At 68.1% G+C, this 55,183-nt stretch carries 56 protein-coding genes and 1 pseudogene (2 of these 57 running past the window's edge); 30 read left to right on the top strand and 27 right to left on the bottom strand.

Features of this window, described 5'->3' with window-relative positions; genetic code table 11:
• From BMZ45_RS18305 to BMZ45_RS18285, 5 genes and pseudogenes are all read right to left on the bottom strand, one after another.
• On the bottom strand, positions 1–421 hold the 5' end (the start) of the coding sequence (locus tag BMZ45_RS18305; RefSeq protein WP_091637968.1) for a LacI family DNA-binding transcriptional regulator. Its footprint begins 611 nt before the window's first position; 421 of the gene's 1,032 nt are visible here — the first part of the coding sequence; it begins with the start codon at positions 419–421; its stop codon lies off the left edge, out of view.
• Positions 422–1,182: 761 nt separating this feature from the next.
• Positions 1,183–1,377: pseudogene (locus BMZ45_RS22045) on the bottom strand (DUF2007 domain-containing protein); the annotation flags it as partial.
• A 39-nt stretch (positions 1,378–1,416) separates the two neighbouring features.
• Positions 1,417–3,366: a S9 family peptidase gene (locus BMZ45_RS18295; protein ID WP_091637966.1), complete on the bottom strand. Its 1,950-nt coding sequence runs from the start codon at positions 3,364–3,366 to the stop codon at positions 1,417–1,419.
• Between the two features lie 85 nt (positions 3,367–3,451).
• The gene (locus BMZ45_RS18290; protein ID WP_091637965.1) at positions 3,452–4,372 is read right to left on the bottom strand and encodes an ABC transporter permease subunit; all 921 of its coding nucleotides are present in this window, start codon (positions 4,370–4,372) and stop codon (positions 3,452–3,454) included.
• Positions 4,369–5,961, bottom strand: coding sequence for a peptide ABC transporter substrate-binding protein (locus BMZ45_RS18285; protein WP_139215580.1), 1,593 nt, complete (start codon positions 5,959–5,961; stop codon positions 4,369–4,371). The genes BMZ45_RS18290 and BMZ45_RS18285 overlap by 4 nt, the downstream gene beginning before the upstream one ends.
• A gap of 212 nt (positions 5,962–6,173) precedes the next feature.
• Here BMZ45_RS18285 and BMZ45_RS18280 point away from each other — a divergent pair, with 212 nt between their 5' ends.
• A complete protein-coding gene (locus BMZ45_RS18280) occupies positions 6,174–7,511 on the top strand; it encodes a glutamate--cysteine ligase (protein ID WP_091638041.1) in 1,338 nt (445 codons plus the stop codon).
• Positions 7,512–7,626: 115 nt separating this feature from the next.
• Here the strand turns inward: BMZ45_RS18280 and BMZ45_RS18275 are convergent, their stop codons facing one another.
• Complete coding sequence (locus BMZ45_RS18275) at positions 7,627–8,391, bottom strand: tetratricopeptide repeat protein (RefSeq protein WP_091637963.1); 765 nt, start codon at positions 8,389–8,391, stop codon at positions 7,627–7,629.
• 174 nt (positions 8,392–8,565) lie between these two features.
• Between BMZ45_RS18275 and ppc the strand changes: the two genes are divergently transcribed.
• The 4 genes from ppc to fghA all read left to right on the top strand — a co-directional run bounded on the left by ppc (position 8,566) and on the right by fghA (position 13,725).
• On the top strand, positions 8,566–11,304 hold the full coding sequence (ppc, locus tag BMZ45_RS18270; protein ID WP_091638040.1) for a phosphoenolpyruvate carboxylase: 2,739 nt from the start codon (positions 8,566–8,568) through the stop codon (positions 11,302–11,304).
• A 124-nt stretch (positions 11,305–11,428) separates the two neighbouring features.
• Positions 11,429–11,704, top strand: a complete 276-nt coding sequence (frmR, locus tag BMZ45_RS18265) for a formaldehyde-responsive transcriptional repressor FrmR (protein WP_091637962.1) — start codon at positions 11,429–11,431, stop codon at positions 11,702–11,704.
• A 79-nt stretch (positions 11,705–11,783) separates the two neighbouring features.
• Positions 11,784–12,893, top strand: a complete 1,110-nt coding sequence (locus tag BMZ45_RS18260; RefSeq protein WP_091638039.1) for an S-(hydroxymethyl)glutathione dehydrogenase/class III alcohol dehydrogenase — start codon at positions 11,784–11,786, stop codon at positions 12,891–12,893.
• Position 12,894: 1 nt separating this feature from the next.
• Positions 12,895–13,725, top strand: a complete 831-nt coding sequence (gene fghA, locus BMZ45_RS18255) for an S-formylglutathione hydrolase (protein ID WP_091637961.1) — start codon at positions 12,895–12,897, stop codon at positions 13,723–13,725.
• Between the two features lie 340 nt (positions 13,726–14,065).
• On the opposite strand, the gene BMZ45_RS18250 is transcribed toward fghA, so the two are convergent.
• Entirely contained in the window at positions 14,066–14,410 is a 345-nt protein-coding gene (locus tag BMZ45_RS18250; RefSeq protein WP_091638038.1) for a hypothetical protein, read from the bottom strand.
• Between the two features lie 96 nt (positions 14,411–14,506).
• Positions 14,507–15,307, bottom strand: a complete 801-nt coding sequence (locus BMZ45_RS18245) for a helix-turn-helix domain-containing protein (RefSeq protein ID WP_175489147.1) — start codon at positions 15,305–15,307, stop codon at positions 14,507–14,509.
• A gap of 118 nt (positions 15,308–15,425) precedes the next feature.
• Here BMZ45_RS18245 and BMZ45_RS18240 point away from each other — a divergent pair, with 118 nt between their 5' ends.
• Both BMZ45_RS18240 and BMZ45_RS18235 read left to right on the top strand, forming a co-directional pair.
• Entirely contained in the window at positions 15,426–16,850 is a 1,425-nt protein-coding gene (locus BMZ45_RS18240; RefSeq protein ID WP_091637959.1) for an FAD-binding oxidoreductase, read from the top strand.
• Positions 16,847–17,698 carry a class I SAM-dependent methyltransferase gene (locus tag BMZ45_RS18235; protein ID WP_091637958.1) on the top strand — a complete coding sequence of 284 codons (852 nt, stop codon included), beginning with the start codon at positions 16,847–16,849 and terminating at the stop codon, positions 17,696–17,698. The genes BMZ45_RS18240 and BMZ45_RS18235 overlap by 4 nt, the downstream gene beginning before the upstream one ends.
• 28 nt (positions 17,699–17,726) lie before the next feature.
• Here BMZ45_RS18235 and BMZ45_RS18230 read toward each other — a convergent pair whose 3' ends face one another.
• The 5 genes from BMZ45_RS18230 to BMZ45_RS18210 form a co-directional block, all read right to left on the bottom strand.
• The gene (locus tag BMZ45_RS18230) at positions 17,727–21,185 is read right to left on the bottom strand and encodes an amidohydrolase family protein (RefSeq protein WP_091637957.1); all 3,459 of its coding nucleotides are present in this window, start codon (positions 21,183–21,185) and stop codon (positions 17,727–17,729) included.
• Between the two features lie 263 nt (positions 21,186–21,448).
• Positions 21,449–22,396: a DegV family protein gene (locus BMZ45_RS18225; RefSeq protein WP_091637956.1), complete on the bottom strand. Its 948-nt coding sequence runs from the start codon at positions 22,394–22,396 to the stop codon at positions 21,449–21,451.
• A gap of 109 nt (positions 22,397–22,505) precedes the next feature.
• A complete protein-coding gene (locus tag BMZ45_RS18220) occupies positions 22,506–23,135 on the bottom strand; it encodes a 2-hydroxychromene-2-carboxylate isomerase (protein WP_091637955.1) in 630 nt (209 codons plus the stop codon).
• A gap of 11 nt (positions 23,136–23,146) precedes the next feature.
• On the bottom strand, positions 23,147–23,551 hold the full coding sequence (locus BMZ45_RS18215) for a DUF1761 domain-containing protein (protein WP_091637954.1): 405 nt from the start codon (positions 23,549–23,551) through the stop codon (positions 23,147–23,149).
• A gap of 33 nt (positions 23,552–23,584) precedes the next feature.
• A complete protein-coding gene (locus tag BMZ45_RS18210) occupies positions 23,585–24,292 on the bottom strand; it encodes a VCBS repeat-containing protein (RefSeq protein WP_139215578.1) in 708 nt (235 codons plus the stop codon).
• Between the two features lie 104 nt (positions 24,293–24,396).
• On the opposite strand from BMZ45_RS18210, the gene BMZ45_RS18205 reads away from it, so the two are divergent.
• The 6 genes from BMZ45_RS18205 (at position 24,397) to BMZ45_RS18180 (ending at position 28,524) form a co-directional block, all read left to right on the top strand.
• On the top strand, positions 24,397–26,046 hold the full coding sequence (locus BMZ45_RS18205) for a GGDEF domain-containing protein (RefSeq protein ID WP_139215577.1): 1,650 nt from the start codon (positions 24,397–24,399) through the stop codon (positions 26,044–26,046).
• 9 nt (positions 26,047–26,055) lie between these two features.
• Positions 26,056–26,430 (top strand): hypothetical protein, encoded by a 375-nt coding sequence (locus BMZ45_RS18200; protein ID WP_139215576.1) that lies wholly within the window; start codon positions 26,056–26,058, stop codon positions 26,428–26,430.
• A gap of 2 nt (positions 26,431–26,432) precedes the next feature.
• Positions 26,433–26,846: a DUF4279 domain-containing protein gene (locus BMZ45_RS18195; protein WP_091637950.1), complete on the top strand. Its 414-nt coding sequence runs from the start codon at positions 26,433–26,435 to the stop codon at positions 26,844–26,846.
• 58 nt (positions 26,847–26,904) lie between these two features.
• Positions 26,905–27,210 carry a hypothetical protein gene (locus tag BMZ45_RS18190; protein WP_091637949.1) on the top strand — a complete coding sequence of 102 codons (306 nt, stop codon included), beginning with the start codon at positions 26,905–26,907 and terminating at the stop codon, positions 27,208–27,210.
• 104 nt (positions 27,211–27,314) lie between these two features.
• A complete protein-coding gene (locus tag BMZ45_RS18185; protein ID WP_091637948.1) occupies positions 27,315–27,734 on the top strand; it encodes a hypothetical protein in 420 nt (139 codons plus the stop codon).
• Positions 27,735–27,858: 124 nt separating this feature from the next.
• Positions 27,859–28,524, top strand: coding sequence for a hypothetical protein (locus BMZ45_RS18180; protein WP_091637947.1), 666 nt, complete (start codon positions 27,859–27,861; stop codon positions 28,522–28,524).
• 643 nt (positions 28,525–29,167) lie between these two features.
• Here the strand turns inward: BMZ45_RS18180 and BMZ45_RS18175 are convergent.
• From BMZ45_RS18175 to BMZ45_RS18160, 4 genes are all read right to left on the bottom strand, one after another.
• A complete protein-coding gene (locus tag BMZ45_RS18175; RefSeq protein WP_091637946.1) occupies positions 29,168–29,755 on the bottom strand; it encodes a class I SAM-dependent methyltransferase in 588 nt (195 codons plus the stop codon).
• Positions 29,756–29,798: 43 nt separating this feature from the next.
• Positions 29,799–30,803 (bottom strand): AraC family transcriptional regulator, encoded by a 1,005-nt coding sequence (locus tag BMZ45_RS18170; protein WP_091637945.1) that lies wholly within the window; start codon positions 30,801–30,803, stop codon positions 29,799–29,801.
• 2 nt (positions 30,804–30,805) lie between these two features.
• Complete coding sequence (locus BMZ45_RS18165) at positions 30,806–31,603, bottom strand: oxidoreductase (RefSeq protein ID WP_091637944.1); 798 nt, start codon at positions 31,601–31,603, stop codon at positions 30,806–30,808.
• 143 nt (positions 31,604–31,746) lie between these two features.
• A complete protein-coding gene (locus BMZ45_RS18160; protein ID WP_254776686.1) occupies positions 31,747–33,177 on the bottom strand; it encodes a serine hydrolase domain-containing protein in 1,431 nt (476 codons plus the stop codon).
• Between the two features lie 236 nt (positions 33,178–33,413).
• On the opposite strand from BMZ45_RS18160, the gene BMZ45_RS18155 reads away from it, so the two are divergent.
• Together BMZ45_RS18155 and BMZ45_RS18150 are read left to right on the top strand one after the other, a co-directional pair.
• Positions 33,414–33,977 (top strand): hypothetical protein, encoded by a 564-nt coding sequence (locus BMZ45_RS18155; RefSeq protein WP_091637943.1) that lies wholly within the window; start codon positions 33,414–33,416, stop codon positions 33,975–33,977.
• Positions 33,978–34,141: 164 nt separating this feature from the next.
• Complete coding sequence (locus BMZ45_RS18150; RefSeq protein WP_175489146.1) at positions 34,142–34,579, top strand: Hsp70 family protein; 438 nt, start codon at positions 34,142–34,144, stop codon at positions 34,577–34,579.
• A gap of 6 nt (positions 34,580–34,585) precedes the next feature.
• Here the strand turns inward: BMZ45_RS18150 and BMZ45_RS18145 are convergent, their stop codons facing one another.
• Positions 34,586–35,260, bottom strand: a complete 675-nt coding sequence (locus BMZ45_RS18145; RefSeq protein WP_139215575.1) for a hypothetical protein — start codon at positions 35,258–35,260, stop codon at positions 34,586–34,588.
• A gap of 185 nt (positions 35,261–35,445) precedes the next feature.
• On the opposite strand from BMZ45_RS18145, the gene BMZ45_RS18140 reads away from it, so the two are divergent.
• Complete coding sequence (locus BMZ45_RS18140) at positions 35,446–35,781, top strand: antibiotic biosynthesis monooxygenase family protein (RefSeq protein ID WP_091637940.1); 336 nt, start codon at positions 35,446–35,448, stop codon at positions 35,779–35,781.
• A 34-nt stretch (positions 35,782–35,815) separates the two neighbouring features.
• Here the strand turns inward: BMZ45_RS18140 and BMZ45_RS18135 are convergent, their stop codons facing one another.
• The 3 genes from BMZ45_RS18135 to BMZ45_RS18125 all read right to left on the bottom strand — a co-directional run bounded on the left by BMZ45_RS18135 (position 35,816) and on the right by BMZ45_RS18125 (position 38,306).
• The gene (locus BMZ45_RS18135; protein WP_091637939.1) at positions 35,816–37,000 is read right to left on the bottom strand and encodes an FAD-binding domain; all 1,185 of its coding nucleotides are present in this window, start codon (positions 36,998–37,000) and stop codon (positions 35,816–35,818) included.
• A gap of 27 nt (positions 37,001–37,027) precedes the next feature.
• On the bottom strand, positions 37,028–37,834 hold the full coding sequence (locus BMZ45_RS18130; RefSeq protein WP_091637938.1) for a hypothetical protein: 807 nt from the start codon (positions 37,832–37,834) through the stop codon (positions 37,028–37,030).
• Between the two features lie 169 nt (positions 37,835–38,003).
• Entirely contained in the window at positions 38,004–38,306 is a 303-nt protein-coding gene (locus tag BMZ45_RS18125; RefSeq protein WP_091637937.1) for a hypothetical protein, read from the bottom strand.
• Positions 38,307–38,645: 339 nt separating this feature from the next.
• Between BMZ45_RS18125 and BMZ45_RS18120 the strand changes: the two genes are divergently transcribed.
• The 8 genes from BMZ45_RS18120 (at position 38,646) to BMZ45_RS18085 (ending at position 42,104) form a co-directional block, all read left to right on the top strand.
• On the top strand, positions 38,646–39,101 hold the full coding sequence (locus tag BMZ45_RS18120) for a hypothetical protein (RefSeq protein WP_091637936.1): 456 nt from the start codon (positions 38,646–38,648) through the stop codon (positions 39,099–39,101).
• Positions 39,102–39,126: 25 nt separating this feature from the next.
• Positions 39,127–39,525: a hypothetical protein gene (locus BMZ45_RS18115; RefSeq protein WP_091637935.1), complete on the top strand. Its 399-nt coding sequence runs from the start codon at positions 39,127–39,129 to the stop codon at positions 39,523–39,525.
• A gap of 126 nt (positions 39,526–39,651) precedes the next feature.
• Positions 39,652–40,032 (top strand): VOC family protein, encoded by a 381-nt coding sequence (locus BMZ45_RS18110; protein ID WP_091637934.1) that lies wholly within the window; start codon positions 39,652–39,654, stop codon positions 40,030–40,032.
• 62 nt (positions 40,033–40,094) lie between these two features.
• On the top strand, positions 40,095–40,469 hold the full coding sequence (locus tag BMZ45_RS18105) for a VOC family protein (RefSeq protein ID WP_091637933.1): 375 nt from the start codon (positions 40,095–40,097) through the stop codon (positions 40,467–40,469).
• 135 nt (positions 40,470–40,604) lie between these two features.
• Entirely contained in the window at positions 40,605–41,036 is a 432-nt protein-coding gene (locus BMZ45_RS18100; protein ID WP_091637932.1) for a hypothetical protein, read from the top strand.
• A 96-nt stretch (positions 41,037–41,132) separates the two neighbouring features.
• Complete coding sequence (locus tag BMZ45_RS18095; protein ID WP_139215574.1) at positions 41,133–41,483, top strand: hypothetical protein; 351 nt, start codon at positions 41,133–41,135, stop codon at positions 41,481–41,483.
• Positions 41,484–41,493: 10 nt separating this feature from the next.
• Complete coding sequence (locus BMZ45_RS18090) at positions 41,494–41,772, top strand: hypothetical protein (protein WP_091637930.1); 279 nt, start codon at positions 41,494–41,496, stop codon at positions 41,770–41,772.
• Between the two features lie 41 nt (positions 41,773–41,813).
• Entirely contained in the window at positions 41,814–42,104 is a 291-nt protein-coding gene (locus BMZ45_RS18085) for a hypothetical protein (protein WP_139215573.1), read from the top strand.
• Between the two features lie 270 nt (positions 42,105–42,374).
• Here BMZ45_RS18085 and BMZ45_RS18080 read toward each other — a convergent pair whose 3' ends face one another.
• Positions 42,375–43,664, bottom strand: a complete 1,290-nt coding sequence (locus tag BMZ45_RS18080) for an amidohydrolase family protein (RefSeq protein WP_254776691.1) — start codon at positions 43,662–43,664, stop codon at positions 42,375–42,377.
• Between the two features lie 29 nt (positions 43,665–43,693).
• Positions 43,694–45,151, bottom strand: coding sequence for an amidohydrolase (locus BMZ45_RS18075; protein WP_056180955.1), 1,458 nt, complete (start codon positions 45,149–45,151; stop codon positions 43,694–43,696).
• Between the two features lie 130 nt (positions 45,152–45,281).
• Between BMZ45_RS18075 and BMZ45_RS18070 the strand changes: the two genes are divergently transcribed.
• From BMZ45_RS18070 to BMZ45_RS18060, 3 genes are all read left to right on the top strand, one after another.
• Positions 45,282–46,058, top strand: a complete 777-nt coding sequence (locus BMZ45_RS18070; protein ID WP_091637927.1) for an AMP nucleosidase — start codon at positions 45,282–45,284, stop codon at positions 46,056–46,058.
• A 509-nt stretch (positions 46,059–46,567) separates the two neighbouring features.
• On the top strand, positions 46,568–47,134 hold the full coding sequence (locus BMZ45_RS18065; RefSeq protein WP_091637926.1) for a lysozyme inhibitor LprI family protein: 567 nt from the start codon (positions 46,568–46,570) through the stop codon (positions 47,132–47,134).
• A gap of 87 nt (positions 47,135–47,221) precedes the next feature.
• Positions 47,222–47,782: a DUF924 family protein gene (locus tag BMZ45_RS18060; RefSeq protein ID WP_091637925.1), complete on the top strand. Its 561-nt coding sequence runs from the start codon at positions 47,222–47,224 to the stop codon at positions 47,780–47,782.
• Between the two features lie 507 nt (positions 47,783–48,289).
• Here BMZ45_RS18060 and grxD read toward each other — a convergent pair.
• Positions 48,290–49,216 carry a Grx4 family monothiol glutaredoxin gene (gene grxD / locus BMZ45_RS18055; RefSeq protein ID WP_091637924.1) on the bottom strand — a complete coding sequence of 309 codons (927 nt, stop codon included), beginning with the start codon at positions 49,214–49,216 and terminating at the stop codon, positions 48,290–48,292.
• Between the two features lie 89 nt (positions 49,217–49,305).
• Between grxD and BMZ45_RS18050 the strand changes: the two genes are divergently transcribed.
• The gene (locus BMZ45_RS18050) at positions 49,306–50,085 is read left to right on the top strand and encodes a polysaccharide deacetylase family protein (RefSeq protein ID WP_091637923.1); all 780 of its coding nucleotides are present in this window, start codon (positions 49,306–49,308) and stop codon (positions 50,083–50,085) included.
• Positions 50,086–50,650: 565 nt separating this feature from the next.
• Here BMZ45_RS18050 and BMZ45_RS18045 read toward each other — a convergent pair.
• The 3 genes from BMZ45_RS18045 to BMZ45_RS18035 form a co-directional block, all read right to left on the bottom strand.
• Positions 50,651–51,325 carry a methyltransferase domain-containing protein gene (locus tag BMZ45_RS18045; protein WP_091638036.1) on the bottom strand — a complete coding sequence of 225 codons (675 nt, stop codon included), beginning with the start codon at positions 51,323–51,325 and terminating at the stop codon, positions 50,651–50,653.
• Positions 51,326–51,434: 109 nt separating this feature from the next.
• Positions 51,435–52,070, bottom strand: a complete 636-nt coding sequence (locus BMZ45_RS18040) for an SGNH/GDSL hydrolase family protein (RefSeq protein ID WP_235568760.1) — start codon at positions 52,068–52,070, stop codon at positions 51,435–51,437.
• Between the two features lie 8 nt (positions 52,071–52,078).
• Positions 52,079–53,332, bottom strand: a complete 1,254-nt coding sequence (locus BMZ45_RS18035; protein ID WP_091637922.1) for a pyridoxal phosphate-dependent aminotransferase — start codon at positions 53,330–53,332, stop codon at positions 52,079–52,081.
• 195 nt (positions 53,333–53,527) lie between these two features.
• Here BMZ45_RS18035 and rsgA point away from each other — a divergent pair, with 195 nt between their 5' ends.
• Both rsgA and BMZ45_RS18025 read left to right on the top strand, forming a co-directional pair.
• Positions 53,528–54,649 (top strand): ribosome small subunit-dependent GTPase A, encoded by a 1,122-nt coding sequence (gene rsgA, locus BMZ45_RS18030; RefSeq protein WP_091637921.1) that lies wholly within the window; start codon positions 53,528–53,530, stop codon positions 54,647–54,649.
• Positions 54,650–54,816: 167 nt separating this feature from the next.
• Positions 54,817–55,183, top strand: the start of a protein-coding gene (locus tag BMZ45_RS18025; RefSeq protein ID WP_091637920.1) for a flavohemoglobin expression-modulating QEGLA motif protein. Its footprint extends 908 nt past the window's final position; the window shows 367 of its 1,275 coding nt (coding positions 1–367); it begins with the start codon at positions 54,817–54,819; its stop codon lies beyond the right edge, outside the window.

Genomic DNA, 55,183 nt, shown 5'->3' with positions numbered 1-55,183 from the left:
CGTACGCCAGGTAGTCGCCGTAACCGAGCAGGATCAGGCCGTCGGCCTTCATGCTGTCCTCGTAGTCGGCGTGCCAGTCGTCGGAGAGCTGCTGGAACGAGATCAGCAGGTCCTGGCCCTCGCGCGCGCAGGCGCGCGTGATCGAGCCCAGCATGGACAGAAAGAAGGGATTGATGTGCGACTCGTCCGGGGTGGGGTCCTCGAACAGCAGCAGCGCCAGGGTGCCCGAGCGTTGCGTGCGCAGACTGGAGGCGTGGCGGTCGACCTTGTAGTTGAGCTCGCGCACCAGCGCTTCGACGCGCTTGCGGGTCTCGGCGTTGACGAGCGGACTGCCGCTGAGCACGCGCGAGACCGTGGCCTGCGACACCCCGGCGCGGTGCGCGATGTCCAGCGAGGTGGCCTTGGATCTGCGGGTGCGCATGCGGGACCGGGGACGGTAGAGAGTCCGCAGTGTAGTGAGCGCGCCGCCGCGGCGCATGCCGCATCGCCGCACGCGCGCTCCATTCAGGTCATGGACGAGCCGTGCGCGTCGCTGCTCGCATCGGGCTAGGGCGCGATCGGCGAACTGGAAACGATCTCCCCGCGAGCGTCGTAGCGGCGCGCGGTGTCGAGCTTGCCGTCGCCGTCGCTGTCGATTTCGCCGCTCACCGCGCGTCCCTTCTGATGGCGCACGCGCTTGACGACCTGACCCTTGGCGTCCAGCCATTCCTCGCGGGAGAGCACGCCGTGCTCGGTCTCCGCGCGGTAGTCGGCCTCGCCGTTCGCATCCATGTCGGCGGCGCTGCTTTGCCAGCCGGCACGGTTGTGTGCCTGACTGGATTCCAGGTAGCCGTCGAAATCGTTGTCCGATTCGACCGTGGTCGGCCGCCCGTACGCGTCGTAGTTGACGATATCGTCGACCTGGCCATCGCGATTGCGATCGGTTTCGACGCGTACGGCCAGACCGTCTTCGTAGACGACATGTTCGTCCGGTGTCTGGTCGCCGTTGAGATCGCTGCCGACCACCGCCACCGGCTTGCGCACCAGGCTCCAGGTCAGCAGGGCGCCGAAGACCGTGCCCAGCAGCGCGGCCACCAGCACCGGCGCCCAGCGCCTGGGCGCTGGCGTCGCGATCGCCGCCGCGGCTTCGGCGGGCGCGTCGGCTTCGTCCTCGTCGTCGGGCGGTACCGGCATGCTTTCCCATTCGCGCACCACTTCCCGCGCCCGCGTCTCGTGCTCGTCGGCCACCGACACCGTCACCAGTCCGCTCATCGGCAACTCGCCGGCGCCCCCTTCCAGCAGGCCGCCGTTGACGAAGGCGGTCATGCCTTCCTGTTCCAGCAACTGGTGCACCAGGTGCGCGTCGGTGGAGTGTGCGGCGCGATAGACGATTTTCATGCGGTCTCTCTTTCGCTGTGGCGGCGATGTTGCGGTCGGCTACTTGGCCTGGGCGCCGCCGATGTGGCGGGACAGGAAGTCGAGCAGGCGCTGGTAGAACTCGCGCTGATGTTCTTCGGTGTAGAAGCCGTGGCCTTCGCTGGAATAGTAAAGCGTCTCCACCGGCACGCCGGCTTCGGTCAACGCCTTTTCCATGAGTTTGCTGTGCTTGATCGGGGCGATGCTGTCCTTGCCGCCCGCGGCAAGGAACACCGGCGCCTTGATGCGCGTGGCCATGCGGTTGGGCGAGCGCTGGGCCAGATCGGCCGGCGTACCCATCCAGTCGTTCGACCAGGTGCGCATCCACCGGGCGACATCGGCATTGGCCTCGTACTTGGTCGGCAGGTCGTAGACGCCGACGTAGCCGACCGCGCAACGGTACAGATCGGGTTCGCGCGCGACGCCCATCAACGCGGCGTAGCCGCCGTAGCTGGCGCCGTAGATGCAGATCCGTTTGGGGTCGGCGATGCCCTGCTCGATCAGCCAGCGGGTCGCGTCGCTGAGGTCGTCCTGCATGCGCGCGCCCCATTCGCGTGCGCCGGCCTGCAGGAAGGCGCGGCCGTAGTTGCCGGAGCCGCGGTAGTTGATCTGCAGCACCGCATAGCCGGCCGCAGCCAACAGCTGTGCGTCGCGGTCGAAGCCCCACTCGTCGTAGATGCCGATCGGACCGCCGTGCGGCAGCACCACGGTCGGCAGGGAGCGCGCCGGTGCGGCCGCGGGCAAGGTGAGATAGCCGTGCAGGGCCAGGCCGTCGCGCGCGCGCACTTCGATGCCGCGCACGCCGGCCATCTTGCCCGGATCCAGCCATTCGGCGCGGCTGAAGACGCGATCGGCCTCCTTGGAGGTCGCGTCGTACAGGAAATAGTCGCCGGGATTGCGGTCGTTGTGGGCGTAGACCAGATGCTGGCGCTCGTCGCGGGTGCTCGATACCACGCGCACCGCCAGGCCGGGGAAGGCGCGTTCCAGCTTGCGGTACAGCACCGCTTGCGCCGAGGTCGGCTCGAAGAAGGCGCTGCTGATCTTGTCCTGCATGTATTGCGCGCCCACCGGCACGGCGCCGTCGCCGCTGTACAGCGTGCGATGGGGATCGACCACCGCATCGCGCAGCGCCTGCTTGCGTTCGCCGCTGGCGGTGTCCAGGGCGACGATGGCGTCGGGGCCGCTGGCTTGTTCGACCTGCAGGTAGGCGGTGCGGCCGTCGGCCGCGAAGCCCAGCGGGCGCTCGGCCCGGTGCGACTGGGCTTCGTCGTTGAGCAGGCGCCATGCGCTTTCGCGCTTGTCGCGGTAGTAGAGCTTGCTGGCGTTGTCGTCGCCGGCGCCCACGGCGAAGCGGACCTCGCCGTGGGCGTCGGTGACGAAGCTCGCGCGGGCGACCGGCGCGGTGGCGACCGTGGTCCGCCGGCCCGTGTAGACGTCGAGGCGGTCGATCTGGGTTTCCGGCGTCGCCCCGAAGCCCTGGATCGACACCAGCACATTGCGATCGTCCTGCGGCAGATCGTCGACCAGCGCCGCGGCGCGGAAGTCGTTGAGCTTGACGCTTTGCGCGCCGATGCCCAGGTCGGAATCGCGATGGCCGATCAGCATGCGTCCGCCGCTGCCGTCGGCGTTGATCGCATACAGCTCGCCGGTGGGCGAAGGCCGTTCCAGCGCGCTGAAGCGCTCGGCCATCGCCACCACCAGGCGCTCGTCGTTGACCCAGGCGAAGTCGTGGATGTCCGAGTCGGGCACGCCCGAGACCTTGGCGGTGATGGTCTTGTCGGCGCGCCGGATCACCACCAGCGCCGTGCGCTCGGCGCCGGGCATGGTGGCCGCGTAGTAGGCGCCGGTGGGGGACAGCTTGATCTCGCCGAAGCGGTCCTTGCGCAGATAAGCGTCCAGGTCCACTTGCGCCGCCGCCGGCAGCGCCATCGACGCGGCCAGGATCGCCATCCCGATACTTGCGACTTTCATTCCCGCCCCGTACGTCCGCAGCGCGCGGCCCCTGGGGCTTAGGGTAACCCGCACCCCGCCCGCATCGGTCGCGAACCCGGCGTGCTCAAGCGCCGGCCTCGCCCAAACGCGGGTCCATGGCCGCGCGCAAGGCATCAACCAAGGCGTTGATCGCCACGATCAATGCGCCCACCACCAGCACCACGCCCAGCACCAGGGTGTAGTCGCGGTTGAGCGCGCCCTGGACGAAGTAGCGGCCCATGCCGGGGATGCCGAACACCTGCTCGACCACGGCCGAGCCGGTGACCACGTTGATCAGCGCCGGCGACAGCCAGGCCGCGACCGGCAGCAGGGCCGGCTTCATCGCATGCGCCAGCAGCAGGCGGGTTTCGGACAGGCCGCGTGCGCGCGCGGCCTTGAGGTAGTCGGCCGACAAGGTCTCCAGCAGCGAGGCGCGGGTGAGGCGCGCGCAGTAGGCGATGTTGGGCAGCGCCAATGCGATCACCGGCAGCACCACGTGGCTCCAGCCGCCCCAGCCGCCGGCGGGCAGCCAGTGCAGGCTCACCGCGAACAGCAGCACCAGCAGCGGCGCGGCGACGAACTTCGGAATCGCCAGGCCCAGTCCGGCCGCGAACATCAGCACGCGATCGGTCCAACGCCCGGCACGCAGCGCGGCCCAGGTGCCCAGCGGTATGCCCAGCGCCAGGGCGAGCAGCAAGGCCAGTCCGCCGTTGAGCATCGACACCGGCAGTGCGTTCGCGATCAGCTGGGTCACGCGGTAGTCGGGGTATTGGAACGAGGGGCCGAGATCGCCGCGCGCCACATCGCCCAGCCAGGCCGCGTACTGCGCGGGCAGGGGCCGGTCGAGCCGGTACTGCGCCGCGAGCGCGGCCTGCACTTCCGGCGGCGCGGCCTTCTCGGTGTCGAAGGGGCCGCCGGGCGCGGCGCGCAGCAGTACGAAGCACAGCGTGGCCAGCAGCCACAGCGTGAGCACGGCTTCGAACAAGCGCGAGGCCCAGCGCTTCATGGCATGGCCTCCAGGCTCAGCCAACGACTCGCATGCCGGTCCAGCGCATTGGATTCGTAGCCGCGCACGCGCTCGGCGACCAGATGCTTGGAAGTGTAGTAGTACAGCGGAATCACCGCATCGGCGTTCAACAGCCGGGTCTCGGCCGCGTGCAGCCAGGCATTGCGCGCGGCTTCGCTCTTGACCGCGTCGGCGCGGGCGAGACGGTCGCGGAAACCGGCGTCGTCGTAGCCGCTCCAGTTCAGGGGGCCGTCGCTGCCGAACGCGGCCAGGAAGTTGCGCGCATCGGGCACGTCGCCGATCCAGCCGCCGCGGAATACCTGGGTGATCGCGCGCTGGCGACGGTTCTGCACGAACACCTTCCATTCCTCGTTGCGCAGGCGCACCTGCACGCCCAGGGTCTGACGCCACATCGCCGCCACCGCCAACGCCAGCCGGCGGTGCGGGGTGGAGGTGTTGTAGCGCAGCTCGATCACCAGCGGTTGATCCGCCGAATAGCCGGCGGCGCGATACAGCGCGCGTGCCTGCGCTTCGCGCTGCGCCTGGCTCAATCCGGCCCAGGGCGCCGACGCCGGCGTGTAACCGGCGATGCCCGGCGGCACGATGCCGTAGGCCGGCGTCTCGCCCAGGCCGGTGACGTGGCGGGTGAGCTTGTCGCGATCGATCGCCAGCGCCAGCGCCTGACGCAGCTGCGGTGCCTCGCGCAGCGGCGGGCGGGTCAGGTTCATGCCCAGCCAGAACGCGCCCAGGTAGGGCGACAGACGCAGGCGCTCGCCGAAGCGCGCGCGCAGCGCGGTCAGCGGCTGCGGCGGCACCACCTCGGTGATGTCCAGGTCGCCGGCGGCGAAGCGCTGCAGTTCCGCGGCCGCGTCCTCGGTCACGTGGTAGCGCACCTGCGCGATCGCGACCCGGGCCGCGTCGTGGAAGCGCGGGTTGCGCTGCACCAGCAGATTCGCCTGCGGCGTCCACGCCGCGAGCGTATAGGCGCCGTTGGACACCAGTCGCCCGGGCCGGGTGTGCTGCGCGCCATGGCGTTCGACCGCGGGCAGGTAGACCGGAAACGCGATCGGCAGCGTCAGCAGCGCCGGCAGCGAGGCGCTGCGCTGCAAACGGAACACCACGGTCCGCGCATCCGGCGCCGACACGCCCAGCGCGCTCGGCGGCCGCCGTCCGGCCTGCACCGCCTGCGCGTTCTCCAGGGCGTCGAACAATTCGCCGAACGGCGCCGCGGTCGCCGGCTCGAACGCGCGCCGGAAGCTGGCGACGATCTGCGGCGCGTCCAGGACTTCGCCGTTGCTCCAGCGCAGGTCGGGGCGCAGCGCGAAGGTCCAGGTGCGGCCGTCGGCCGACACCGTCCAGCGCTGCGCCATGCCCGGCACCAGACGGCCGTGCGCATCTTCGGTGACCAGGCCCTCGTAGAGGTCGCGCAGCACGTTGCCGCAGGCCACCTCCTGGCAGCGGTGCGCGTCCAGCGTGCTGGGTTCGGGGCCGTTGCCGCGCTCCAGGGTCTGGGCAGGCACGGTCAGCGGCATCAGCGCCAGTAGCAGGGCCGAACCATAGCGTTGCAGGACGGACGTTGTTCGGCGCAAGGCGAGGGCTACACTGCCGGGGTCTGGTGATTGTAGGTCAGTGGCCGCATATCCCCGGAATCGGTAAGGGCCGGGGCGTCGCAGGACGCCAGGGCCTTCCGCGCGTCGCAATGGCGGCGCGCGAGCAAGGCATCCCGCCTTGCAGCGGGGTGTCGACGAACGAGGTGCGCGTGTCCGGTCCCAGCCAGGTCAAGGATGTCCCGATTCCGCCGATGGCCAGCGGCGGTCGCACCGCGCTGATCGAATACCTCGCGTCCGGCGTGCGCCACGAGGACGACTGGAAGATCGGCACCGAGCACGAGAAGTTCGGTTACCGCACCGACGACCTGCGCCCGCCCACCTTCGACGGCGAGCGCGGCATCGAAGCGCTGCTCAAGGGCCTGACCCAGTTCGGTTGGGCGCCGGTGGAGGAGCACGGCCGGGTGATCGCGCTGACCCGCGACGAAGCCTCGGTGTCGCTGGAACCGGCCGGACAGCTGGAGCTGTCGGGCGCGCCGCTGGCGACCCTGCATGACACCTGTTGCGAGGCCGCCCAGCATCTGCGCGAAGTGCGCGCGGTCGCCGAGCCGATGGGGCTGGGCTTCCTCGGCATGGGCTTCCAGCCCAAGTGGCGCCGCGACGAAATGCCGTGGATGCCCAAGGGCCGCTACAAGATCATGCGCGAGTACATGCCCAAGGTCGGCAGCCTGGGCCTGGACATGATGACGCGCACCAGCACCGTGCAGGTCAACCTGGACGTGCGCGACGAAGCCGACATGGTGAAGAAGTTCCGCGTGTCGCTGGCGCTGCAGCCGATCGCGACCGCGCTGTTCGCCGATTCGCCGTTCACCGAAGGCAAGCCCAACGGCTATCTGTCCTACCGCTCGCACATCTGGACCGACACCGATCGCGACCGCACCGGCCTGCTCGACTTCGTGTTCGAGGACGGCTTCGGCTACGAGCGTTACGTCGACTATCTGCTCGACGTGCCGATGTACTTCGTCTACCGCGACGGCCGCTACATCGACGCGGCCGGCCAGTCGTTCCGCGACTACATGGACGCCAAGCTGCCGGCCTATCCGGACCAGCGGCCGACCCTGAAGGACTGGGCCGACCACACCACCACCGCCTTCCCGGAAGTGCGTCTGAAGAAGTACCTGGAGATGCGCGGCGCCGACTCCGGCCCCTGGAACCGCATCTGCGCCTTGTCGGCGTTCTGGGTCGGTCTGCTGTACGACGCCAGCGCGCTCGACGCCGCCTGGGACCTGGTGCTGGACTTCACGCCCGAGGAGCGCCACGCCCTGCGCGACGGCGTGCCCAAGCACGCGCTGCAGTTGCCGTTCCGCGACGGCAAGGTGCTGGACCTGGCCCGCCGAGCGCTGGAGATTTCCGCGCACGGCCTGCGCCGGCGCGGCAAGGTCAACGGCAATGGCGCCGACGAGTCGATCTATCTGGATCCGCTGCTGGAGTTCGTCGAACGCGGGCAGACCCCGGCCGAGCGCAAGCTCGAGCTGTTCCACGGCATCTGGGGCGGCAGCGTGGATCCGGTGTTCAGCGAGTTCGCGTACTGAGGCGGGGCTTGTTGAGTCCGGGCTCGATGCGGTGCGCCTTCGGCTTACCGCATCCTGCTTGGGCTGAGGCCGCTACGGCTCGTTGTTCCCGCGAAAGCAGCGCACGTCGGGCGCCTCAGCCCGCCGTCCCCGCCGCCAACTGCTTGGACAACTGCCTGAGCTTATCCAGCGCCGGCTTGTTGATGCGCCGCGCGTAGGCGGGCAGGCGCTTGGCCTTGGCCAGCGCGCGTTCGCACAGCGCGCGCGCCGGCTCTTGCTCGCCCCAGCCCACCAGCGTCTGCGCGTAGTGCGCATGCGCATCGAATCCGCTGCTGTACCCGACCAGCGCCTCGAACTCCTCGCGCGCCTTGGTGCGATCGCCTTCGGCCGCGACCGCGCGCGCATAGGTCAGATGGCCGTCCAGCGAGCGGAACTCCGGGCGCCGCCGGATCAGCTCGTCCAGCAACTCGCGCGCGCGCCGCGCGTGGCCGCATTCCAGCAGCGCCTGCGCCAGCCGCACCTGGATATCGGGATCGTCGGCATGGATGCCTTGCAGCGCCGACTCGTAATGCGTCGCCGCCTCCGAGGCGCGGTCGCTGGCGAGCAAAGCGTCGGCCAGGCGCAGGCGGCGGTCGGTGGTCGGCGAGTCTTCGAACGCGTCCTGGGCCTCGCGCAGCTCGCGGCTGGGATCCAGCGCGCGCTTGACTCCGCCGACCAGGGCGCGGCCGTGGCGGCTGTAGCGCATCTCCGGCAGCCAGATCGTCAGCGCGTAGATCACGCTGCCCAGCAGCGGGAACATGAAAAGAATGCCGAGCCAGTAGCGCTCCTGCCCGCTGCGCACCGCGTGTACGGCGAAGAACAGCGCCACCAGCACGTGGACGCCCAAACCCAGGAACGGCATACGGTCTCCCCCGACCGGCAACAGAAGAATAGTGTCGGGCGCCGTCGGGCTTCTGGCTAGCGCGTCCGCGGGTGCGGAATATGTGCCGCAGATCGTTACGAATGCAACCAAATCGACCGCATCGAAATTGCTGCAATGCACAAGTTGCTGATATAGCCTAGCCGGATGAATGTCATGACCGACACCAGCGACGAACCCTTGCGCGCGGTCGATTTCGCGCCCACCGATGCCCTGCTGCGCGAAGACGTCAAAATTCTCGGCGCCCTGGTCGGCGAGATCCTGGCCGAGCAGCGTGGCCCCGGCTTCCTCGACGCGGTCGAGCGTCTGCGCCGCGCCGCGATCCGGCGCCGCGAGTCCGACCGCCCGATCGCCGCGCTGGCCGACGCGCTGGCCGACATCGGCCAGGAGCAGGCCTCCGACCTGGTGCGCGCCTTCGCCACCTATTTCCAGGCGGTCAACCTGGCCGAGCGCGTGCACCGCATCCGCCGTCGCCGCGACTACGAGCGCAGCGGCGCGGCCGCGCAGCCCGGCGGTTTGCGCGACGTGCTGCTGGCGCTGGCGCAGGAGGGCGTCGGCGCCGCCGAGCTGGCCGAACTGCTGCCGCGCCTGCGCATCGAGCCGGTGTTCACCGCCCACCCCACCGAAGCGGTGCGGCGCGCGTTGCTGGAAAAGGAACGTCAGATCGTCGGCTGCCTGGTCGCCGACATCGACCGCGGCCGCACCCCGCCGGAGCGCCGCGCCGATCGCGAACGCATCCGCCTGGCCCTCACCGCGAGCTGGCAGACCGCCGAAGCGCCGGCCGCCAAGCCCAGCGTCGCCGACGAGTTCGAGCACGTGGGCTTCTATCTGTCCGACGTGCTCTACCGTGTGCTGCCGGTGTTCTACGAAATGTTCGAGGAAGCGCTGCGCGAAGCCTATGGCGACACGCCGGCGCTGCCCGACGTGCTCGGCTTCGGCACCTGGGTCGGCGGCGACATGGACGGCAACCCCAACGTCGGCGCCGACACCGTGGCCGCGACCCTGGCCGGACAGCGCGCGCTGGTGCTGCGCGCGTATCGACGCGACCTGGACGCGTTGGGCGAACTGCTGAGCCAATCGGTGACCCGGGTGCGGGTGGACGAAGCCGTGCTCGCGCGCGTCGAGGACTACAGCTATCTGCTGCCCAAGGCCGCCGCCGCGCTCAAGCCGCGCCACGCCGACATGCCCTACCGCAATCTGCTCAGCCTGATGTCGGCGCGCCTGCAGGCCACCGCCGACGAGAGCGTGCACGGCTATCCCGACGTGGCCGCCTTCCTGGCCGATATCGCCGCAATCGAGGACAGCCTCAACGCCAATCAGGGTGGACACGCCGGCGGTTTCGCGGTGCGCCGTCTGCGCCGCCGCGCCGAATGCTTCGGCTTCCATCTGGCCAGCCTGGACCTGCGCCAGGATTCGGCCACCCACGACGCCGCGTTGGCCGCCCTGCTGGGCGATGCGGATTGGGAAACGCGCGCGCCGACCGAGCGCGCGCAGCGCCTGCACGCCCTGCTCGATGGCAGCGCGCCGCCGCGCAGCGACGGCAACGGCGCCGCGCGCGCCAGCCTGGACGTGTTCCGCGCGGTCGCGCGCCTGCGCCCGCGCTATGGCGAGCGCGCGTTCGGGCCCTACATCGTCAGCATGAGCCGCAGCGCCGCCGATGCGCTGGCGGTGCTGGCGCTGGCGCGCACCGCCGGCTGCGTGGACGCGGCCGGGCGCGTGCCGCTGGACGTGGCGCCGCTGTTCGAGACCGTCGACGATCTGGACGCCGCCGCCGACACCTTGCGCGCGCTGTTCGCCGACCCGGTCTACCGCGCCCACCTCGATGCGCGCGGCGGCCGCCAGGTGGTGATGCTGGGCTATTCCGACAGCGCCAAGGACGGCGGCATGCTTGCCTCGCGCTGGGCGCTGCAGCAGACCCAGGTCGCGCTGACAGCGCTGGCTCACGACAGCGGCGTGCGCATCGCCTTCTTCCACGGCCGCGGCGGTTCGATCAGCCGCGGCGGCGGCAAGACCGAGCGCGCGGTGATCGCCGCGCCGCGCGGTTCGGTCGACGGCTTCCTGCGCTTGACCGAGCAGGGCGAGGTGATCCATCGCAAGTACGGCATCCGCGCGATCGCCCTGCGCAATCTGGAACAGACCACCGGCGCGGTGCTGCGCGCGACCCTGCGCCCGCGTCCGCCCGAATCGCGCGAGGCGGGCTGGCGCGCGATCGCGTCCGAGCTGGCGCTGGCCGCGCGCGCGCACTACCGCGCACTGGTGCACGAGGACGCGCTGTTTCCGGCCTACTTCCGCGCCGCCACGCCGATCGACGTGATCGAACGCCTGCGGATCGGGTCGCGCCCGGCCAAGCGCGCGGGCGCCGGCGACATCGGCTCGCTGCGTGCGATCCCCTGGGTGTTTGCCTGGTCGCAGAACCGCGCCGGCCTGACCGCCTGGTACGGCGTCGGCACCGCGCTGGAGCAGGCGCTCGCGCGCCACGGCCGCGAGACCCTGGCCGAGATGGCGCGCGACTGGCCGTTCTTCACCACCCTGATCGACGATCTGGAAATGGTGCTGGCCAAGTCCGATCCGGCGATCTTCGAGCGCTACTCGCTGTTGGCCGCGGCCCTGCCGGAGGGCGACCTGCACGCGCGCTTCCATCCCGGCATCGCCGCCGAGTTCCAGCGCACGCGCGTAGCGGTGCTGGCGATCAAGGGCAGCCGCGAGCTGCTGGTGGGCGACCACCGCCTGCGCCAGTCGATCCGCCTGCGCAATCCCTACGTCGATCCGATCAGCCTGCTGCAGGTCGATCTGCTCGCGCGCTGGCGCGCGGCCGGGCGGCCGGACGACGCCTTGCAGCAGGCGCTGGTGGCCACCGTGAACGGCATTGCCGCCGGCGTGCAGAACACCGGCTGAGCGCCTGAATCCGCGGTTTGCCCGGTCGGGCGGCGTCGCCGCCGCGGGCCGTCTTGGGCGAGCGCTCTGATACTATCCCCCAGTATCCAGCGCCGGCCCGCCGTCGGCGTGCGAGGCCGCCGCCATGCCGCATTCCCCCGCCGAGAAGAAGCGCGTGCTCACCCGCGTGCGCCGCATCAAGGGCCAGACCGAGGCCCTGGAGCGCGCGCTGGAGCAGGGCAGCGAATGCGCGGCCGTGCTGCAGCAGATCGCCGCGATCCGCGGTGCGATCAACGGCCTGATGTCGGAAGTGCTGGAAAGCCATATCCGCGAGGAACTCGGCCAGGCCGTGTCCACCCAGAAGCACCGTAGCGCCAGCATCGACGAAGTCGCCGCGCTGGTGCGTTCCTACCTGAAATGAATCCGTTCCCACGCAACCCGCTGCGCCGTGCCGCGTCGCAGCCCGCCACCGCAGGAGTGTCATCCCCATGAGCCGGGTCATCAAAAGCCGCGCCGCCGTCGCCTTCGCCGCCGGACAGCCCTTGCAGGTCGTCGAGATCGACGTCGAGCCGCCGCGCAAGGGCGAGGTGCTGGTGCGCATCGTCGCCACCGGCGTCTGCCACACCGATGCGTTCACCCTCAGCGGCGACGATCCGGAAGGCCTGTTCCCGGTCGTGCTCGGCCACGAGGGCGGCGGCGTGGTGGTGGAAGTCGGTGAGGGCGTCACCAGCGTCAAGCCCGGCGATCACGTGATCCCGCTGTACACGGCCGAATGCCGGCAGTGCAAATTCTGTCTGTCGGGCAAGACCAATCTCTGCCAGGCCGTGCGCGCCACCCAGGGCAAGGGCCTGATGCCCGACGGCAGTTCGCGCTTCAGCTACCAGGGCCAGCCCATCCATCACTACATGGGCTGCAGCACCTTCAGCGAATACACGGTGGTGCCGGAGATCTCGCTGGCGGTGGTGAACCCCGAAGCCGCGTTGGAGAAGGTCTGCCTGCTCGGCTGCGGCGTGACCACCGGCATCGGCGCGGTTCACAACACCGCCAAGGTCCAGCCCGGCGACACCGTCGCGGTGTTCGGCCTGGGCGGCATCGGCCTGGCGGTGATCCAGGGCGCGGTGCAGGCCAAGGCCGGCCGCATCATCGGCATCGACACCAATCCCGGCAAGTTCGAGCTTGCGCGCCAGATGGGCGCGACCGACTGCGTTAATCCCAAGGACCACGAGCGTCCCATCCAGGACGTGCTGGTCGAGATGACCGACGGCGGCGTGGACTACAGCTTCGAGTGCATCGGCAACGTCCACGTCATGCGCTCGGCGCTGGAGTGCTGCCACAAGGGCTGGGGCGAGTCGGTGATCATCGGCGTCGCCGGCGCCGGCCAGGAAATCAGCACGCGTCCGTTCCAACTGGTGACCGGCCGGGTCTGGCGCGGTTCGGCCTTCGGCGGCGTCAAGGGGCGCACCCAGCTGCCGGGCATGGTCGAGCAGGCCATGAAGGGCGAGATCGACCTGGATCCCTTCATCACCCACACCCTGCCGCTGGAACGCATCAACGAGGCCTTCGACCTGATGCACGAAGGCAAGTCGATCCGCACCGTGATCCACTACTGACATGCAGCGCACCGAAGCCCACGCCTGCCACGGCGGCCGCCAGGAAGTCTGGCAGCACGATTCCAGCGCGCTCGCTTGCAGCATGCGCTTCGCGGTGTATCTGCCGCCGGCGGCGCAGCGCCAGGCCTGTCCGGTGCTGTACTGGCTGTCCGGCCTGACCTGCAACGAGCAGAACTTCATCACCAAGGCCGGCGCGCAGCGCTACGCGGCCGAGCACGGCCTGATCCTGGTCGCGCCCGACACCAGCCCGCGCGGCGCCGCTGTGGCCGATGCCGAGGGCTACGACCTCGGCCAGGGGGCCGGCTTCTATCTCAATGCCACGCGCGCGCCCTGGGCTAAGCACTACCGCATGTACGACTACGTGGTCGAGGAACTGCCGGCGCTGGTCGACGCGCACTTCCCGACCACCAGCGCGCGCGCCATCAGCGGGCATTCCATGGGCGGGCATGGCGCGCTCACCATCGCCCTGAAGAATCCGGGCCGCTATCGCAGCGTGTCGGCGTTCTCGCCGATCGTGGCGCCCTCGCAGGTGCCTTGGGGCGAGAAGGCCTTCACCGCCTACCTGGGCGAAGACCGCGAGGCCTGGCGCGAGTGGGATGCGACGGACCTGGTCGCGCAGGCGCACGAACGCTTGCCGCTGTTGATCGATCAGGGCGAGGCGGACGAGTTTCTGGCGACGCAATTGAAACCGGAGTTGCTGCGCGCGGCTTGCGAGCAGGCCGGCCATCCGCTGCAGTTACGCCTGCGGCCGGGTTACGACCACAGCTACTACTTCATCGCCAGCTTCATCGGCGAGCACCTCGCGCACCACGCGGCGGCGCTGCGGGGATAGGCGAAGCTGGTAGTGGGGGCGGGATTTGAACTTGCGCTTCCAGGTCGGAACCGCCGCCAAAGCAAATCCCCCTCAATCCCCCTTTTTCAAAGGGGGAAGACAGGCGACGGCGCGGCTCCCTTCCGTCGAGGCGCAGTGCCCGTTCCGAAGCGCAGTGCCGCTTTCGAGGCTCGGCCTCCACCTTTCGAGGCGCGGGTCGCATTCGAGGCCTTGTTCCCACCTTTCGAGAGGCTGTCCCCCCTTTGAAAAAGGGGGGCTAGGGGGGATTTGCTTTTGAGCCCGCCAAGCCCGCCAAGCCCGCCAAGCCCGCTAACCCCGCTAACCCCTCAAACCCAAGCCCTCAAGCCGCTGTCACATCCCGCAGCTCCCACCCCGTGCCCGCCAGCAAACGCATGCGGTGCTTGAGCACATTGCCGGGAATGGTCGAGGTCAGCACCAGATCGATATGCAGATCGTCCTGCTGGCCGTCGACGGTGGCGCCGGGGTCGGTCGCGCCCAGTGCGGCGTCGATTTCGTCCGGATCGGGCTGCAGCGCGCGCCAGCGTTCGAACAGGCGATCGTTCCGCAGTGCATCCTGCAATTGCTCGGCGAAGCCTTCGGCGCTGACCGCGGAGAACGACAACGAGGGATCGCTGCCGCGCGCGCGTTGGGCGTCGGGAAGGCTGAGGTAGTAACGGGTGGCCATCATGGCGTCTCGTGCGGGAACTGCCGTTAGCCTAGGACGGCGAACATGCGTGGTTTGTGAACGGCATGCGTCGGATCCGCGGCGTTGCGACGTGGGTCAGCCTACGGTGGGTTTACGCCCGCTTTTGCGGCCGCGCGCGGCGGCGGCCGGCTCGCGGCCCGCGTACTCGCTGCGCAGGCTGTCGATCAGCGAATACACCCAGGGTCGCATCGCCACCAGGATGCCGACGCTGCGGCGTTTCGACGGCGGCAGGCTGATGTCCAGCTCGGCCGCCTCCTTGAACTCGATCTGCAGGCGTTCGAGCTTGCGCCGCAGCACCGCCAGCGAGGCCGCGCCCAATTCGCGGATTTCCAGCGCCAGCAGGGTGTCCGGCGCGCGGAACTCGTCCAACAGGAACTCGCGGCTGGCCGCGCTCAGGTAGCGCGCGCGCACCGGGCCGTCGTCGCGCCAGGAGAAATCGCGCGGCACGCGCAGGCGCACCCGATCGCCGGGCAGCAGCTCGACCAGCCCCAACCGGTCCAGGCGCGCCAGCAGGCGCGTCAGCTCCGGCGCTCCCAGCGCATAGCCTTCGCGTATGGCGTCGGCGCGCCAGCCTTGGCACAACAGGTGGAACACCGTCATCAGGCGCGGCGACTGCGCCAGCTCGGCTTCCTGGCGTTCGCTGAGATGGCGCGGCGCATCGCGCGCGCCGCGCGCCAGGCGCGCCAGCTCGAAGAAGTCCAGGTCCAGCAGCGCGCAGATGCGCTCCAGGCGCTCCAGGTCGATGCGGCCGCTGGACAGCAGCCGCTTGACCGTGGGCTCGGACACGCCCAGCTCGCGCGCGAGGTCGGCATAGCGCCAGCCGCGCTGCTTGAGCACGGCTTTCAGCGCGGCGAGTACGCGTTCTCGTTCGGCCATGGCGGTGAGGTGACTGAGGTCGGGACAGCCGGGATCATAATCCGATACCAATACTGCTGTGGTTGCCCCTGGCGATACCCGGCGGCAAGGTCCGACCGTCCTCCCATCGGTCCGACCCATGCGTACCACGACTGCGCCCGCCGCCTCCGGCGTCCGACTCAACGACGTCCACTCCGGCCTCAACGCCACGACCGTCGCCGGGCTGCTGCGTCCGCGCACGCTGGACGAGGCCTGCGCCGCGGTACGCGACTGCGCGCGCTTGGGCCGTTCGACCATTGCCGTCGGCGCGCGCCACGCGATGGGCGGCCAGCAGTTCCTGTCCGAGGGCTGGCTGCTGGACACCGGCGGTCTGGACCGGATCGTCGATTTCGACCCCGAGCGTGGTCTGCTGACCGTGCAGGCTGGCGTGCGCTGGCCGGCGGTGCTGGACTGGCTGGCACGCCATCCCGCCAACACGCGCGCGTGGACCATCCGCCAGAAGCAGACCGGCGCCGACGACTTCAGCCTGGGCGGCGCGTTCGCGTCCAACATTCACGGCCGCGGCCTGGACTTCGCGCCCTTCGTCGAGGACGTGGAGTCCATCGTGCTGATCGATCATCGCGGCGAGGCCAGGCTCGCCGATCGCCAGCGCAACGCCAGCTGGTTCGCCCTGGCCGCCGGCGGTTACGGCCTGTTCGGCCTGGTCGCGCAACTCACCCTGCGCCTGGTGCCGCGCACGCATCTGCGCCGCGAGGTCGAACTGCTGCGCGTGGGCGCGCTGATGGTGCGGCTGGAGAGCGCGATCGCGCAGGGCTGCCGCTATGGCGACTTCCAATTCGCGATCGACGCGCGCAGCGACGACTTCCTCGATCTGGGCATCGTGTCCTGCTACCGGCCGGTGGCCGAAGCCGACGCGGTGGCCGAAACGCCGTCGCGGCATCTGCGCGCCCAGGATTTCGCGCATCTGCTGCAGCTGGCGCATACCGATCCCGGCCGCGCGTTTCGCGAGTACGCCGACTTCTATCTGGCCACCGACGGCCAGCGCTACCTGTCGGACGCGCAGCAGTCGGGCGTGTATCTGGACGGTTATCACGGCCCGATCGACGCGGCGCTGGGTCATTGCGGCTCGGAAATGATCACCGAGTTGTACGTGCCGCGTGCGCACCTGACCGACTTCATGGGCGCCGCCGCCGACAGCCTGCGCCGCCACCGCGCGCAGCCGATCTACGGCACCGTGCGCCTGGTGCGGCGCGACCCCACCAGCCTGCTGGCCTGGGCGCGCGAGGACTGGGCCTGCATCGTGTTCAACCTGCACGTGCGCCACGACGCGGAGGGGCGGCAGGCGGCAGCGACGGCTTTCCGCGCCCTGATCGACGACGCGCTGCGTTACGGCGGCAGCTACTACCTCACCTACCACCGGCATGCCACGCGCGCCCAGGTCGAAGCGGCCTATCCGCGGTTCCGCGAGTTCCTGCAACGCAAGCGCGAGCTCGATCCGGACCGGCGCTGGGACAGCGACTGGTACCGCCACCACGAGGCCCTGTTCGCGGACGACGCAGGATGAGTTCTGTCTCCACGTCCATGCTGGTGGCCGCCGCGACGGTGCAGCGGACACGCGCGCACGTCGAAGCCGAGGACGCGGCGATCGCGCGCGCTTGCCTGGCGCAGTGCGGCGGTGCCGGATCCGCGCTGCTGTGGCTGGTCGATCACGCGTTCGGGCGCCTGGTTCTGGCCTGGCTCGAGCGCGTGCTGTTGCCCGGCCTGCGCGCGCACTACGCCTGGCGCAAGCGTCGTATCGCGCAATGGGCGCGCCAGGCCTGCGCCGACGGTGCCGCACAGGTAGTGCTGCTAGGCGCCGGCTACGACGGCCTGGGCTGCATGCTCGCGCGCCGGCATCCGGGTTTGCGCGTGTTCGAGCTGGACCGCGAAGCCAGCATCGCGATCAAGCGCCGCGCGCTGCAGGCGCTGTGCCTGCACCCGACAGGCCTGTACTTGCGCGCGACCGACCTCGCCCGCGCCGATCCGCTCGCCGCGCTACGTAGCGGCGGCGACTTCGATCCCAAGCTGCCGACCCTGTGCATCGCCGAGGGCGTGTTGATGTATCTGTCGCAAGCGCAGGCCAGCGCGCTGCTGAGCGCCCTGGCGCGCGACTTGGCCCGGCCCACGGTCGTGGCCACCGCGATGGACCTGCGCGCCGGCCGGCCGGGTTTTCATCGCGAGCACGCCTGGGTGCGTCGCTGGTTGGCGCGACGCGGCGAACCCTTCCTGTGGGGCTGCGGCCGTCCCGAACTCACCGCCGCACTGAGCGCTTGCGGCCTGCAGCTGCAAGCGCTCGCCGATCCGGCGGACCCGGTCGATCCCGACCCGAGCCCCGGCGAATGGCTGTTCCTGGCGCGGCGGCCCGACGCCTGAGGCATCGCGCCGCCGCACGGGTCCTGCCTCAGTCCTCGTGCACGTGCGCGCCATGCCCCTTCGGGCAATGGCAGACCGCGGTCGGGCCGAACTCGACGCCGAAGGTCTGGCCGTCGCGGTGGCGCTGCCAATAGAAGTTCGGCGCCTTCTCCGCGCGATTGCCGATCTCGGCCATGTCGGCGTCGACGTCGAACAGGCGGCCGTCGACCATCACGTAGCGGGTGTCGGCGGTGGCGCGGATGTTCTGCAGCGGGTTGTCGTTGAGCACCACCAGGTCGGCCTGCTTGCCGGTTTCCAGCGAGCCCAGCTGCTTGGACAGGCCGAGCAGGTCGGCGCCGTCGATGGTGGCCGCGCGCAGCGCTTCGAAATTGCTGAAGCCGCCCTGGGTCAACGACCAGATTTCCCAGTTCGGCGACAGGCCCTGCAGCTGGCCGTGGCCGCCGATCTGGATCTTGATGCCGGCGTCGCGCATCTTCTTGGCCGACCTGGCGACTTCGATATGCCAGTAATCCCAGTCCGGCGCGATCTCGCGCCGGATCGAGCGCGCGTCCAGGGTCTCGCGCGGGAAGAAGCGGTTGAGCTTCTTGTCTTCCCAGACGTTGTCGCGCGCGTACCACCAGTATTCGCCCGAGGTGCCGCCGTAGCTGACCACCAGGGTCGGTGTGTTGCGTACGTCGGTCTGGCGCCACAGCTCGATCACGTCCTTGTACAGCGGCGCGACCGGCAGGTTGTGTTCGACGCTGGTCACGCCGTCCAGCACCATGGTCATGTTGTGATGGAAGGTCGAACCGCCCTCCTCGACCACCAGCATGCCCAGCTCGCGCGCGGCCTGGTCGATCTGCTGGCGCTGCTCGCGGCGCGGCTGGTTGTAGCTCTTGACCGAGAACGCGCCGTTGGCCTTCATCCGGCGCAGGTGGCTGCGCGCGTCCTCCAGCGAATTGACCACGGCTTTGAAGTCGCCGTCGGCGCCGTACAGGATGGTGCCGGTGGAGAACACGCGCGGGCCGACCATGCGCCCGGTCTTGACCAGCTCGGCTTCCGAGAACACGAACTCGGTGGTGGCCGAGGGGTCGTGCATGGTGGTCACGCCGAAGGCGAGGTTGGTGTAGTAGGCCCAGTTCTGCTGCGGCACCACGCCCTGGCCGAAATGCGCGGCATGCGCGTGCACGTCGACATAGCCCGGCACGATGGTCTTGCCGCTGGCGTCGATGCTGCGCGCGCCGGCCGGGATGCTCACCGAGGCCGAAGGGCCGACCGCGACGATGGTGTCGCCACGGACCACCAGGGTGCCGTCCTCGATCACCTCCTGGGTCGTCTCCGCGTCGCGCATGGTGACGATGCGCGCATGGGTGAACGCGACCGTGTCCTTGGGTGCGTCCACCGCCACGCTCAGGCCGACCGCGATGCCGCCGTCGTTGCTGGGCTTGGGCAGCTCCTTGGGCGCGCCGGGCAGGAAGGCGAAGCTCTGGCGCAGGTCGCGCGAGTAGTAGCGGTCGCCGACCATCCAGTGCAGCGACTTGGAATCCGCGCTCCAGTGCAGGTAGCTGCCGACATCGGCGCTGACCTGGGTCACCGGCATGGCCTTGCTGTCCTTGGACAGCTCGACCGCGGTGCCGGTGGCGACCAGCGGCGCGACGTAGGCGTTGAACAGTTCGGTGAAGGCGATCCAGTTGCCGTCGGGGCTGATGCTGACCGAGTCGACGTACTTCAGGCTGTAGACCTCGCGCGCGTCCTCGCCGTGCAGGCCCACCGACATCAGCTTCTTCTTCAAGCCGCCGCCGGTGAGGTAGTACACGCGCGTGCCGTCGGCGTTGAACTGCGGGGACTCGCCGCTCTCGGCCACGCGCACCGCCGCGCCGCCGTCGGCCGGCATCACGTAGATGCCCTGATCGCGCGACCACAGACTGCCGGTGAGCCCGCCGCCGCCGCTCTTGGCGTAGACGATGCGGCGGCCGTCGGGCGAGAAGCGCGGGCTGTAGTAGAAGCCCGGTTCGCGGCTGAGCTTGCGCGCGCCGCCGCCGCCGGCGTCGGCCACGTAGATCGCGGTCAGGTCCTGATCGGACCAGGTCGTGTACAGCAGCTTGCGGCCGTCGGCGCTGAAGCTGGGTTGGTACTCGTAATGGCTGTCGTCGCGGGTCAGGCGCTCGGGCGCGCCATCGGGCAGGCGCTTGCGCCACAGGTGGCCGACGGCGTGGAAGATCAGGGTCTTGCCGTCGGCGCTGGTGGCGACGTCGCGGATCATCTTGGGCGAGAAGCGGCCTTCGTCCAGGGTCTGCTCGAAACGCAGCGGCGCGGTCACGGTCTGATCGACCTGGGCGGTGAACGGCACGTTGCTGGCCTTGCCGCTGGCCATGTCGACGCGCCACAGCTTGCCCTGGCCCCAGATCACCACCGCGCGCGAGTCCGGCGTCCAGTCGAAGTTGGCGTATGGCCCGAAGATCGCCCAGGCCTCCTGCTGATCGTGCGAGAGGCCGTCCCAGACCGGACGCACTTCGCCGCTGGCCAGATCCATCAGGTGCAGCACCGACTTCTCGCGCACGCGCTTCACGAACGCCAGCGACTTGCCGTCGGGCGAGGGCTGCGGCCGCACCGCGCCGCCGGCGGTGGAGATCAGGGTTTCGCTCTTGCCGGTCTGGCGGTCCAGGCGCTTGATCGCGTAGATCGTGTCGTGGACGTTCTTGTTGTACTGGAACGAGGGGCCGTCGCTGACGTCCTCGGAGTAATAGACGTAGCGGCCGTCCGGCGACACCGCCGGTTCGCCCAGGTCCTGCTGGTCGTTCTTCTGCTTGGTCAGCTGCAGGCCGCCGCCGCCGGAGGCGTGGTACAGCCACAGCTCGCCGGCGCCCAGCGAGCGCTCGCCGGTGAAGTGTTTGCGGCCGATCAGGAAGCGACCGTCCGGCGTCCAGGCCGGGTTGTTGAGCAAGCGGAAGTCTTCCTTGCTCACCTGGACGGGATTGCTGCCGTCGGTACGGATGCGCCACAGGTTGTTGCCGCCGCCGCGGTCGGAGGTGAAGGCCAGTTCGCGGCCGTCGGGCGAATAGCGCGGCTGCACGTCCCAGGCCGGGCCGCTGGTCACGCGCTGGGCGGCGCCGCCGCCGATCGGCAGGCGGTACAGATCGCCCAGCAGCGAGAACGCGACCTCGCGCCCGTCGGGCGAGACGTCCACGTCCATCCAGGTGCCTTCGTCGGTTTCGAAGCGCACGCTCTTGGTCGGGCCGTGCGCGGCCGACACGTCCCACTTCTTCTCGTCCTTGGCCTCGCCGGGCTTGCTCGCGCCCTTGGCGGTCTGCGCCGAGGCGCGCGCGGGGTCGTTGCCGGCCGGGTCCAGGGCGTCCTGTTCGAGCTGCTCGCGCGGCTTGTCGGCCTTGTCCTTGTCCTGCGGCGCGGGTTGCGGCGCCGGCTGTGGCGAGGGCGGATTCTGGGCGAGCGCCGGCGTGGCGGCGAGGGCGCTGGCAAGCGCGAGGACGAGCAGGCGGTGGCTGGGCATCGGGTCGGGTTCGGGTGGACGAGGTCCGAGCCTAACCCGCGCGGCGCCGTCGGCCCTGGGTCGAAAGTCGTGTGCGGGGCGTTGCGGGCCGCAAAAGCAAATCCCCCCCAGCCCCCTTTTACAAAGGGGGAACGGTACGCCGTCCGATTCGTAACGACGCAGCCTTCAAACCTTTGCTTTGTGCCTCCCCCTTTGGAAAAGGGGGATTGAGGGGGATTTGCTTTTCGCGCAAGCGGGCGCAGCAGCTTCGAACGCGTCGCGCCTCAATCCTCGAACTTGCTCCCGCCCTCGGCCGCGAAGCCCGCCGCCACACCGCCCTTGCCGATGTTGACCATGCTGGTCAGGCTCATCACCGCCTCGAACAGCTCGACGTTGTGATCGCGGCAGGTGTCGCGCAGGCGTTCGTAGCCGGGCAGGGCGCGCATCTCCTCGAGTTCGCCGCCGTAGCTCAAGCACATCGTCGGCGTCATCAGCCCGTCGCGCACGCGCTTGCCGCAGTAGTCGAACAGCTTCTGCGTCGCGGCTTCGAAGCCCTTGATCTTGGCCACCGGCCCGGTCTCGCCGCGGTTGCAGTGCAGCACCGGCTTGATGTCCAGCATGGTGCCCAGCGTGGCGCTGAGCAGGCTTACGCTGCGGTCGCCACGCACGCGGGTGCGCGCGCGGATGTAGTTCAAATCGCGCGGAATCAGATAACCCTGGGTGTGCAGGGCCAGGTTCTCCAGGCGTGCGCGGATCTTGGGCGCGCCCTCGCCGGCGTCGCGCAGGCGCACCGCCTCGACCGGCAGGATGCCCTGCGCGGCGAACAGGTTCTGCGAATCGATCACCCGCAGCGCGAACGGCGTGTTGTTGCCCGCCGCCATGCGCACCGGCTTGTAGTCGTTGAGGATGGCGAAGCTGGCCTGGTTGGCGTTGTCGTAGATCGGGCTGCGCGTCTTCGTGATCGTCATGCAGAACACGTAGTCGTAGTCGATCGCCAACTGGCTCACGAACAGGTCGCGCACCTGCTGCACCGTGAAGGGCGTGGTCTCGGCCTCGAACCCGCGTTCGGCCAGGTGGGTCTGCAGGAAGTGCAGGGTGGCTTCGGGGTTGCGGTGGTCGGTCAGTACCGCCTCGCCGATCCGCACGGTGACCGGCAGCAGATGGATATCGTGCTGCTGCAGGTACTCCAACGGCAGATCGCAAGCCGAGTCGACGACGAGTCCGATGCGCATAGTCCCCCCCCGGGTGTTGGGCGCCAAGACATTTCGAATTGTGACCGGCAGCATACCCGGCATGCGACAAGGGCGTGTCTACGGCCCTGAACGACGCGACCGGGGTCGTTCAGGCTTGGCGCTGCACCGCCACGGGCAATGTGCCCACCCGCTGCATTTCGGGGTCGGCGAGCACCGCCGGGTCGCGCAGGGCGGCCAGGGCGAAGTCGTGGGCGTCGTTGCCCCAGAACATGCCGCCTTCGAACGCCAGGGTGGGGACGCCGTACACGCCGGCCGCGATCGCCGCCTCGGTGTTGGCGCGCAGCGCGGCCTTGGTGGCGTCGCTGCCGATATCGGCCGGCGCCACGCCCAGCGCGGCCGCCAGCGGCGCCAGCGCCTCGACGCTGTCGCCGGCGCGGCCCTGGCCCCAGACCCAGTCGAACACCGCGTCCACCGCCTCGGGCGTGCTGCCGGCGGCCACGCACAGGCGTAGCGCGGGCAGCGGATTGAACGGATGCGCGGGCGGAAAGCGCAGCGGCACCCCTTCCTGGCGCGACTGCCACAGCACGTGGCGGTAAGTGAATTCGCGTTTGCCCGGGATCTCGGCCGGGCCCTTCTGCCCGCACGCGGCCAGCACCGCGCCGAACACCACCGGCACCGGCCGCAGCGTGGCGGTGGCCGGCGGCAGCGCTTTCACCTTCTGCCAGGCCAGGTAGGAGAACGGCGAAATGAAGTCGAAGTACCAGTCGATGGTGGCCATGTGCGTGCTCCTCAGCGCCAGGCGCCCAGGATCACCCCGTACAGGATGAACTGGAGGATGTGGTAACCGCTGTCGATCATCCACAGCTTGAGGCTGCGCTGGGCGAAGGCGTAGTTGATGCCGAAGCTCATCGCCACGAAGAACAGGCCGACCACGAAACCGACCCCGAAGCCGTCCGCCGCGCCGGCGCCGGCGGGCAGCAGCACGGTGAAGATCAGCGCCGACAGCAGGCTGCACACGAAGGCGATCGCGAAGATCCGCGCCGGATGCCGCGGCGCCGAATCCGGATCCACCCCGGCCTCGCGGCACCAGGCCTTCTTGAACAAGGGCCCGTACCAGATCCCGCCGAGCAGGAACGCGGACGCGGCGGCGGCCAGCACCGCCAGCCAGTTGAAATCGATGTTCGGTAGGGTCATGCCTGGGTACTCCGGAGCAGGGACGGTACGGCTTCAGCAGCCGACGGATTCGTAAGTGGATACCGCGTGCAGCAGTTCGCCGTCCCTGGCGCGCGACGACAGGAACAGCGTCGGCCGCGATACGTTGTAGTGGTCGGTGATATCGAAGATCAGGTCGAGCTTGCCGTCGCGGTCGAGGTCGCCGGCGAACAACAGCTTGGGCGTGGCGTCGTCGCCGAGCAGCACGATGTCGCTCTCGCGCCGGGCATCGGCGCGCATCAGCGCCTGTTCGACGCCGCCGGCCCCGGCCAGCACCACCGCGCAGCGCGCCACGGGCGGATCGCCGCGCATGGGCGGGCATTGGGTGCGGATGCGGTAGTCGCGGCCGGCGAACTCGATCCGGTAGCTCGGCAGCGCGCCGCCCTCGCTGCGTTCCGGGACACGCGCCGCAATCACCTGGCCCGCGGCCAGGCCGCTGCCGCGCAGGTAGGCCACGACCTGGGCGCCCTCGGCGTCGGGGTCCGGTTCCAGCGCCGAAGACACGCGTCGGCCGCTGGTCTGGCCGGCCTCGTCCAGCAGCGGGTCCTCGACCGCCTGCACCCGCAGCCGGGTCGAACTCAGCGAGGCCGCGTCCCCGGAGGCGCGCAGGGCCAGCCAGGTTTCGCCGTCGCGCGCGACCGGTTCGTCGCCATGGAACTGCCCGGGCGGTTGCAGCGCGATCGCGGCGGCCAGCAACAGCGGCGGCAATGACAACGATGGCATCTGGGGCGTCCTGCGGTCGGGGCCGAAACGCCGCCAGCATACGTCGCGCGGGGGCTTGTGGCGCGCACCGCCGGGGCCGACACTGGGGCCGACGCGGGGAACCGATGAAACGAGTCTGGATCGCGGCGTGGCTGGTGCTTTGCGGTGTCTGCGTGCAGGCGTGGGCTACCGGCATCGTGCGCGTCGAACGCCTGACCCAAGCCCCGCCGGCCTCGCTCCAGGCCCTGCGCGCGCTGCCCGATACGGCCTATGCCGCGCAGTCCGGCCCGCCCCAGCTGGCCGGCGCCCAGGGCGGTCGCGGCTGGTGGCGGCTGCGCCCGGAGTCCTCGGAAGAGCCGCGCGTGCTGCTGGTCTACCACCCCTTCAGCGCCCGCATCACCGTGCTGGCCCCGCCCGACTATCGCGCCCGCAGCGCCACCATCTTCGACCCCGACCCCCGGGCCAGCCATTCGCGGCGCGCGCTGGCATTTCCGCTGAGTGCGGCCGGGCCGGTCTACATCGGCGTCGAAGGTGCGCGTTACCCCTTGCAGATCGCGGTGCGCTCCAGCGCCGATTACGCGGTCGAGGACCACCGCCACGTGCGCGTGCTCTGGCTCAGCATGGGCATCCTGGTCGGCGTGTCGCTGGTGGTGCTGCTGTTCTGGACCCAACTGCGCGAGCGCGTCTACCTGCTGTTCTCGGCCAGCATGATGCTGCAGCTGCTGTACGTGCTGTGCGCGTACGGCGACGCCTACACGCTGCCGGTGCTGGCCTGGCTGGGCCGCTTCGGCGTGGCCGGCATCTGGTTCGTCGCCACCTCTTCCACCATCGTCACCGTGCTGTTCCTGATCGAGTTCGCCGACCTGCGCCCGCGCGCGCCCTGGCTCACGCGCGCGCTGCTGGTCGTGGGCGCGTGGCTGCCGCTGATCCTGTTGGTCGGCCTGGTCTCGCCCTGGCCGGTCAGCAAGGCCTGGTTCCCGCCGCTGGGCAACGGCCTGCTGATGCTGGCCAACGTGCTGGCGGTGGTCACCCTGGCCACGGTCTGGCTGCGCGGCGGCCGCCATGCCGGCTTCGTGCTGATCGCCTGGGTGCCGCTGGTCACCGTGTCGACCGCGCGCGCCATGCAGCTCAGCGCCGGCGTGCCGCTGACCCCGATGCTGGAATACGGCCTGCCGGTGATGCAGGCCTTCGCCGCCGTGGTGCTCGTGCTGGGCCTGGCCGACCGCATGCTGACCTTCCGCCGCGAGCGCGACGTCGCCCAACTGCACGCCGAGCACGACGCCCTGACCGGCGTGCTCAACCGCGCCGGCATCATCACCCGCCTCAACCGCGCCGTCGCCGATGCGCGTCGTAAACGCCAGGCACTGTCGGTGCTGTTCCTGGACCTGGACCACTTCAAGGCGATCAACGACACCTACGGCCACCCGGTCGGCGACGCCTGCCTGTGCGCGGTCACCGAGAGCATCCACTCCGAAACCATGCCGGTCTACCAACTCGGCCGCATCGGCGGCGAAGAGTTCCTGCTGCTGCTGCCCGGCGTCGGCGACGCGGTCGCGCGCGACACCGCCGAACAAATCCGGCGCAAGGTCGAACGCCGCTGCCGCGAGGTCAAGGGCGTACCGGTCGCGCTCACCCTCAGCATCGGCGTGGTCGAGTGCGGCCCCGAAGACAGCGCCGCCACCCTGATCCAGCGCGCCGACGCGGCGATGTACCGGGCCAAGCACGAGGGGCGCAACCGGGTGGTGTTGTTGGATGCGCAGACCAACGCGGTGTAGGGTGCTGCGATGCCCGAATCCTCCACGCTCTACTTAGTGTTCGCGCTGCTGGTCTTGCCGGCGGTCTTGCTCGCCTGGCTCGGCTACCGCTACGGCTACGCTCAGCGCGTGACCGCCATCGGCCTGCTCTGGCGCACGCTGCTGTACTGCGCCGCGTTGAGCTGGTCGCTGACCGGCGGCCTGTCCCACGACGCGGCTTGGGGCTTGGTGCTGCCCGCCGTGCTGATCTGGACCTTCATCGGCGCCGACGCTTACGCGCTGCCGCCGTTGTGGGCGACACCCGCGCTACAGGTCTTCGTCTACCTGGCCGCCGTGTTCTGGGGCTACCACCGCCGGCAGGCGACCTATGTGCCGCTCCCGTCGGCCGATGGCGGAGCCGGCTGAGGATGGGAGTACTCGAACGGTCGGTGGCGACCCTGCGCGTATCCGGCGACGACTTACGGCCGGAGGAGATCACGGCCTTGTTGGGCGCGTCGCCCACCTATTCGCACACCAAGGGCGACCGGCGTGTTTTCGCATCGGGCCGCGAGCGGATATTCAAGTTCGGGATATGGAACCTGTCCGCCAAGGTTGCCGAGCCCGAAGATCTGAACGCCCAAGTCGATGAACTGCTGGCGCAGCTGACGCCCGACCTCGCCGTCTGGCGCGAACTCTCCGAGCGTTACAGCGTCGACTTGTTCTGTGGCTGGTTCATGGCCAACGGCAACGATGGCGTCTCGATCGCACCTAGGACCCTTCTGGCACTGGGTGCGCGGGGCATCGAGCTCGACCTGGACATCTATTCGCCGACGGACGACTGAGTACTATTCGTTCGGGGTTGGCCATTCATCGAAGACGACAGGGCTTGGGAAAGCAGGTATGGGGTGGGCCACGGGACATATCGCTAAGCTCAAGAGCGGCGAGCCGGTCAGCTTTCGCCCGCGCGGAGGCTCGATGACGGGAAAGATCGAATCGGGCCAGCTGTGCACCGTCGAGCCGATCGCGGATCTGTCGAGCTTGAAGGCGGGAGACATCGTGCTCTGCAAAGTAGGCGGGAACGAGTACCTCCATCTCGTCAAAGCCATCCAGGGCCAGCGGTTCCAGATCGGCAACAACCGCGGTTTCATCAATGGCTGGATCGGACCCAACGCGATCTACGGCGTGTGCACACGAATCGAGCCATGAATCGACCGCCATGATGGAGCCCAACCAGGAGAGTGGGCGGTGCCGCCTTGCGGCCTTCATCGGAGCGGGATCGATGCCTTGTATGATTTTTGGGGTTAAGGGTTATGAAGAAAATTGTTCTGCTCATGGCGTTCGTGGCACACGCGAGCGTCGCCCAAGCTCAAGATCCAAGAGCCGTTGCGACGGCCGAGTATCAGGCCTGCCTCAAAGAATCCGAACAGGCCCGTAAAGCGTGCTCCTTCGGCGGCTGCGGGAACATCCTGGGTGCCTGCTACGAGCGGCAGATCGCCGTAATCGAGCAGGACAGCGCGCGGGTTTACGAGCAACTCCAAGGAGGCGCATGCGCTGAGTCCGCTGGCAAAATCGGCGCAGAATTCAGTGGGCTTGGGGACCGCCTGGCCAAGCTCCAGCAATTCGACGGCACCTGGTCGGGGTTCGAGCTCCGCGTCGAGCTGGCTGCGGCGAAGAACAAATCTTTGACGCTATTGGCGTCGGATTGCCCGGCGGTCGGGAAGGGACGTTGATTGGATATCCAGCTGGCGATGCGGCATACCCCGATTTCCGTTTGCCCGGCTGACGCATCTTTACCTAGCGGTCGACACGTCATGAGACAGCACTGTGATGCCGCGATCGGGCAGGGCGCTTGGTATGCGTGACTTTCCTCCCGCCGATCCGAAGGCCGAAGAGGCAGCGCTGCAAACGCTCTTCTTTCAGGACAGCGAGTTCGAAGGCAAGGCCTGCAGGCTGAGCGTGGCCAACTACCTGGCCTTCATGTCGCTGCGGGGCCCGCAAGCGCAAGCGGAGATCGACAAGCTCAGGCGCGCGATCGCGGAGCCCACCCAAGCGCACCTGGAGCGCGATCTGGCCTTGCTGCTGCGCGCACGCGACTGGCGTTTCCACAACATCGCCTGCGTCGCCATCGCCTGCAGGCGCGTATCCGACCCAGTCCTGTCCGAGCTATGGCGCTGCATCCGCGCCGGAAGCTGGGCCTCGCCCCAACTGTGCGCGACGGCCGCTCATGTCGACCCCGACTTCCAGGAAAAGGCCGCGTCGCTGCTGGAGGACCGTGCGACCTACTACAAGTCCATCAGCGCCCTGGCCGCGTTGTTGGCCGAGACGGCGCCGCACGCGGCGTTGTCGCAAACCGCCATCGTAAACATCGAAGAAGCGGCCGCGATCGACTTCGGAGGTTCCGGCGTCATTGCCGGCCGCTGGCGCAGAAGTCTGGCCGAGGCGTTTTCGGGCGGTGCCGCCATGGCGCCATCCGCTGAATCGAATATCAGCGGGGATTCAATACCGCCGACGTCTGCTTGACGTCGTCAGATCGAAGCAGAGTCCAAAAAGCCCGGAGATGAGGCATAGACATTCCCAACGGGCGACTCAGTTGACATCACGCGCCGCGATGCCTGCGAGATTGGATCGATGCGGCGAATGCGCTGCCCAGGAGCATGCGCGCGGAATGGTTTCAAAGATCGGGTGACGCGCCGAGCGGGCGAGAAAGGCGACACCGCTCCGCATAAAGCGCTATCGCCTCTTGCCCGTCTTTGCCCGTTCCGCAAGCCGACGCGCTTTTTCGTACAGTGCTTTCGCCTTGTCCTGGTCGCCCCTGGCGGCATGCGCCTCGGCCAAGCTGTCCCAGGTGTTGGACGAGTCCGGGAACAGCACGGTGTTCAGTTCGAAGTGGTCTAACGACTGATCAAGTCGAAGTGGCTCTACGTCAGGGTGGCTTAGTTCAAGCCTGGAGGGCTGATGAGGTTCTTCAGGGGCGCTGCCTTCGCTCTGCTTGTGCGGCATCGCGGCTGTTTGCGGCGCGGCCGACAGCGCTGAAGCAGCTTCTGGCCATGCGCAAGGCGAGTGGAAGGGCGGTAGAGCTTGCGGACTGAATACGCCAGCGAGGACGGGATCGAGGCGGCCAATGCGGTGCTGACCAGCATCCGCATGAACTAGTCCCGCCCGACTAGAAGCCTCGTGCTACCCGGCTTTGGCGCGAAATTCGGAACACCCGCGCCGGGGGAAGGTTAGCCAGCGTCGCCCCCATGTAGTGCGCTTTCAAACCGAAACGCTCCAGCATCGCCTTGGGGATCGGGCAGCTGATCCCATAGGTGAACTGATAGAAGGCACCGTCGCCTCGTAGATGCGCGAACGCGCCGCGCAGAATGCGTGCGACCTGCAGGGTCGACATCGACAGCAGAGGCAAGCCGCTGACGACCGCGCCGGCCAAGGGCGAGGCATGCGTCGGCAGCCGATGCAAGCGCTGCGCGTTGATGCGATGCACGTGCGCAGCCGGAAATCGCTGCGACAAACTGCGGGCGAAGTCGTCGCCCAGCTCGACCAGCACCAACTGTGACTCGGCCACACCGCGCGCGATGAGCTGGTGCGTGAAACTACCGGTGCCCGCGCCCAGTTCGATCACCGGCCCATGCGTGGGCCCGATCTCGCGGGTAATGAGCTCGGCCAGGGTCCGTCCGGATGGCGCGATGGCGCCGACCCGCCGTGGCGCAGTCATCCACTGACACAGAAACGTGAGGGGTTCGTTTTGGCTCATAGGGATGCGCGCCGCTAGGTGGGACGGAAAGGCTGGGACCGACTCAATGCACGAGTTTTCTCGTCGCCTCGGGTGTCGTGCCGGTCCAGTCGTGGAACGCGCGGAAGAACGAATTGGGATCTTCGAAGCGCAGCAGGAAGCCGATCTCGCCGACCGACAGTTCGGTCTGGGTGAGGTAGTGCCGCGCCAGATCCTCGCGTGTCCGGTTGACGACGCCCCGGAAGTTCTCGCCCTCCGCTTCCAGGCGGCGCTGCAAGGTGCGTGTGCTCATCGACAAGCGGCGTGCTACCGCGTCGATGCTGCTTTGCCCGCCGGGCAGAAGTTCGAGCAGTGCGGACCGCACGCGTTGCGCCATGGTCGCCGAGCCGTCGAGCTCGCTCAGCCGCTCGCGCAGGCCGGGCTCGAACATCCGCCACATCGCATCGTTCGCGGTCAGGAAGGGGCGGTTCGCATCGGCCGCAGACAATGTCACGCTGGCGGTCTCGGCCCGGCGCACCGCGACGCCGAAAAATTCCGTGTAGGCCTTGAGCTGCGCTTGTACAGGCGGGCGCGGCAAGGTCACCCGCAGCGCATCGACCGTCTCGCGCGTCGCCAAACGGACCAGACGCACCAGGAAGGCGAGCTCCGTCATCACTACGGCGAACGGGACCTCGCCTTGCGCCTCCAGCCAGTGCGGCGACAGCGACAGCTCGCCCCCGCGGCCGACCGTCACGTCTAGTCGCATGGGCGCGATGAGTTTCTTGTAGGTCGCCAGCCGCTGTGCCGCCTGCATCATGTTCGCGCTGCACAACGCCGCGAAGATCGCCGGGACGAAAGACTCCGCCTGAATCGTCTCCACTAGTCGCAGCGGAAACAACGGATCGTCTGCTTCCGTCTCCAGGCTCTGCCACAGGCGGAAGTACTCGACCGTGGTCAGGCCGGCATCGGCGCGCGAGAACAAGTCCTCGGGCAGCCCCGCGCGCCGCAGCACACGATCCGCGGGCAGGCCCAGGTCCTTCAACAGCAGGCGCCAGGAAGGCTCGACGGGGAAGGTCGCGTTGCGCGTCATGGTCAGCCGACTTGGCTCATGATGAGCCGATCATACAGGCGGTCTCCGAGGTACTTGCGCGCGAACATCAGCGGCCGCGCGAACTTCCCGGCCACGTAGCGCGTCTTGGGCCGCCTGGCCGCGACCGCCCGCACGATGGCGTCTGCGATCACCGTCGGCGGCGACATCGGCACCTTGGCCCGGGCGATGGACTGCGCCATGCCGGCATACGGCCCATGGCCCGAGCGGTCCAGCATCGGCTGGGTCAGCACGTCGCCGAACTCGGTGGCGATGAGGCCCGGTTCCACGATCACCACGTCGATGCCGAACGGCTTGAGCTCGATGCGCAGGCAGTCGCTCCAGCCTTCGACCGCGTGTTTGGTCGCGTGATACCAGGAACCCAACGGCGTGTAGACCTTGCCGCCCATCGACGACAGATTGACGATGGTGCCCTTGCCCTTCCGGCGCATGCCGGGAATCAACAGCTGGGTCAGGCGGGCCATGCCGAACAGGTTGACCTCGAACTGGTAGCGCGCGTCGTCGATCGAGGTGTCCTCGACCGACCCGTACATGCCGAAGCCAGCGTTGTTGATCAACACATCCACACCGCCGTGCTCGCGGGTGATCCGCTCAACCACGCTGGTGACATCGGCCTCGTGGGTGATGTCCATGCGCAAGGGGATCGCGCCACGCTCGCTCAGCTCGCGCATGGCTTCCACGCGGCGCGCCGCCACGTAGACCGTATGACCTTGCTGGAGTAAGGCGTGCGCGGTGGCTTTCCCGATACCCGAGGAAGCGCCGGTGACTAGGATGATGCTCATGGGGGGGCTGGCAGACACTCATGGAAGTTGAGCGTCAATCTAGAGGCCAGCACGCGCCATGGAACTAGCGGAAGGCGCCAAATGACCGGCCGATCGCGCCAAGTCGCCGCCAGGCAGGCCGCGCATTCTGGCCGGATGAAGCGCTATCGCGCCTCGTTCGCCCTTATCCCTGCCGCAAGCTCCTGCGCCTTGTCGTACAGCGCCTTCGCCCGGTCCTTGTCGCCCTTGGCCGCATGCGCTTCGGCCAGGCTGTCCCAAGCGTTCGACGACTGCGGAAACAGCACGGTGCTCAGCTCGAACACGCGTAGCGCAGGATCGATCCCCAGGTTTTCCCGCACCGAGTAGCCGGCCGTGTTGATGGCGCGCTCCAGCTTCGCATCGCCCAGCGCGACTTTTGCGCGGATCGAACGGGCCTGCGCCTGCGCATCGCCCGCAGCCGGCGTCTGCAGCGCGTAGTGCACCAGCGACTCTGATAGCGCTTCCGCCGGAAACCGGTCCGGCGCCACCACCGCCATTGCGCTCCCCACCAGCACACGTGACCACACGTTCTTCGCGCTGCCGTTGGTCAAGTAAGCGAACACGTAGACATCGCCATCCAGCGAATCCTGAAACAGCACGCGCACCCGCACGCGCGTGCCGCCGTCGTGTCCGACCTGTCGATAGGCACCGCTCTCGCCGTACTCCCACCCGGCCGCGAACCCGCCGCGTCGCCCGTTGGTCAGCGTGCGCGGTTGCCAGAGCCGGCGCAGCGTGGCCTTGCCCACCAGTTCGCCCGAGCTCACCGCTTGCAGGAACCGGCCGAGATCGTCCAGCGTGAGGTACAGCCCGGCGTGGCCGTGCGCATAGTCCGGCCAGTCGATATCCTGCTCCGGTACCAGGCGCCCGTCCTTGCCGGCGTAGCTGCGCACCACGCCTTGCTTGGGCAGCGCGGCCGGGCCCAGCCAGGTATGCCCCAGCTGCAGCTTGCGCACGATGCGTTCATCGGCGATCTGCGCGTACGGTTTGCCGTAGTGGGCCTCCAGCAGCGCGGTCAGCACCAGGAAGTTGGTCTGCGTGTAGCGCGTGTCGGTGCCGGTGGCGAACTGCAGGGGCGTATCGGCCAGCGAGGCGAACACCGCCGGCAAATCTTTGGGGAACGCCATGGCGTTCGAGGCCGCCCCGTCCTGCCGCTGAGCGAAGTACTCCGGTACGCCAGAGGTGTGGTCCAGGAACTCGCGCACGCGAATGGCCTGCCAAGACGCCGGCAGGCCAGCCACATAGGCGCTGGCGGGTGCGTCCAGATCCACCTGACCCTGCTCGACCAGCTGCATGATCAGGACGCTAACGAACAACTTGCTCAATGAGTAGGCGGCGAACACGTGATCGGCCGTGACCCGCTCGTGGCGCTCCACGTCGGCCTCGCCGTCCGCGCCGCGGAACAACACCTTCCCATTGTGCGCGACCAGCAGAGCCTGGCCGGCGATGCTGTAGCGCTGTCGATTGACCTCCATCTGCCGAGTCAGCGCGGCGGACAGCGCTTCGTCCGCGAAGGCCGCGCCCGGCAACAGCAGGGCCAGCCCGAGCAGCATCGTCATGGTGCGTCTGATGATCATCCCGTCTCCAAGGGCAAGGCGAAGCGGTTGCTAGCTTGCCTGACGCACCGGCAAGTTTCCCCGTTTCGCAGCAAGGCGCCCACCGGTTCGTCGCATGGCCCCCGGATTTGGTGAGGCGCGCGGATGCATGGGCGGCGATGCCTGCGTGTCGGCTCCCGTCCGATCGCGATGCCAAAATGGAGCCCCTCCAAACGTCCCCCTAGCTAGGTACCAGGCGCATGGCCAGATTTATCGTGTGGATGCTGTCGCTGGCGTGCTTATGCAGCATCGCGGCGTTCGCGGCGCGGCCGACGGGGCTGAAACAGCTGTTGAGCATGGGCGCCTTCCTGGTGGTCGGCCTCCTGTTCTTGATCTGCCTGGGATGGGCACTGACGCGTGAGCAGGGCCGGCGGCTGAAGGCCAGCATCGTCCCCGTGGCGGTATTGGCGGTTGTGCCGGTGGGGCTCGAACTCGGGCACGCGATCCGCGACTGGCAGTTCCAGCGCGACCTGCCGCGCTATCAGGCCGCGGCGGCCTGGGCGTCGACTTTGGCGGTGCCGGGCGAGACGGTGACTGTGCTGCCACCCCCGGCAGCGTATGCGGACCTAACCTACGGAGTGCACATTACTCAGAACGAGACCTGTGGCTTAGTGGTGGACTTCTTCTGGGGTGGCGGCTTTCCGGTCAAGCACACGGTCCGACGGTATGTCTCGGATCCGTTGGCCATGGAGCGCAAGCCCTGCAGAGAAGGTTGGCGGCGGGGCCGGTGGCGCGCGGAAGGATGGTATGAGCTTGCGGACTGAGTTGTTTCATTCGGAGTCATGAACCAACTCGCGATCAGTTCCGTAAACTCGACTAGTAGCCGACCTGAAGGAAGTGTCTTTCAGTTGCAGCTGACTGCGATCTAACCAGTCATTCGAGTCGACGCAGCTCGCGCCTCGGTCAATCTATGTTTTCGGAGGCAATAGTGAGGTCTGCGATCGGTCTGTTGGCTTTGTGCTTTGCCGGATGCGCGCATACCGACAGTGTGTCGATTCTCGTGGCGCCGGCCTCGACTACGCTGATCGAGGGCAAGGCCCTCCGAGAGTCCGTGGGCATCGAGACACTCGGAGGCGTGTTTACGCCGTTGCTGGCCAAGGGCTGCGAGATTCCCTGCTCGCGATCCCAAACCTTCAGCACGGCGGAGGATGGCCAGGGCCAGATCAGCGTGCATCTCTATCGCGGCGACTCGCCTATGGTCAAAGCGGCCCAATCTTTGGGGCAGTTTCAGATCGCGGGCTTTGCGCCAGCGCGGCGGGGAGAACCCGCCATCGCGGTGAAGTTCGAGGTCGATGCTGAGGGTGTCACGCTTTCGGCAACGGATACTAGCGGCGGTTCCCGCCTGTCTATTGCACGGATCGAGTAGCGTCATTCAGTCGTCGAACCCCTTGGGCAGCGCCAACCCCGAAGATCCGGCCACTACCTTGCGCAGGCTGGACACGGCCGCCGACGACAGCGAGCGTTCCGCCAGCATCGCCGGAACCTTCCCGCCGAAGTCGGTCAGCGACACATAGGTCAATCGTGTCCCGCTGCCCGTGGGCGTCATTACCCACTCGCCGCGCGAGCGCAGCGCGATGCAGTCGGGCGTCGGCTTCTTGCCCACATAGTCCAGCGAAACGAACTTCACCCGGATCTCGCCATTGCCCGGCGCGTGCCGTTCGAAGCGCATGGAGTAGCAGCGTTCGCTGGTGACTGGCGTGCTGAGCACGTCCGACCACACGGTCACGTCCCGCCCGCGCTGGACGAAGCTGCGGCGGATGTTCCGGTTCTTCTCGTCCAGGTACTTGCCGAACAGGTAGTCCGCGATGGCCTCCGGCGGGGCCTTCAGCGAGGTGCTGATACGCAGTTCTTCGAAGCGTGCGCCCAGGATACGCCGGGTCTCTATGCGGATGCCGTCCTTCTCCTTGGTCAGCCGCCACTGCTGTGCCCGCGCCTCGCCGGCTACCCAGCCCACGGCGGACAGCAATAGCAGGCAGGCAAGGCTCCGGGACAGCCCATGAGGCGCTTTCCGTGCACGGCGCGCGATTCGAATGCGGAATAAATCCATGGCGGTCTCGCGGCGCTTGAGCGGTTCCGGCGATTCGATGCCAATCCCATGACAAGGGGAAGACAGTCGATGGCTCCCGTCCGGGGCGCGGAGGGCAATGACGTCGCTCCCTGTTCCGGCTACCTTTCGCTCATAGGCTTTGGGCAGGCATCCCTGCCGCCGACCAACCCTCGTGGAATCAATGCATGAGCAGCGACAATCCCGCCTTTTGCGCCATCTACCGTTGGCGCCTGCACCTCGGCACCGAGCAGACCTTCGTCGAGGCCTGGTCGCGGGTGACGCAACTGCTGCGAGCCGAACGCGGCTCGCTGGGCTCGCGTCTGCACCGCGGGCCGGACGATCTTTGGTACAGCTACACGCAGTGGCCGTCGGCGGCGGCGAAGGCCGAAGGGCTGGCGCGGCCGTCGGTGGATGCCGACGCCTGGGCGCGGATGCGCGCGTGTATCGCCGAGAGCCTGCCTGAAGTGATCCTGGAGCCGGTGGCGGATTTCCTGGCGCCGCTGCCTAAGGGCGATGCTTAGTAGAACGCGGTTGATGGACATCCGCCCCTGGGCGTCAGATCCCGTACTCCGGCAGCGCCAACTCATCGTGGAAGTAGCGCCCCATCAGGATCTTCGGGAAGACCGGGAGGCGCATCAGCAGCGTGGCGTAGTCGCGAACGCGCACGCCCAGTGCCGTTCTAGGGACGAATGAGGCCGCCAGGCTTTCCGCGAGCTTCTGCTTGCGCGCTACGGCCGACATCAGGCGCGCCTGGTGCTGCGCGATGGCCGCAGCGGTGTCGCCGCCGTGCCGATGCAGCTCGCCCGCCAACACGTAGGCTTGCGCTAGCGCGAAGCCAGCACCTTCTCCTGCAATGAGAGAAGGGCAGGCAGCGGCGTCGCCGATCAGCGCGACCTTGCCCTTGGCCCATGCGTCCATGCGGATCTGGCTGATGCTGTCGAAGTAGACGTCATCCGCCTGCTCCAACGCTGCCACGACGGTGTCCGATTCCCAGCCAATGCCGGCGAGCGCACCGGTCAACGCTGCCTTGCGCTCGCCCGCGTTGGTCGGAGCACGCCCTGGCAGGTGCTCGTCCCGCAGCAACACGAAGAACAGCATGCGATCGTCGCGCAGCGGGAAGCGGGCCACGTACCGGCCGGGCGCGGTGTAGGCCACGTAGGTGTTCCCGCTGCGGGGTCGGTAGCCGGCGACCCCGAACGAAGCGACATGGCAGCCCATCGGGTACTCGAACCGGTCGTCAGGCCCGAAGACCAGCTGGCGCACGCGCGAGTGCAGACCGTCCGCGCCCATCACCAGGTCGACGTCCCGCGCCGCCGCACGCTCGAACCCGATACGAACCCGCGCCCCGTCGTCGTCGATCGACGCGATGCTGTCGCCGAACAGCGTCTCCACCCGGCCCTCCAAAGCACCGTAGATGGTCGCGGCAATGTCGTATCGGGCCAGCGTGGCCATGCGCCCCTTGGCGAGCTTCAACAACACGCTGGAGGGGTAGCCGCCCCGCGTGCGCCCCGACCGGTCCACCATGCGCAGCTCGTCGGAGTGGTGCTGCAACTCCAGTAACGTCGGCAGCAGTCCCATCCTTTCCAGCGCGTCGTAGCCGATGCCCCACAGGTTGACCACGAACCCACCGGTGCGCAGCGCAGGCGCCCGCTCGACCAGCAACACCTCGTGGCCCAGCTTGCTCAGCCAGTAGGCAAGCGCTGTACCGGCGATGCCGGCGCCGTTGATGGCGATCTTCATCGATGCATGATCTCTTCGGGTGGCTGGTTAATGGCGCTGTGCCAGCTTGTTCATCAGATCGGCATACCCGCTATCGGATAGGCCTGGGAAAAGTCCCGTGGGGTATCGGATCTTCATTTGGAATTCGCTGTCGTCAATGAAATCACAGTGGTGGAACTCGATATGATCCATCGCGCCAAGTAGCCCTTCATCCATGGACACAACGGCAATGTGGATAGGCAGATGGTGTTTTTGGGCAATCGATTTGATCTGCTGTGTTAGATGGATGAACTGTAGGTCGCTGAGTACGTTGTAGGCATTGACAAGCTTGGGCTTGAGCAAAGCCCTTGCGTGCTCGCTTTCATGGAGCGTCGCTAGGCACAGGATATTGAGCACGTCGTCGTGGGCGAGGCCTTCCGAAGCCGCCGCCGCAATGAGTTTGTCTTCTGCCTCTCGTCGTTTTGCTTTAGCCACCGGCTGGACGATCAGTGGCGCGGCCACTTTGAGGAATGCTGCCCTGGCGGCCCACTGTCCTTCCTGATAGGCAGTAAATGTCAGGGACAGCTGATCTCCCATTGCATCGAGGTTGTCGGAATCCGTAGTCGCGAAGCGAAAGAACACCCTGATCGCCTCGGATTCCTTGCGCTGGCACACGGCCTTTTCTTCGGCCGAATCTTCTCTTCCCTTCTCGCCTTCGATGATGGAAAGCAGCGGCGTGACGAGGTTCTCGGGGCGATCCAATGACTTCAGGTGATCGAGGAACTTCACCTTCTTAGGGTCTGTTTGAACCTTTCCGGAGTTGTGCTCCTTGATTAGCGATACGGCGTTGCGGTCGAGCAGATGGAGGTATCGCATGTCTCGATCGATGATGGGGGTGGATTCATGGGTTATTGCCCCAGCTTAGCTGCCCCTGGTCGACTGGTTCGGTGGCATAACAAAGAAGGGTCAGAGTGCATTTTCGCGGAGCACCGTGGAAAAGTGCACTCTGACCCCCTGTTTCTGTTTCAGCTGCGTTGGATCGGGCTCAGGGTTGCTCGGGGTCCGGCTCCCAGTTACCCATATCCGGGCAACGGATGATCTCGACCGTGAGGTGGGCGGAGGTCGAGCCATAGCTCAGATACGGCGGCGTCCCGGGCGGGCAATTGTCGTAAGCCCGCACGCCCACCACATGGGTCTTGGCCGCCGTCGAGTAGTAGGTGGCTACCGTGGTGTAGCCATAGGCCGGGTAGGGCAAGGCCCACGCGGCCAGCGAGACCAACATGCCCAACGTCGCTGCGGCGCCGAGCATCCATAGCCGGCGGTGGCCGGTTCGCTTCTGCGTCTTCATGCGCTCTCTTCTCCTTGAGATGTACGGCTTGGGGAGCCGGCCGTACTTCGGCCATGCGTGCCTGCCGGGTTCCGGCGGGATCCGTGCTTAGGCAGTATCGGCCGCTTCCGATCCGCTATTCAATTTGCGGCAATGCCTCAGACGAGTGTTGCCTTGTGGGGCAGATAAATCGCCGCGATACCGCATGATGTAAAACGGGCGTGGGTGGTTGGCGCGATATGCGAAACGTTAGAGTTGCAGTTGCGGGTCGATGAGCGCTGTTGCTGCCACTGCCTAGTGCCGTATCCGCACGCGAAAATGGCCGTTTCACTGGGAAAACCGGCTGCTGGAATTCAAGGAATGGATGAGCTGATCGCCACGCTAGGCTCGAAACCGGAGGCACCCGCCACGGCGCATACCTTGGCGCCCTATCTGTTGGCGGCGCATACGCAGGCGCCGTTGGAAGCGGGCATGGCGGCGGTTCGCTATCTGAGTTCGATGACGCAGGGGATCCAGCTGCAGCTGGATGCACGCGGCGCGATTCAAACGATCTTTCTGCACGGTGCCGGCAAGGACGATTTCAGTCAGTACGGCGGCGTGCTCGGGCACGGCCTTTCATTCGCGTCGTCGCGTGCTGAAATAGAAGCGGTGCTGGGTGCACCGGATCGCGGGGCTTCGCCGGGGCGAACTTTGCTGGGCGCGCACGGCGGTTGGTTGCGCTATGACCACGCGACGCACTCCGTGCACTTCAGTTTCGATGTGGCGGGTGGGCTGGCGCTGGTGACGATCCTGGCGGCGGAGGCGCGGACGGAATGAAGTCTGACGGTAAGGAGCAAGCATCATGAGACAACTTATCGCGATCACGTTGGCATTGTTTTTGCTCGCCGCTTGCGTGCCTGACGCCACCATCAGGACGACGAGCGACCAGTTGTCGGGCGAGTACCACAGCGGCGACGGGCTCGGTCGCTCGGTCACGGTGGTACTGCGTCCGGACCACACCTTCGAAAGCGATTGGCAGGGTTGCCTGGGCGTCTACGGGACGGCTCGTGGCACCTGGCAGCTGCAGGGCGATCAGCTCGTATTCGCGCCGGTGGAGGAGGATCGGGATCTGGTCGGTTTTCTGCGCCAGGCCACTACGGTCCGGCACGACGGGCGCCTCGGCTTCGCGAGGGGCGCGGATGTGAAGGGTGAGAAAGTGAATGCGAGGCTGGTGTTCTTGAAGCAGCCCGCCAGCCGATGAGATGTGAGGCGGCGAGCGGGGTGCACGTTCGTCGCCGAGCGCGGGAGGGGGCGCTGCGGCGGTTGCCGCACCCTATCTGGCCGATTCAACCTAGGGTGTAACTTCCCATTCCGAACGAGGCGATCGATGACCATGCCCCCCGTGGCCGCAGTGATGTTCGTGGACAATCTCAACCGGATGTCCGCGTTTTACCAAGGTGTGGCGGGCATGACGGCCGTGCATGCGGACAGCGAACATGTGGTGTTGGAGGCGGCGGGGTTCCAGCTGATCGTCCATGCGATTCCCGAGGCCTATGCCAGCAAAACGTCCGCGTATCCTCTGCGCGAGGACGGCTGCATCAAGCTGTGTCTGCCGGTGGCCAGCATCGATGCGGCACGCGCGATGGCGGTGGGGCTGGGCGGCGAACTGTGGCCGCCGGAGCGGGAGTGGGAGGCCCGCGGGGTTCGGGTGTGCGACGGGCGCGACCCGGAGGGCAATGTGTTCCAACTGCGGCAGAATGCGGTGTAGCGTTTCGCCGAAGCGCACCGCGTAGCACGGCCCGCACCGTGCCTAATCTCAGGGCTGCTCCGATGCTCCATCACCTCTCCATCGCCGTCGCCGATTTGCATCAAGCCGGTGCCTTCTACGACGCTGCGCTCGGCGCCTTGGGCTATCGGCGGGTGTTCGAGGACGACACCGCCATCGGCTACGGGCTCGTGGATGGCGAGGATCAGCTGTGTCTGAAGCTGCGGCCCGGTTCGGCGGCGCCGGGTCCCGGGTTTCATGTGGCGTTCGCGGCGCCGTCGCGTGCGGCCGTGGATCGGTTTCATGCGCAGGCCTTGGCGGTCGCGGGGACCGATAACGGCAAGCCCGGTCTGCGTCCGGACTATGGGCCTCACTACTACGCGGCGTTTCTGATCGATCCGGATGGGCACGCTATCGAAGCGGTCATCAACCACGCGTAATCGGCACCGATACACTACCGCGTGAGCCCCGGAAAGCTGCATGAGCGATGCTCATCGTCGTGGAAGACTGGCATGATGGCTGAAACTCGCGCACGCGCCGTCTAATGGCGTGCCTCAGCACTTGTGGTCGGTGACATGGTCAATCTCACGACGAATCAGCGCAAGAACTTGATCATTGCCGCTGCCACTGTGCTGGTTATTGGATTCAGCACCTGGATCAGCTTGGACCCAAAACAGTACTTCTTCTACGGCTTTGAAGACAGGGCGCAATGGGAGCATCCGACGAGCCATTTCCTGATCTTTTGCGGCTTCTATTTGCTTGAAGCCCTTTTTGTGGCGAAGGTCATAAAGTTTGGGGCCCGCCTGTGGCCTCGTATCTTGCTCGCGGCGGTGCTGTTCTTGCCTTGGGCTGCGTTCTCGTCGTTTTTCGCCCTACACGCGCCGGGGTACATGATGGTCCATATCCTGTGGACATGGCTGATTTCGGCAGTGCTGGTGCTTATATTTGTCGGATCGGCGGTGCGGCACTTGTTCAATAGCTTTCGAGGCAGCCAGGGCGGCGTTTAGCGAAGATGTACTAGCTAGGTTTTGGTCGAGATTTCTTCAGTACTTCAGGGGATCGCAATGCTTGTCAGAGGCTGCTTGCTCGTGGTGCTAGTCGGGATGAGCGCTCCATCGGCGATCGCTCGCGGGAAGGCCTTCCCTGCCCTCGACCCTGCCAGTTGGGAAGGAGATCTCTCCCGCTTTGTCCAGCCCACGCCGGAGTGCAAGGGCGGTACGGTCGAGCAACTCGGAAAGCGTATGGATGTCTCTGAGCCGTACCTGGCGGAGGCGTTCGAAAAGGCGTACGCCACGACGATCCCTTTCAAGCGCGAACTCGCGCCCGCGGATCGGATTCATTCCTTCAGTTTTCGATCCGAGCAGGCCGGGGCACCCTATTGGGGCTTCGACGGTTATCTGGTGGCACGTGGCGGATGCGTCATCCACGCCGAGATCACGAACAACGACAACTAGGGGGAACACCGTGACGATACGGGAGCTGCTAAAGGCAAAGCTGTTCAAGGCGCGCGTCGTCGGCTTTGGCTGCTGGTTGCTCTGCGTGGGCGTGATTTTTCTCGATGTTCCCGAGCGCTACAAGGCATGGGTGCTCATCCCGACCCTCGGCTTCGTGGGGGCGGTGCTTTACATGTTCTACTGCGTGAGGTGCCCGAAGTGCGGCGCTAGGATCGGGCAAGCCATGATGGGTATGCGCAAGTCGAATTTCTGCCCAAGCTGCGGGGTCGGTTTGGATACCCGGGCCTAGTCCTGGCCGGGAGGGCGCTGCTTGCTGGGTGAACGCGGATGATGTCCAGGGCTCGTGCGAAGGTGGTGGTGCGGCTGATCCGGGAGGTGCTCATCGAGCACTGGGACCCGATCGGCGTGATGAGCGACCCCGACTGGCCGCGCGACGAGTACGACTCGTACATCGGTGGGGTTTATCGTTGTCTGGCGCAGGGCGAGTCGGCCGAGGCCATCGCGCGGCATCTGTGCTTCATCGAGGAGACGACGATGGGGTTTCGCCCTTTGCCGGAGGTCCTGCTTCCTGTCGCGCTGCGGCTCAAGGCCATTGATGTCTCTCTGAGTTCAGAAGCGTAGCCATCGGTTGGACCGTGCTGCCCGCGCTTCAGGCTTTGGGGTAGGAGCGACGCGAGTTGCGACCGCGTCGCTTCGGCTACTTGCGCGGGTCGCGGCTTACGCCGCTCCTACCCCGAGGCAATGCGCCATGCTTTGTGTGGGAGCGGCGTGAGTCGCGATTTCGAAGCAGCCGAAGGTGCGCCATCGCGGCTCACGCCGCTCCCACAGAAGGCAGAGCGCGCGGGAAACAGGCGCAGCGAGCCGCGCATCACGCCCGCTGCGCCCTGTCCCTTACCGCCCCGACGGCGCCGGATACGCGCGCGGCAAACCATTCTCCGGGCGCAGGTAGCGGTCGCGCAGTTCGGTCTGGCGGCTGCGCATTTCGATGGCGCGGCCGTTCATCCATACCTGCAGGGCGACGCTGCTGACTTCCAGCGGGTCGCCGCTCCACAGCACCAGGTCGGCGCGGTGGCCGGGGGCGATGCTGCCGAGTTCGGCGGACACGCCCAAGGCTTCGGCCGGTACGCGGGTAAGGCCGGCCAGGCCATCGGCCCAGGGCAGGCCGGCGGCGACGGCGTTGCCGGCGAGCTGGCGGACCTTACGGGCGTTGTGCGAGGCGTCGCCGCTTTGGCTGAAGCCGACCGCGACACCCGCGGCGCGCAGGCGCGCGGCGTTTTCCATCGTGGCGCCGATCTGGTCGAAATCGCCGGGCAGGTTGGCCAGCGGATCGACGAACACCGGCACCTTGGCCGCGGCCAGTTGCGGCGCGAGCTTCCAGGCTTCGGCGCCGCCGGCGATGGCGATGCGCACGCTGTGGCGCGACGACCAGCGCAGCAGCTGGCGGATGTCGGCGGCGCGGTCCACGCCCACCATCACCCGGCCGCCGCCGTCGAGGTAGCGCGCCAGCGTGGCGCGCCCGGCCGGTGTGAGCAGGGCAGCGTTGGCGTCGGGGCCGATGCGGCCGCGCGCTTCGGCGATCAACTGGTCGAGGATCATCCACTGTGCCGCGCGCGAGTTGCCGCTGAGGCCGGAAGCGTCGCCGCCCAGCTTCACGAACAGCACTCGCGCGCCGGTCGGGTCGGGACCGCCATCCAGGCGCATCACGCCGCCTTGGCCGGCCACGATCGAGCCGCCGGTGGCGGTGCCCGCGCCCAGCAGGGTCCAGCCGATGCCTTCGATGCGGGTGACCGGGATCAGCACCGATTCCGGGTTGTAGGCCAGGGTCACGTCGAACTCCGGGCGCACCGTCATCTGCTTGGTGTCGGCGCCCAGGGCCAGGGTTTCGTCGACGGTGGATTTCTCGCCGGAGACTTCCTCCAGGCCGATCTCGGTGATGCCGCCGAACAAGGTGGGCGTGAGCGGACGGCCCTCGGCTTCGATCACCTGCGTGCCGGCCGGCGCCTTCAGGCCCTTGCCGATCGCGCGCACCTGGCCGTTGCCGATCAGCACGTCGGCGCCTTGCAGGCTGCCTTGGGCGGTGGCGGTGTGGACGGTGGCGTTGCGGATCAATACGTCTTGCGCGAACGCGGCGCCGTGCAGGGCGAAGCCGCAGGCGAGGAACAGCGTGGCGCAGCGGCGCAGCAGGCCACGGCGCGGAGCGGTAGCGCGGCTCACGGCGCACCTCCGGCAGCGCGTGCGCCCTGGCCGAGCAGGAAGTCCGAGGTCGGCTGGCGGTTGCGGTCGTTGCGGTCGTAGATGCGCGCGCCGTCCACGTAGACCTGTTCGGCCTTGGCGTAGACGCTGAAGGGGTTGCCGTTCCAGACCACCACGTCGGCCATCTTGCCGGTCTCCAGAGTGCCGGTCTTGTCGAGCACGCCCAGCGACTTGGCGGCGTTCTGGGTCAGCCAGCGGATCGCGCGTTCGGGCGGTATGTCGATGCCGGCCAGCTTGGCGTGCGCCATCACCTTGGCCGCTTCCTGGTTCAAGCGCTGGATGCCTTCCTGCGAATCCGAATGCACGATCGCACAACTGTTCTGCGGGCGATCGACCAGGGCGATGTTCTCCTGGATGCCGTCGAAGGCCTCCATCTTGAAGCCCCACCAGTCGGCCCAGAGCGCGCCGCACACGCCTTCGGCGGCCAGGCGGTCGGCGATCTTGTAAGCCTCCACGCCATGGTGGAAGGCGCTGACCTTGAAGCCGAACTCCTTGGCCAGGTCCAGCATGGTCGCCATCTCGTCGGCGCGGTAGCAGTGGATGTGGACCAGGATGTCGCCTTTGATGGCGCCGGCCAGGGTGTCGAGCTTGAGGTCGCGCTTGCCGCCGGCGTCCTTGTCGCTGTCGGCGGCGGCGCCGTTGCCATTGGACGAGCTCTGCCACCAGCTGCGCTTCTTCTTGGGCTGCTCGGCCTTGGGCGTGTTCTTGCGCACGTACTCGCTGGCGTCGATGAAGGCCGCGCGGTAGCCGGCGACGTTGCCCATGCGCGTGCCCGGCGAGGTGTTGCGGCCGCCGTAGACGCGCTTGGGGTTCTCGCCGCAGGCCATCTTCAGGCCCCAGGGCGCGCCCGGGAATTTCATAGCCTGGTAGGTCGTGGCGGGCACGTTCTTGAGGGTCACGCCGCGGCCGCCGATCAGGTTGGCCGAGCCGGGCAGCACCTGCAGGGTGGTGATGCCGCCGGCCATGGCGGCGGCGAAGCCCGGATCCTGCGGCCAGACCGAGTGCTCGGCCCAGACGTTGGGGGTGACCGGGCTGGTCATCTCGTTGCCGTCGCTGTGGGCGCTGACGCCAGGGCTGGAGTACACGCCCAGGTGCGAGTGCACGTCGATCAGGCCGGGGGTGATCCACTTGCCGGTGGCGTCGACGCGGGTGGCGTCGGCCGGCGCGTCCAGGCCGGTGCCGACGGCGACCACCTTGCCGTCCCGCATCAGCACGTCGGCGTCGTCCAAGCGCTGGCCGGTGCCGGTCAGCACGGTCGCGTGCTGCAGCAGGACCGGGCCGGAGGCGACCGGGCGGTAGGTGCTGGGGTACGGGTCCTGGGTGAAGCGCGAGCCGGCGGCGGGCGCGGGCGGGGCCGCGTGCGCGGCGCCGACCAGCAGGGCCAGGCCGCAGCCTGCCAGCAAAGGTCGAAGCATGGTGGTTTCCCCAAAGTGACGGCAAGGTCAGCCCCGAACCGTAGCGGCCGCCTCGGGCGCCGCCAACCCTGACGATAGTCATGGGCGGTGCGACAATGGGGGTACAACAACTAGAAAAAGGCTGTCGACCGTGAAAGACAAAGAACAAATCGTCGAAAACTGGCTGCCGCGCTACACCGGCGTGCCCCTGGACCAGTTCGGCCAGCACGTGCTGCTGACCAATTTCGGCGGCTACCTGCACACCTTCGCCCGCCTCACCGGCGCCGAAGTGGTCGGCCTGGACCGGCCCATGCCCAGCGCCACGGCCGACGGCATCACCATGATCAACTTCGGCATGGGCAGCCCGAACGCGGCGACCATGATGGATCTGCTGTCGGCGATCATGCCGCAGGCGGTGTTGTTCCTGGGCAAGTGCGGCGGCCTCAAGCGCAAGAACGAGCTCGGCGACTTGGTGCTGCCGATCGCGGCGATCCGCGGCGAGGGTACGTCCAACGACTATCTGCTGCCGGAGGTGCCGGCGCTGCCGGCGTTCGCGCTGCAGCGCGCGGTCTCGACCATGATCCGCGACCTCGGCCACGACTACTGGACCGGCACGGTCTACACGACCAACCGCCGGGTCTGGGAACACGACGAAGCCTTCAAGGAGCGTCTGCGTGCGATGCGCTGCATGGCGATCGATATGGAAACCGCGACGATCTTCGCCGCCGGTTTCGCCAACCGCATTCCCTGCGGCGCGCTGCTGCTGGTGTCGGACCAGCCGATGATTCCGGAAGGCGTGAAGACCGAGGCCTCCGACGCCAAGGTCAGCGCCGAGTATGTGGACAACCACATCAACGTCGGTATCGAGGCCTTGAAGCTGATCCGCCGCCACGGCAAGTCGGTGCGGCATCTGCGCTTCGACGAGTAGTCGCTAAGCCGGCGTCCTCGCCACGCCGTAGGGTGCGGTGAGCCGTAGGCGAACCGCACCGTTGCGATGTAACGGGCTCTTGCGGAAAAGCAAATCCCCCTCGATCCCCCTTTTTCAAAGGGGGAGGCCGGAGATGGGCGGATGCGGTGGCGGCTCTGGGGTGCGGTGAACTGTGGGCGGACCGCACCGTTGCGGTGTGGGGGGCGCCTGCGGGAGAGCAAATCCCCCTCAATCCCCCTTTTTCAAAGGGGGAGGCAAGGGCTTTGGGGCAGAGGCTTGCGGCTCTGCTCCCTCCTTTGACAAAGGAGGGTTGGGGAGGATTTGCTTCGGCTCGCACGCTCCGGCCATGCCTCCACGATCCACCCGCCCGGCCCCAGGCTTTTCCGCGGAACCACCGCCACCCCTGAAAAATCAGCGTTCAGCAACCTGATCTGCGACCCCGCGCACGCGACATCGCACCCCCTGAGACCCCCGTCGCGCACACTGGCGTCCAGCATCGGGACACCACCATGGAACAGGTCATTTACCTACTAATCGGCGCCGTACTCACCTGGACGTTCTATTTCGTCCAGCGCCGGGTCGAGCGCCGCGGCACCGTCGACGCGATCGAGCGCGGGCAGAAATTGCTGGCGCTCAAGCAGGGGCTGGACGGCAGCAACACCAGCCTCGACGACCTGCGTCGTTTCGAGACGCGCCTGATCGGCAAGGCCGAGACGGCCGCGCGCCTGGCCGACAACTATTTCAGCAAGGCCGAGGAAGTCGCGCGCCAGAGCGACGACGACGGTGTGAGCCAGGACGACATGAACCGGCAGGCGATCGCCGAGTTCCAGCAGGTCGATGCGCGTCTGCGCGGGCTGGTCGAGCACCTGCGTCGCCAACTCGACGGCGACGGCCGCGCCACCTTCGAGGAAGCGCATCGCGCCTGGCTGTCGTTTCGCGAGCGCTACGCGCGCTTCATCTCGCAGTCCTACTCGACCGGGCCGATCCGGCCGCTGATCCACGCGGTCACGCTGGAGAGCATCACCACGGCCTGGATCACCGAGCTGGAAACCCAGCTGGGCGACGACAGCCTGTAAGCGCGGAACGCTGTGTTGAGGCGTTTCGCGCGCGGTGCGCGCGTGGGCTGTTAACGTGCGCAGCCTGACCCCAACGCGAGATACGCCGTGACCGCACCCACCGCTCAGGACGTCGTCGATTTCTGGCGCGAAGCCGGCTATGCGCGCTGGTTCGACCGCAGCGATCATTTCGATGCGCAGTGCCGCGCGGGCTTTCTCGAAGCGCATTTTCGCGCCGCCAGCCGCCAGCACGACGATTGGATGCAGCAGGGCGAGATCGGCGCGCTGGCGCTGCTGATCCTGCTCGACCAGATTCCGCGCAACGTGTTCCGCGGCAGCGCGCATGCCTACGCAACCGATCCGCTGGCGCGCATGTACGCGACCCAGGCGGTGGCGCGCGGCGACGACCGGCGCATCGAGGCCAGGCTGCGCGCGTTCTTCTATCTGCCGTTCGAGCATTCCGAGGCTATGGACGATCAGCGACGCTCGGTCGAGCTGCACCGCGGGCTGCCGGTGAGCGAGGACATGCCGGATCCCAGCCAATGGGCGGTGCAGCATCTGCAGATCATCGAACGCTTCGGTCGCTTCCCGCATCGCAATCAGGCCTTGGGGCGGGAGAGCACGGCGGAAGAGCGGGCCTATCTCGATAACGGCGGGTTCAAGGGCTGAGCGTCGCTGCGGCAGCGGTGGCAATCGCCAGCGCTGTCTGTGGCAGCGGCGCAAGCCGCAATTTCGTCTTGGCCGGAGCGGCGCGATCGCGGCTTACGCCGCTCCCACAGAGAGCAGATCGCGTTTAGTCGAGGCAGGCTTTGGGTAGGAGCGGCGTAAGCCGCGACCCCGGCCTTCGGCTGCTTACGCGGGTCGCGGCTTGCGCCGCTCCTACAGGTAGCGGGGCGTATCTATCGAAGGGCTGATGTAGGAGCGACGCGAGTCGCGACCGCGACCCTTAGGCCACCTGCGCAGATTGCGGCTCGCGCAGTTCCTACACCAAGGCAGAGCCCCAAGCCTTCTGTGGGAGCGGCTTGAGCCGCGATCGCGTCACTTCGGCTGCCTGCGCAGATCGCGGCTCGCGCTGCTCCTACAGAAAGCGGTGTGCATTTAGCCGGATCGGCTCGAACCGCGCAAACGAAAACGGCCGCGGGATCCGCGGCCGTTTTCGTGTTCATACGATATCGATCAGTAGCGCGGAATAGCCGCGTCCACATCGGCCCAGGCTTCGATGCCGCCTTCGACGTTGTAGATTTCGCGGAAGCCGCGCTGGCGGAAATGCTCCGCGGCCTGAGCGCTGCGGCCGCCGTGATGGCACAGGAACGCCAGCGGCGTGTCCTTGGGCAGGCCCTCCAGCGCTTCCACGCCGGCATCGAAGCTGTCGTAAGCCACGTTGACCGAAGCCAGCGCGCGCTCGTCGGCCGGACGCACGTCGACCAGGCGCAGCGCGCCCTCGCGCACGCGCGCCTGGGCGTCGGCGGGCGCGATCGCGCGCACGGTCGGCGGCGCGTTCGGGTTGGTGATCACCAGGCCACGGCCGCGCTCGTCGTCGGCCCAGTCGATGGTCACGCCGTCGGCGCGACGCGCGTTGACCCAGTCGGTCTGCACGCGCACGCCGTCGGTTTCCACCGCGACCGCGTTGCTGTCGATCGGCGCCAACTGCAGGCGCACGTTATGGCGCGCGTCCACTTCCAGCTGCACCGCGTAGCCGTCGCCGGCGTTGGCGACCGCGTCGCGCAGCATCTGCGCGGCGGCGGGGCTGATGCTCAGCTTCGGCGGGCTGCGGTCCGGCGCGGGCAGGCCGAGCACGCCGTGCAGCTCGCCGCTGCCGGCCATCTGCTCGATGATGTCGCTGCCGCCGACCAGCTGGCCGTCGATGTACAGCTGCGGGATGGTCGGCCACTCGCCGTACTGCTTGATGCCTTCGCGGATTTCCGGGTCGGACAGCACGTCGACGTGGGTATAGCCCTGCGGCAGCAGCGCGTTGAGTGCGCCGGAAGCCTTGGCCGAGAAGCCGCATTGCGGCGCGTTCGGGGCGCCCTTCATGAACAGCACGACGCGATTGGACTGGAGCAGGGTTTCGATGCGCGTACGCAGCGCGGGGTCGAGGGACATGATGGGACGCCGGACGTGAGGTTCCGGCGACATGGGGGCGGGCGGCCCGCGCTGCAAGGCCCGGGCGGCGCTCCGCTAAGATGCCGCTCATGAGCCTGGTAGCCCCCCACCGAATCCCGCACCGGCCCTGGGCCGCGGTCTGGGCGTTCGGCGTGTCGCAGCTGGCGGTGATCGGTGTGTGGTGGGTCTGGGGCTGGCGGGTCGGCCTGGCGGCGATGCTGCTCAGCCACGGCCTGATGTTCTGGGCCACGCTGCGCCCGCAGTCGCGCCTGTTCAGCCCGGTGCTGTCGCGGCTGCAGACGGACCGGCGCGAGGTCTGGCTGACCATCGACGACGGCCCCTCGGCCGAGACCCCGGCGATGCTGGATCTGCTGGACGCGCATGCGGCCAAGGCGACCTTCTTCCTGGTCGGGCGGCGCGCGCAGGCGCGGCCGGAACTGGTGGCCGAGATCGCGCGGCGCGGGCACGGCATCGGCAATCACAGCCACTCGCATCCGTCGGCCTGGTTCTGGGCCTTGCCGCCGCGACGCATGGCGGCGGAGATCGCCGAGGCGCAGGCGACCCTGACCGAGCTGTCCGGACGCCCGCCGCGCTGGTTCCGCGCCGTGGTCGGCATGGCCAATCCGTTCGTGGCGGCGGCCCTGCGGCGTCACCGGCTGGCACGTGTGGCCTGGTCGGCGCGCGGTTTCGATGCGGTCGCCGCGGACCCGCACAGCGTGCTGGCGCGGATCGAGCGCGATCTGGCGCCGGGCGCGATCGTGCTGATGCACGAGGGTGCGGGGCATGGGCGCAATGTCGAGACCATGCGTTTGCTGCTGGAGCGGCTGCGCGAGCTGGGCTATCGCTGCACGCTGCCCGAACCGGTCTAGGGCGTCGCGCTGGCCCTTGTAGGAGCGGCGCGAGCCGCGACCGCGCAGGTAGCCGCAGCGACGCGGTCGCGACTTACGTCGCTCCTACCCCAAAGCAGTGCGTTTGCTCCCTGTAGGAGCGGCGTGAGCCGCGACCTGCACCGGTGGCCGCAGTGCGCGGTCGCGACTTACGTCGCTCCTACCCCAAGGCGCTGCGTTTGCTGTTACCCCGAGACCGCGCGCTTGATTTCTGTGGGAGCGGCGCGAGCCGGGATTTCGCTGTGGCCGAAGTTGCGCGATCGCGGCTTGCGCCGCTCCTACCCCAAAGCACCGCGCTGGCCATTGTAGGAGCGGCGCGAGCCGCGACCGCGCAGGTGGCCGGAGAGACGCGGTTGCGATTTGCGTCGCTCCTCCCCTAAGACCATGCGCTTGATTTCTCTGGGAGCGGCGTGAGCCGCGATTTCGCTGTGGCCGAACTTGCGCGATCGCGGCTTACGCCGCTCCCACAGGAAGCACAGGAAGCACAGGAAGCACAGGAAGCACAGGAAGCACAGGAAGCACCGGGGCGAACCTAGCCGCCGCCAAGCTACTCCGGCTTCGTCGCCACGATCCGCCAGTTGTTGAACGGTGTCTTGCCGAACAGCGGCGTGAACTCCACCGCCAGGTCGGCGTCGCGCAATCGCGCGCGCAAGTCGTCGCCGTTGGGGTAATAGCGCGGCATCGCGTTCATCCAGCCGACCACGCGCGAGAACACGTCGGTGATGCGGGTGACGCGGGCGCGGCCGGTGCCGTCGTCCAGGCCGGTGCGGATCACCAGCCGTGCGCCCGGGGTCAGCATCGCGATCATGGCGTCGATCGCGTGCGCCTGCGCGGCCGGCGGGATGAACTGCAGCACGTCCAGCATCACCACGCTGCCGCGGTGCTCGGGCACTTCGCGCGCCAGGTCGACGGTGTCGAAGCGTGTCTCGCGCAGGCCCGCGCGCGCAGCGGCGCGGGTGGCGCGGCGGATCTTGCCGGCGTCGCTGTCGACGCCGCGGTAGGGCAGTTGGATGCCGTCGGCGTACAAGGTGTGGGCGAGCAAGCCGAGCCCGCAGCCCAGGTCCAGCAAGGGCGCGCGGCTGCCGCGCAGGGCCGCGCTCACACCGGGGTAGAGCGGGTCGCTGCCGAGCTTGGCGCGGCTGTAGTAGTAGTCCCAACGGTTGCCGAGCGGATGCTCGGGCAGGAAGGCGCGCGCGATCCGCAGCGCCTGCCCGTTGGCCATCGCTTGTGCCGCTTCGTTCATCGCTTCCTGCTGGCTCCGCTGGCGGTGGGTCCGCGGACGCAGTGTGGCATTGCCGTCGGCCGCGATGGAAATCGCGTGTCGCGCAGGCTCAGCGACCGCCGTTCGCCAGCAGGCGCCGCGCCACCGGAAGCGCGCGTTGCGTCCAATGCGTGTACATCGCCGCCGACGGGTGCAGGCCGTCCTCGGCCAGCATCGCCGCCTGCGCGCCGAGCTCGCGCGAGACCGGGGTGATGTCGACCCAGGCCACGCCGTGACGCTCGCAGATCGCGCGCGCGGCCTCGTTGTAGGCGTCGATCTCGGCGCCGATGGTGGCGCTGCCGCGCGCGTCGCGCTGGCCGAACGCGGTCACGCCCCAGTCCGGGATCGACATCGCCAGCACGCGCTGCGGGCGATCGCCGGCATAACGGATCGCGCGTTGCAGCAGGGCGCGGTACTCGCCGACGTAGTCGGCCACGCTGCGCGCGCGGTACTGGTTATTGACGCCGATCAGCAGACTGACCAGCTCCCAGCGCCCCAGCGGCTCGGCTGCGTCCAGGGCCGTGCTGAGCTCGTCGGTGGTCCAGCCGGTGGTGGCGATGATGCGCGGCCAGGCCAGGGTCGCGCCCTCGTCGCGCAGGGCGCGTGCCAGCTGCACCGGCCAACGCCCCGCTTCCTCGACCGCTTCGCCGATGGTGTAGCTGTCGCCCAGCGCGAGGTAGGGCTGCAAGGGCAGCGGCACGGCCACGGCGCGACTCAGGCCACGGCGGCGCGGCTGGCCTCGGCCGCGCGCTCGGCGTGGCGGTCGAGCACGCGCTCGATGCGGTGGAAGACCTCGCGCAAATCCTCCGGCTGCGGCAGCAGGGTCACGCGGAAGTGATTGCGGTAGGGCACGTTGAAGCTGGAGCCCGGCACCACGAGCACGTCTTCCGTTTCCAGCAGCTCCAAGGCGAACTTGTGGTCGTCGAAGCCCTGCGCGGCCGGACCGACCACGGACGGGAACGCGTACAGCGCGCCGGCCGGCGCGACCAGCTCCAGATGCTTGCTGGCGTCCACGGCTTCGATCACCGCGCGTCGCGCTTCGTACAGACGGCCGCCCGGCGCGCACAAGGGCGCGATGGTGTCCTCGCCGTGCAAGGCGGCTTCGATCGCGAACTGGCCAGGCACGTTGGCGCACAGGCGCAGCGCGCCCAGCAGGTCCATGGCGTGGTGGAAATCGCCGCTGGCCACCGGGTCGCCGGACAGCACCGCCCAACCCACGCGCCAGCCGCAGGCGCGGTGGACCTTGGACAGGCCGCCGAAGCTCAGGCAGGGCAGGTCGCCGGCGATCGGCGCGACCGGGGTGAACTGGGCGCCGTCGTACAGGATGGAGTCGTAGATCTCGTCGCACATCAGCAGCAGCTTGTGGCGCGCGGCGATGGCGACGATCTTCTCGATCAGCTCGCGCGGATAGGCGGCGCCGGTCGGGTTGTTGGGGTTGATCAGCACGATCGCGCGGGTGCGGCTGGAGATCAGTTGTTCGATCTCGTCCGGGTCGGGCAGGAAGCCGTTCTCGGGCTGGCAGCGGTAATAGACCGGGCGGCCGTCGTTGAGGATGGTCGCGGCCGACCACAGCGGGTAGTCGGGCGAGGGCAGCAGCACTTCGTCGCCGGGATTGAGCAGCGCGCGCAGGCTGAGGTCGATCAGCTCGCTGACGCCGTTGCCGACGAACACGCGCTCGGGCGAGGCGTTGGGCGTGCCGCGCTGCTTATGGAAGGCGGCGATGGCTTCGCGCGCGGCCGGCAAACCCTGCTGGTGGGTGTAGGGGTCGGTGTCGGCGATGCGCTCGGCGATCGCGCGCTGCAGGTGCTCCGGGGCGCGGAAACCGAAGGCGCCGGGGTTGCCGATGTTGAGCTTGATCTGCTTGCGGCCCTGGGCCTCGAGTTCGCGTGCGCGCCGGGCGAGTTCGCCGCGGATTTCGTAACGGACTTCGGACAGGCGTTCGCGGGTCTTCAAAGGGGGCAGGGACATTGCGGGGCGGTGTTTTGAGCGGAATACCCGCCAGACTAGCCGAATCGGCGCGCCGAAACAGCCGCCGCCGCGCGCCGCCCGGGGCCCCGTTTGTGCGCGGCGTTCCGGTCCGGGCGCGCGATCGGGCGACCCGCGGTGCGGCGGGCCGCGCCGGCCTATGTAGAATCCCGCCATGCACAGCCCGCCCACCCCGTTTTGACCCCCGAGCTCGCCGCGCTGCTGGCGATCGGTTGGCCCCTGCCAACCGGAGAGTCCTTGCCGACCGAACCCAGCTGGCGCGAGGCGCTGGCGGCCCATCCCGAGGCCCGTCCGGTGCGGGTGGTCGAACAGCACCGCAGCGGCTATGTGGTCGCGGACGGGCCTGAAAGCGGTTTCCCGGTGGAATCCCTGCCCGAGTGGCAGCGCCCGCGCTTCCCGCCCGAACAGCGCCCCGGCGTGGGCGACTGGGTCCTGATCGAGGGGGCGCCCGGCGGCAACCAGAAGATCGTGGCCCTGCTGCCGCGGCGCACCGCGATCAAGCGCGGCGCGGCCGGCGAGCACTACAAGCAGCAGTTGATCGCGGCCAACGTCGATACCGTCTTCATCGTCTGCGGCCTGGACGCCGACTTCAATCCGCGCCGCATCGAGCGCTACCTGCTGCTGGTCGGCGGCGGCGCCGAGCCGGTGATCGTGCTGACCAAGTCCGACCTGGCCGATGCCGCCGACCCGGAAACCCTGCCCGAGGCCATGGCCACCCTGGTCGAACTGGCCGCGCAGAACATCGCCGTGCGCCCGGTCAACGCCAAGGATCCGGACTCGGTGGCCGCGCTCAATCCCTGGCTGCTGCCGGGCCGCACCGCGGTGCTGGTGGGCTCCTCTGGCGCCGGCAAGTCCACGCTGACCAACACCCTGCTGGGCGTCGAACGCATGAAGACCGGCGAGGTGCGCGCCAGCGACGACCGCGGCCGCCACACCACCACCCACCGTGCGCTGATCCCCTTGCCCTCGGGCGCCTGCCTGATCGACACCCCGGGCATGCGCGAACTCAAGCCCACCGGCGAGGAAAACGTCGCCGAGAACTTCAGCGACATCGAAGCCCTGACCCAGCAGTGCAAGTTCCGCGACTGCTCGCACGCGCGCGAACCCGGCTGCGCGGTGCGCGCGGCGATCGAGGCCGGCAAGCTCGATCCGCAGCGCTTCGCCAACTATATGAAGCTGCGCGACGAGGTCGCCGGTGCGGCCAACAAGCTGGCCACTCGGCGCGTGCAGAAGTCGCAGGAAAAGGTGTTGGGCAAGGCCCTGAACAAGCGCTTGGACGACAAGTACGGGAAGCATTAGCGGGTGGAATGGTTGCGGCGGAAAAGCAAATCCCCCCCAGCCCCCCTTTTGCAAAGGGGGGAACAGACCGACTGTCGTTACCCATTACCACCTTGCTCCATGCCATTCCCCCCTTTGCAAATGGGGAGCTGCGAGAATTTGCTGTTGCCCTGGCTGCGGCGGACGACATGAGCGCCCACCCCTTCGAGCTGCCGCCCGACATCCAGCACCACGCGCTGCTGGACGCGCGCATGGTGCGCGCCGCGCGCGAGGTCAAGCTGTTGACCCTGGCGAGCTGGCCGGCCGGGCTGGAGACGCAGTTCCTGGCCGATTACGCGCGCGGCGCCGCGATCCTGCCGCAGATCGCCTATCCCAAACTCGACTTCAGCGAAGTCCGCCGCGAGCTCGCCGCGGTCGCCGCCGAGGCCGACCCCGACCATCCGCTGGGCCAGTACCTGAGCGAGTCCGCGCACAGTTGGGGCATCGCCGCCGAGTTACTGGAAGCGTTGGGCAGCCCGCGTGTGACCGCGCTGTCGATCGAACTGTTCGGCAAGC

Source organism: Lysobacter sp. cf310 (assembly GCF_900114355.1).
GTDB lineage: Bacteria > Pseudomonadota > Gammaproteobacteria > Xanthomonadales > Xanthomonadaceae > Lysobacter.
Note: the sequence above shows the minus strand (reverse complement) of the source record. Positions and strands in the feature narration are given on the sequence as shown.

Coding starts and splice junctions, on each gene's coding strand:
- BMZ45_RS18295 (WP_091637966.1), bottom strand. CDS start 3,366: ATGAAAGTCGCAAGTATCGGGATGGCGATCCTGGCCGCGTCGATGGCG.
- BMZ45_RS18290 (WP_091637965.1), bottom strand. CDS start 4,372: ATGAAGCGCTGGGCCTCGCGCTTGTTCGAAGCCGTGCTCACGCTGTGG.
- BMZ45_RS18280 (WP_091638041.1), top strand. CDS start 6,174: ATGGCCAGCGGCGGTCGCACCGCGCTGATCGAATACCTCGCGTCCGGC.
- BMZ45_RS18275 (WP_091637963.1), bottom strand. CDS start 8,391: ATGCCGTTCCTGGGTTTGGGCGTCCACGTGCTGGTGGCGCTGTTCTTC.
- ppc (WP_091638040.1), top strand. CDS start 8,566: ATGACCGACACCAGCGACGAACCCTTGCGCGCGGTCGATTTCGCGCCC.
- frmR (WP_091637962.1), top strand. CDS start 11,429: ATGCCGCATTCCCCCGCCGAGAAGAAGCGCGTGCTCACCCGCGTGCGC.
- fghA (WP_091637961.1), top strand. CDS start 12,895: ATGCAGCGCACCGAAGCCCACGCCTGCCACGGCGGCCGCCAGGAAGTC.
- BMZ45_RS18250 (WP_091638038.1), bottom strand. CDS start 14,410: ATGGCCACCCGTTACTACCTCAGCCTTCCCGACGCCCAACGCGCGCGC.
- BMZ45_RS18245 (WP_175489147.1), bottom strand. CDS start 15,307: ATGGCCGAACGAGAACGCGTACTCGCCGCGCTGAAAGCCGTGCTCAAG.
- BMZ45_RS18240 (WP_091637959.1), top strand. CDS start 15,426: ATGCGTACCACGACTGCGCCCGCCGCCTCCGGCGTCCGACTCAACGAC.
- BMZ45_RS18235 (WP_091637958.1), top strand. CDS start 16,847: ATGAGTTCTGTCTCCACGTCCATGCTGGTGGCCGCCGCGACGGTGCAG.
- BMZ45_RS18230 (WP_091637957.1), bottom strand. CDS start 21,185: ATGCCCAGCCACCGCCTGCTCGTCCTCGCGCTTGCCAGCGCCCTCGCC.
- BMZ45_RS18225 (WP_091637956.1), bottom strand. CDS start 22,396: ATGCGCATCGGACTCGTCGTCGACTCGGCTTGCGATCTGCCGTTGGAG.
- BMZ45_RS18220 (WP_091637955.1), bottom strand. CDS start 23,135: ATGGCCACCATCGACTGGTACTTCGACTTCATTTCGCCGTTCTCCTAC.
- BMZ45_RS18215 (WP_091637954.1), bottom strand. CDS start 23,551: ATGACCCTACCGAACATCGATTTCAACTGGCTGGCGGTGCTGGCCGCC.
- BMZ45_RS18210 (WP_139215578.1), bottom strand. CDS start 24,292: ATGCCATCGTTGTCATTGCCGCCGCTGTTGCTGGCCGCCGCGATCGCG.
- BMZ45_RS18205 (WP_139215577.1), top strand. CDS start 24,397: ATGAAACGAGTCTGGATCGCGGCGTGGCTGGTGCTTTGCGGTGTCTGC.
- BMZ45_RS18200 (WP_139215576.1), top strand. CDS start 26,056: ATGCCCGAATCCTCCACGCTCTACTTAGTGTTCGCGCTGCTGGTCTTG.
- BMZ45_RS18195 (WP_091637950.1), top strand. CDS start 26,433: ATGGGAGTACTCGAACGGTCGGTGGCGACCCTGCGCGTATCCGGCGAC.
- BMZ45_RS18190 (WP_091637949.1), top strand. CDS start 26,905: ATGGGGTGGGCCACGGGACATATCGCTAAGCTCAAGAGCGGCGAGCCG.
- BMZ45_RS18185 (WP_091637948.1), top strand. CDS start 27,315: ATGAAGAAAATTGTTCTGCTCATGGCGTTCGTGGCACACGCGAGCGTC.
- BMZ45_RS18180 (WP_091637947.1), top strand. CDS start 27,859: ATGCGTGACTTTCCTCCCGCCGATCCGAAGGCCGAAGAGGCAGCGCTG.
- BMZ45_RS18175 (WP_091637946.1), bottom strand. CDS start 29,755: ATGAGCCAAAACGAACCCCTCACGTTTCTGTGTCAGTGGATGACTGCG.
- BMZ45_RS18170 (WP_091637945.1), bottom strand. CDS start 30,803: ATGACGCGCAACGCGACCTTCCCCGTCGAGCCTTCCTGGCGCCTGCTG.
- BMZ45_RS18165 (WP_091637944.1), bottom strand. CDS start 31,603: ATGAGCATCATCCTAGTCACCGGCGCTTCCTCGGGTATCGGGAAAGCC.
- BMZ45_RS18160 (WP_254776686.1), bottom strand. CDS start 33,177: ATGACGATGCTGCTCGGGCTGGCCCTGCTGTTGCCGGGCGCGGCCTTC.
- BMZ45_RS18155 (WP_091637943.1), top strand. CDS start 33,414: ATGGCCAGATTTATCGTGTGGATGCTGTCGCTGGCGTGCTTATGCAGC.
- BMZ45_RS18145 (WP_139215575.1), bottom strand. CDS start 35,260: ATGGATTTATTCCGCATTCGAATCGCGCGCCGTGCACGGAAAGCGCCT.
- BMZ45_RS18140 (WP_091637940.1), top strand. CDS start 35,446: ATGAGCAGCGACAATCCCGCCTTTTGCGCCATCTACCGTTGGCGCCTG.
- BMZ45_RS18135 (WP_091637939.1), bottom strand. CDS start 37,000: ATGAAGATCGCCATCAACGGCGCCGGCATCGCCGGTACAGCGCTTGCC.
- BMZ45_RS18130 (WP_091637938.1), bottom strand. CDS start 37,834: ATGCGATACCTCCATCTGCTCGACCGCAACGCCGTATCGCTAATCAAG.
- BMZ45_RS18125 (WP_091637937.1), bottom strand. CDS start 38,306: ATGAAGACGCAGAAGCGAACCGGCCACCGCCGGCTATGGATGCTCGGC.
- BMZ45_RS18120 (WP_091637936.1), top strand. CDS start 38,646: ATGGATGAGCTGATCGCCACGCTAGGCTCGAAACCGGAGGCACCCGCC.
- BMZ45_RS18115 (WP_091637935.1), top strand. CDS start 39,127: ATGAGACAACTTATCGCGATCACGTTGGCATTGTTTTTGCTCGCCGCT.
- BMZ45_RS18110 (WP_091637934.1), top strand. CDS start 39,652: ATGACCATGCCCCCCGTGGCCGCAGTGATGTTCGTGGACAATCTCAAC.
- BMZ45_RS18105 (WP_091637933.1), top strand. CDS start 40,095: ATGCTCCATCACCTCTCCATCGCCGTCGCCGATTTGCATCAAGCCGGT.
- BMZ45_RS18100 (WP_091637932.1), top strand. CDS start 40,605: ATGGTCAATCTCACGACGAATCAGCGCAAGAACTTGATCATTGCCGCT.
- BMZ45_RS18095 (WP_139215574.1), top strand. CDS start 41,133: ATGAGCGCTCCATCGGCGATCGCTCGCGGGAAGGCCTTCCCTGCCCTC.
- BMZ45_RS18085 (WP_139215573.1), top strand. CDS start 41,814: ATGTCCAGGGCTCGTGCGAAGGTGGTGGTGCGGCTGATCCGGGAGGTG.
- BMZ45_RS18075 (WP_056180955.1), bottom strand. CDS start 45,151: ATGCTTCGACCTTTGCTGGCAGGCTGCGGCCTGGCCCTGCTGGTCGGC.
- BMZ45_RS18065 (WP_091637926.1), top strand. CDS start 46,568: ATGGAACAGGTCATTTACCTACTAATCGGCGCCGTACTCACCTGGACG.
- grxD (WP_091637924.1), bottom strand. CDS start 49,216: ATGTCCCTCGACCCCGCGCTGCGTACGCGCATCGAAACCCTGCTCCAG.
- BMZ45_RS18050 (WP_091637923.1), top strand. CDS start 49,306: ATGAGCCTGGTAGCCCCCCACCGAATCCCGCACCGGCCCTGGGCCGCG.
- BMZ45_RS18045 (WP_091638036.1), bottom strand. CDS start 51,325: ATGGCCAACGGGCAGGCGCTGCGGATCGCGCGCGCCTTCCTGCCCGAG.
- BMZ45_RS18035 (WP_091637922.1), bottom strand. CDS start 53,332: ATGTCCCTGCCCCCTTTGAAGACCCGCGAACGCCTGTCCGAAGTCCGT.